At 47.4% G+C, this 46076-nt stretch carries 41 protein-coding genes; 12 read left to right on the top strand and 29 right to left on the bottom strand.

What is annotated here, in order from left to right:
• From V5298_RS08990 to V5298_RS08980, 3 genes are all read right to left on the bottom strand, one after another.
• Positions 1-4423: ExeM/NucH family extracellular endonuclease (locus V5298_RS08990; protein ID WP_332931125.1), on the bottom strand; the 4423-nt coding region annotated here is incomplete at its 3' end.
• 311 nt (positions 4424-4734) lie between these two features.
• On the bottom strand, positions 4735-5268 hold the full coding sequence (locus tag V5298_RS08985; RefSeq protein WP_332931124.1) for a DUF3016 domain-containing protein: 534 nt from the start codon (positions 5266-5268) through the stop codon (positions 4735-4737).
• A gap of 182 nt (positions 5269-5450) precedes the next feature.
• Positions 5451-5816, bottom strand: a complete 366-nt coding sequence (locus tag V5298_RS08980) for a hypothetical protein (RefSeq protein WP_332931123.1) — start codon at positions 5814-5816, stop codon at positions 5451-5453.
• A gap of 247 nt (positions 5817-6063) precedes the next feature.
• On the opposite strand from V5298_RS08980, the gene ccoG reads away from it, so the two are divergent.
• From ccoG to V5298_RS08965, 3 genes are all read left to right on the top strand, one after another.
• The gene (gene ccoG / locus V5298_RS08975; protein ID WP_332931122.1) at positions 6064-7497 is read left to right on the top strand and encodes a cytochrome c oxidase accessory protein CcoG; all 1434 of its coding nucleotides are present in this window, start codon (positions 6064-6066) and stop codon (positions 7495-7497) included.
• Positions 7466-8473 (top strand): serine/threonine protein kinase, encoded by a 1008-nt coding sequence (locus V5298_RS08970; protein WP_332931121.1) that lies wholly within the window; start codon positions 7466-7468, stop codon positions 8471-8473. The genes ccoG and V5298_RS08970 overlap by 32 nt, the downstream gene beginning before the upstream one ends.
• A gap of 131 nt (positions 8474-8604) precedes the next feature.
• Positions 8605-9228, top strand: coding sequence for a thiol:disulfide interchange protein DsbA/DsbL (locus tag V5298_RS08965; RefSeq protein ID WP_332931120.1), 624 nt, complete (start codon positions 8605-8607; stop codon positions 9226-9228).
• Positions 9229-9271: 43 nt separating this feature from the next.
• Here the strand turns inward: V5298_RS08965 and mobA are convergent, their stop codons facing one another.
• The 11 genes from mobA to V5298_RS08910 all read right to left on the bottom strand — a co-directional run bounded on the left by mobA (position 9272) and on the right by V5298_RS08910 (position 24132).
• Entirely contained in the window at positions 9272-9832 is a 561-nt protein-coding gene (gene mobA / locus V5298_RS08960; protein WP_332931119.1) for a molybdenum cofactor guanylyltransferase, read from the bottom strand.
• The gene (locus tag V5298_RS08955; protein ID WP_332931118.1) at positions 9832-11034 is read right to left on the bottom strand and encodes an alginate export family protein; all 1203 of its coding nucleotides are present in this window, start codon (positions 11032-11034) and stop codon (positions 9832-9834) included. Before V5298_RS08955 ends, mobA begins: the two co-directional genes overlap by 1 nt.
• Positions 11035-11120: 86 nt before the next feature.
• Positions 11121-11969 carry an ABC transporter ATP-binding protein gene (locus V5298_RS08950; RefSeq protein ID WP_332931117.1) on the bottom strand — a complete coding sequence of 283 codons (849 nt, stop codon included), beginning with the start codon at positions 11967-11969 and terminating at the stop codon, positions 11121-11123.
• Between the two features lie 18 nt (positions 11970-11987).
• Positions 11988-12917, bottom strand: coding sequence for an ABC transporter permease (locus V5298_RS08945; RefSeq protein WP_332931129.1), 930 nt, complete (start codon positions 12915-12917; stop codon positions 11988-11990).
• Positions 12918-13001: 84 nt separating this feature from the next.
• Positions 13002-14339, bottom strand: coding sequence for a CmpA/NrtA family ABC transporter substrate-binding protein (locus V5298_RS08940; protein WP_332931128.1), 1338 nt, complete (start codon positions 14337-14339; stop codon positions 13002-13004).
• 366 nt (positions 14340-14705) lie between these two features.
• Positions 14706-15707 carry a glycosyl transferase family protein gene (locus tag V5298_RS08935; protein ID WP_332931116.1) on the bottom strand — a complete coding sequence of 334 codons (1002 nt, stop codon included), beginning with the start codon at positions 15705-15707 and terminating at the stop codon, positions 14706-14708.
• The gene (gene cobA / locus V5298_RS08930; protein WP_332931115.1) at positions 15691-16578 is read right to left on the bottom strand and encodes a uroporphyrinogen-III C-methyltransferase; all 888 of its coding nucleotides are present in this window, start codon (positions 16576-16578) and stop codon (positions 15691-15693) included. The genes V5298_RS08935 and cobA overlap by 17 nt, the downstream gene beginning before the upstream one ends.
• On the bottom strand, positions 16571-19348 hold the full coding sequence (locus V5298_RS08925; protein WP_332931114.1) for a nitrate reductase: 2778 nt from the start codon (positions 19346-19348) through the stop codon (positions 16571-16573). The genes cobA and V5298_RS08925 overlap by 8 nt, the downstream gene beginning before the upstream one ends.
• A 28-nt stretch (positions 19349-19376) precedes the next feature.
• Positions 19377-19730 (bottom strand): nitrite reductase small subunit NirD, encoded by a 354-nt coding sequence (gene nirD / locus V5298_RS08920; protein ID WP_332931113.1) that lies wholly within the window; start codon positions 19728-19730, stop codon positions 19377-19379.
• 10 nt (positions 19731-19740) lie between these two features.
• Positions 19741-22284, bottom strand: a complete 2544-nt coding sequence (gene nirB / locus V5298_RS08915; protein ID WP_332931112.1) for a nitrite reductase large subunit NirB — start codon at positions 22282-22284, stop codon at positions 19741-19743.
• Positions 22285-22566: 282 nt separating this feature from the next.
• Complete coding sequence (locus tag V5298_RS08910) at positions 22567-24132, bottom strand: SulP family inorganic anion transporter (RefSeq protein WP_332931111.1); 1566 nt, start codon at positions 24130-24132, stop codon at positions 22567-22569.
• A 189-nt stretch (positions 24133-24321) separates the two neighbouring features.
• Between V5298_RS08910 and V5298_RS08905 the strand changes: the two genes are divergently transcribed.
• Positions 24322-24597: a hypothetical protein gene (locus V5298_RS08905; RefSeq protein WP_332931110.1), complete on the top strand. Its 276-nt coding sequence runs from the start codon at positions 24322-24324 to the stop codon at positions 24595-24597.
• A gap of 72 nt (positions 24598-24669) precedes the next feature.
• Here the strand turns inward: V5298_RS08905 and cynS are convergent, their stop codons facing one another.
• From cynS to V5298_RS08890, 3 genes are all read right to left on the bottom strand, one after another.
• Positions 24670-25119 carry a cyanase gene (gene cynS, locus V5298_RS08900; RefSeq protein WP_332931109.1) on the bottom strand — a complete coding sequence of 150 codons (450 nt, stop codon included), beginning with the start codon at positions 25117-25119 and terminating at the stop codon, positions 24670-24672.
• A gap of 21 nt (positions 25120-25140) precedes the next feature.
• Positions 25141-26847: a bifunctional protein-serine/threonine kinase/phosphatase gene (locus tag V5298_RS08895; protein WP_332931108.1), complete on the bottom strand. Its 1707-nt coding sequence runs from the start codon at positions 26845-26847 to the stop codon at positions 25141-25143.
• 76 nt (positions 26848-26923) lie between these two features.
• Positions 26924-27787: a formate/nitrite transporter family protein gene (locus tag V5298_RS08890; RefSeq protein ID WP_332931107.1), complete on the bottom strand. Its 864-nt coding sequence runs from the start codon at positions 27785-27787 to the stop codon at positions 26924-26926.
• Positions 27788-28355: 568 nt separating this feature from the next.
• On the opposite strand from V5298_RS08890, the gene V5298_RS08885 reads away from it, so the two are divergent.
• A complete protein-coding gene (locus tag V5298_RS08885; RefSeq protein WP_332931106.1) occupies positions 28356-29657 on the top strand; it encodes a nitrate- and nitrite sensing domain-containing protein in 1302 nt (433 codons plus the stop codon).
• Here the strand turns inward: V5298_RS08885 and V5298_RS08880 are convergent.
• Complete coding sequence (locus tag V5298_RS08880) at positions 29654-30298, bottom strand: phosphatase PAP2 family protein (protein WP_332931105.1); 645 nt, start codon at positions 30296-30298, stop codon at positions 29654-29656. The genes V5298_RS08885 and V5298_RS08880 overlap by 4 nt on opposite strands.
• Before the next feature lie 158 nt (positions 30299-30456).
• Between V5298_RS08880 and V5298_RS08875 the strand changes: the two genes are divergently transcribed.
• Positions 30457-31389, top strand: coding sequence for an AEC family transporter (locus V5298_RS08875; protein ID WP_332931104.1), 933 nt, complete (start codon positions 30457-30459; stop codon positions 31387-31389).
• Here V5298_RS08875 and V5298_RS08870 read toward each other — a convergent pair whose 3' ends face one another.
• On the bottom strand, positions 31390-32796 hold the full coding sequence (locus tag V5298_RS08870; RefSeq protein WP_332931103.1) for an ATP-binding protein: 1407 nt from the start codon (positions 32794-32796) through the stop codon (positions 31390-31392). It abuts the gene before it with no gap.
• Positions 32777-33469 carry a response regulator transcription factor gene (locus V5298_RS08865; RefSeq protein ID WP_332931127.1) on the bottom strand — a complete coding sequence of 231 codons (693 nt, stop codon included), beginning with the start codon at positions 33467-33469 and terminating at the stop codon, positions 32777-32779. The genes V5298_RS08870 and V5298_RS08865 overlap by 20 nt, the downstream gene beginning before the upstream one ends.
• A gap of 155 nt (positions 33470-33624) precedes the next feature.
• Between V5298_RS08865 and V5298_RS08860 the strand changes: the two genes are divergently transcribed.
• Complete coding sequence (locus V5298_RS08860) at positions 33625-34008, top strand: hypothetical protein (protein WP_332931102.1); 384 nt, start codon at positions 33625-33627, stop codon at positions 34006-34008.
• A 110-nt stretch (positions 34009-34118) separates the two neighbouring features.
• On the opposite strand, the gene V5298_RS08855 is transcribed toward V5298_RS08860, so the two are convergent.
• Positions 34119-34436 (bottom strand): BolA family protein, encoded by a 318-nt coding sequence (locus tag V5298_RS08855; protein WP_332931101.1) that lies wholly within the window; start codon positions 34434-34436, stop codon positions 34119-34121.
• Between the two features lie 2 nt (positions 34437-34438).
• The gene (locus tag V5298_RS08850; RefSeq protein ID WP_332931100.1) at positions 34439-35074 is read right to left on the bottom strand and encodes an alpha-ketoglutarate-dependent dioxygenase AlkB family protein; all 636 of its coding nucleotides are present in this window, start codon (positions 35072-35074) and stop codon (positions 34439-34441) included.
• Positions 35075-35099: 25 nt separating this feature from the next.
• Between V5298_RS08850 and V5298_RS08845 the strand changes: the two genes are divergently transcribed.
• Entirely contained in the window at positions 35100-36293 is a 1194-nt protein-coding gene (locus V5298_RS08845) for a methyltransferase (protein WP_332931099.1), read from the top strand.
• 11 nt (positions 36294-36304) lie between these two features.
• A complete protein-coding gene (locus V5298_RS08840) occupies positions 36305-36901 on the top strand; it encodes a peptidylprolyl isomerase (protein ID WP_332931098.1) in 597 nt (198 codons plus the stop codon).
• Between the two features lie 25 nt (positions 36902-36926).
• On the opposite strand, the gene V5298_RS08835 is transcribed toward V5298_RS08840, so the two are convergent.
• The 4 genes from V5298_RS08835 to efp all read right to left on the bottom strand — a co-directional run bounded on the left by V5298_RS08835 (position 36927) and on the right by efp (position 41836).
• The gene (locus tag V5298_RS08835) at positions 36927-37511 is read right to left on the bottom strand and encodes a GNAT family N-acetyltransferase (protein ID WP_332931097.1); all 585 of its coding nucleotides are present in this window, start codon (positions 37509-37511) and stop codon (positions 36927-36929) included.
• A gap of 102 nt (positions 37512-37613) precedes the next feature.
• Positions 37614-40004 carry a TonB-dependent receptor gene (locus V5298_RS08830; protein WP_332931096.1) on the bottom strand — a complete coding sequence of 797 codons (2391 nt, stop codon included), beginning with the start codon at positions 40002-40004 and terminating at the stop codon, positions 37614-37616.
• A gap of 240 nt (positions 40005-40244) precedes the next feature.
• Positions 40245-41213 (bottom strand): elongation factor P--(R)-beta-lysine ligase, encoded by a 969-nt coding sequence (gene epmA / locus V5298_RS08825; RefSeq protein ID WP_416351163.1) that lies wholly within the window; start codon positions 41211-41213, stop codon positions 40245-40247.
• Between the two features lie 53 nt (positions 41214-41266).
• Positions 41267-41836, bottom strand: coding sequence for an elongation factor P (gene efp, locus V5298_RS08820; RefSeq protein WP_332931094.1), 570 nt, complete (start codon positions 41834-41836; stop codon positions 41267-41269).
• Between the two features lie 36 nt (positions 41837-41872).
• Here efp and epmB point away from each other — a divergent pair, with 36 nt between their 5' ends.
• Positions 41873-42898 (top strand): EF-P beta-lysylation protein EpmB, encoded by a 1026-nt coding sequence (gene epmB, locus V5298_RS08815; protein WP_332931093.1) that lies wholly within the window; start codon positions 41873-41875, stop codon positions 42896-42898.
• 1 nt (position 42899) lies between these two features.
• On the opposite strand, the gene V5298_RS08810 is transcribed toward epmB, so the two are convergent.
• A complete protein-coding gene (locus V5298_RS08810; protein WP_332931126.1) occupies positions 42900-43091 on the bottom strand; it encodes a hypothetical protein in 192 nt (63 codons plus the stop codon).
• 109 nt (positions 43092-43200) lie between these two features.
• Here V5298_RS08810 and V5298_RS08805 point away from each other — a divergent pair, with 109 nt between their 5' ends.
• Positions 43201-43512, top strand: a complete 312-nt coding sequence (locus V5298_RS08805; protein ID WP_332931092.1) for a hypothetical protein — start codon at positions 43201-43203, stop codon at positions 43510-43512.
• 5 nt (positions 43513-43517) lie between these two features.
• On the opposite strand, the gene V5298_RS08800 is transcribed toward V5298_RS08805, so the two are convergent.
• Positions 43518-44795, bottom strand: coding sequence for a hypothetical protein (locus tag V5298_RS08800; RefSeq protein ID WP_332931091.1), 1278 nt, complete (start codon positions 44793-44795; stop codon positions 43518-43520).
• Between the two features lie 85 nt (positions 44796-44880).
• Complete coding sequence (locus V5298_RS08795; RefSeq protein WP_332931090.1) at positions 44881-45552, bottom strand: HAD family phosphatase; 672 nt, start codon at positions 45550-45552, stop codon at positions 44881-44883.
• Between the two features lie 158 nt (positions 45553-45710).
• On the opposite strand from V5298_RS08795, the gene V5298_RS08790 reads away from it, so the two are divergent.
• A partial coding sequence (locus tag V5298_RS08790; RefSeq protein WP_332931089.1) for a hypothetical protein occupies positions 45711-46076 on the top strand: 366 nt, incomplete at its 3' end.

Below are 46076 nucleotides of genomic sequence, written 5' to 3'. Positions count from 1 at the left end.
GGCTTGTGGTGCTGCTTTCACTGTCTGCTGTCGCGCAACTGGTTCGGGTACATAAGGTGCGCATAGTGGCGATATCACGACTATTTACAACACCGTCACTGTTCAAATCGAAAGACATATCAATGGATTCCCCGGCAAACAATGCCAGTAAGAAAGCACGAATATCGTCGTTATCGATATCACCGTCATCATCCCAGTCACCGGCTAGGGCGGTATCTTCCACATCCAACATGAAGGTAGCAATCACAGGATCATGATCCGATGCCCGGTATGGCAGTTCGTTGAGGAAAGATTCATCCTTATACTCTTCGTTGTAATCGAAGATTTCAGGTTCATCACTGTTAATATGCCATTCGGTCACATCCACTAACCAATCGAAGGCGGTATCGTTAACGAACTGATAATCCAAGGTGCCCGCCAGTCCATCGTAGCTGTAGCTGTAAGCCTCAGAACCCAGAACATAGGCCGCAGCGTTGATAAAGCCTTCGCCAGTGATGACCTGTACGGGATCTTCCTGTGCATAGGCATTGTAATCACCCAACAGAATGATGGCAGTATCTTCAAAGGTTTCTTGTAACCAAGCTACAAGCCCCGTTGCGGCGCGAGTACGCGTCAGGTTACAGTTACCTTGTTCAGCACTATCATCACCGTCACCACAGCTGCTTCCTTTAGATTTTAAGTGATTCACATCCACTGCGAAGGATTTACCCGATTCGATATGGGTAAAGCGCTGCGCCAAAGACGGACGATTACCATAATCATCAAACAAAACGCCATCGTCATCGACGATGCTGTTGTCCGAGGTTAGGATTTCTGGCGCGCCTTCAGGCGTGACACTGGCTAACCGATAGATAATACCAGAGGCAATAGCGTCAGTACCCAGTTGCTCCACACCTACATCAATATAGGCATAGGTCTCTGCGCCCAGTTCCGAGTTCAGTGCATCAACCAGTTGCGCGATGGCACTGTTACTGTCATAACCATCGTTTTCCAGTTCCAGTAAGCCCACCACATCGGCATCGATTGCCACCAAGGCAGCTACGATTTTAGCCAGTTGACGCTGGTACTCGTCATAGGTAGTCGCACCACGTTCTGTGGGGAAATCACCGCCTGTTCCATCACCATTAAACAGGTTTAATACATTAAAGCTGGCAATTTTCAGGTTACCATCAGCTAACTCAGGTGCCTCAGTACGAGGGTTATCAGCAACTAAGGTCGGCGTTGAAACCGGACGTATACGATACGCCGAGTAACCATAGTCCATCACCCCGGTCACTGAGGTAATAAGATCACCAGAACGGAGCGTATTGTACGGTGAGAACCCTTCTGATGGCAGCATCCATGATGAGGCATAACCGTCGGCATTGTCATCAATAATAAGCAGGTCTAACCCATTACTTTCGGCCAGTGCCTCGCCTTCGGTAGAACCAGGCGCATAAATTTGGGTTGGTGTATACAAACGCTCTGTGGACACCCAAATTTCACCGAAATCACTGTAGGCATAATTATTACTGATAATCCAGTTTTGATCGCTGGTGACCAGCATACCTTCGTATTTTTCAAAGTCATCGGTATCACTCATCGGCAACGTAATGGCGACCGGCGATACGCTACCCGAGCCACACACAAGGGCTTCAGAGGTGGCCGAAACCGTAGTGCGACCATATTCTTCACTAATCGTACCGGCCAGGCGAACCAGATCTCCTTCTGAGACGGTATCAAGTAGATCAGTGCTTGCTACAAATACACCTTCGGACGTAAGAGGATCGCCATCTTCATCGGCACTTTCTTCCTGTACCCAGAACCCGTTAAGATCCGGCGTGACATGAGTCACAATCCCTTCGATGGCCACGTCCAACCCACTAATGGGTGAGGATGTGCCCGAACCTTGTACAGCACTGATTAAGGTGGCGTTATCGCCACACATACCCAGTTCGACGGTTTCGGTTTCGTCACGTAGGTAGCTACCTAAATAGTCAAAGGTATCGATGGCATAACTATCCCATTCAAGACTGGGATCGAAGCTATCATAAGCGTCTTCATCACCGGCGATCACCGTTGCTTTACGTACTAGGGTCGCATTTTGCGTGCTCACATCGTCCGTGGCCCAAGCAGAACCTGGGTCAAGACCGATTTGACCAATGCTATCGACCACAGTGCCAGCATTTCTCAGCACCACGGCGTCATCGCCGTTAAATGCCAGGCTACCTGAAACCAGATCCGCTTCCACTTGCACCGCACTTTCTGCACTGCTATTGGCAAGTACGAATACTTCACCGGCTGCTAGGGTGCCAGATAGGGCAATGGTTTGTCCGGCGGTCAGACTGCCGTTAAAAAATATTTGCACATCGTAGTCAGTCAGATCGACTTCGGAGATCCCCAAATTGGCAATTTCCAGTGCTTTGTTGTTACCCGAACCCTCAATATATTCAGAGATGAACAATTCTGTGGCCGGTGGCACATAGGTCGCCAACGGGAACGGTGTCGTTGCCGTGGTATTGTCCGATTGACCATCAAAAGCATTGGCACCGGCAACATTCCACTGACTACTATCAAAAGAGGCTGATGGACCTCCTGCAATGCGGTAAGACCAACTATCCAGGTATTCCCAAGATTCGCCCGTACCGTCAGTGTTGATATCACCGTATAAATCAACCACTTCGTCATCACAATAGACTTCAATGGCATCATCACCATTAATAGACATGCTGGTGCTTACGTAATCCGGCGCAAAGCCAAAGAAAGACGTAAAACCGTCGGTGTCGCTGGCAACGTACAGAAAATCACCGGCTGATGCCGACACCGCGGGAAAGGAAAATTCTTCGCCATCGGAACCGCCGCCGTTATTGGCACTACCAACACCACAAACGCTCAAATCGTCGATATCGCGGATGACATATAATTCAATGCCTTTTGGCACGCCACCTGATAACGGGCCATCAAATACACCCGTAAGCATGACCGCTGGAGAAGTGGATGTTTCCGGTACAGGATCAACCTCTTCCTCCTCGTCTTCCCCGGTATCTGCACAGGTATCTTGAGAATAGAACAAGCTTACCCATTCAGGATGGTCAACAAAGGGGTTACGGTTGCCTTGGTATTCGTAAATGGTGCTTTGGCGTCGAATTTCCGTATCATCTACCGGATCGGCTTCGTTCCATGACAGCAAGGTACACAACATACCTAATTCAGGCTCACCGGATGAGGTAATTTCATTCACCAGCATAAGGTCCGGTGTACTATCACTGCCGGTACCTTCATAGCGCATATCCATATACATCATCATACGGGCGATGTCGCCTTTCACCGCATCACGGGGTTCAAAGGAGTCGCTATCTACACGATTTTCCGGCGCTTCCGCCAGTTCACTATCACTGTCATCGAAGTCGAGATTGCCGCGACTGCTGTTGACGGTAATATCCGCGGGTCGCAGATGTTGGATATCCGTATAGGCTTCATAGCCGCTACTGCTAAATCCATGACTTTTAGGCCAGGTATGCTCCCGGTTCCAATAATCAGGTTCACTGGAAAAGCTTCCAGAACCATTATTGGCTTTAGGAATAGACTTGCCGGAATAAATCAGCACGATATTGCTGTCGTCGGCAGGATCTTCATCGGTTTCGGTTAACGCTGTCCATACTTCGGTATAGGTCAGCACCCGTTGACCGGAAATGGTATCACTCAACACCTGGCGAATTGCCGCTGCACTGGCTCCCGCATCAATTTCTGCCTGTACCGCTGCATAGTAACTGGTGGGATCAAAGGTACTGGCATCGGCGATCTTGTCTAACTCAGGGCAGTTTGTACACACCCCATCTAAGACTTCGTCATCACCGCCGTCATCACCACCACCGTCGTCACCGCTGTCGTCGAGGCTATGACTTCCAAGCCCGGTAAAATCATCTTGAGGTAATCCGGACCACTCACTGGTGGTATAGGCGTCGTAAATGTTGGTATCGCCAACGGTAACGCTGGACAATCGTACCAAGGTATCGTTAGCGGTGGTCACGCTGCCACTGCCCCAGGACGAACCGGGATCAACACCAACCTGACCAATACTGTCAAGTACAACACCCGTATCGTCTGTAAGTACGATGGCATCATCGCCGTTAAAGAAACTCTGAGACGAGGTGATATCCGCCAATGCCAGCAATGCTGTACTGGCGCCATCATCAGCAATCACTAACGTCTCTTTCGCTGCAAGGCTACCAGACAAGCTGATATTGGCTGCGGCGGCAGTATTGCCATTAAAGTAAAAAGATAAGGTATAACTGTCCAGTGTAACCGGCAGTTCCGAGGGATTATAAATCTCGATTGCTTTGTTGTTGCTGCTTCCTTCAACGTACTGACTGATAAGTAATTCGCTGCTCATCACAGACGCAGACATACCAAGTGCGAGTGGAAACAGGATAAGTGCTTTCATTATTATGCTCCTGCTTATTATTAGTAACTGTCCCAAAGTGCAGTTAAAGAGTATAGAGAATTTACGACAAAGAAATGACAACTTTTTGACCAATCTTGACATTTTTTTGACCAAATGGTCTGTGCAGCAGATATAGCAAGGGATGCAAAAACCAGCAGAAACGTAAAAACACGTAATAAAACGTGAAAATGCGCCTAAAAGCGCAATTCAAGCGAAACAATAGCCAATCAGGACGGGGGAGGAAGATGAAGGAAATGTAAAAATAGCGTTTACACTAGGTATAAACGCCATTCACAAAGAAAAGGGGGAATCTATAGATTTTTTACGGTAACGCTGGCCATTTCATCCCGAAACCAGTCTTTTAACATGGCTTTTTCATAGGCCAGATTGTCGCTTTGGGCAATGGTTCGTGCATTTTCTAAAAAGCCCATATCTTTAAGATCTACGTCGGCACTTTTTATCTCGTTTCCCCCACTGTCTTTCAACGAATAGGAAAACGAAATTCTTGGAATATCTACCCGTTTGATAATGCGCACATCCGTTCCCATACCATTTCCAAAAACAAAACTGCTCGGCCATACCTCACCGGCCAAATCAAGATCCGTCACAGTAATGGACAATGTTTGATCCTCAGGCAGTTGTTCGGCCAGTTTCGAAAAGTAGGCCGACAACGTCTTAAAAGTGCGTTCTTTAAAGCGCACACGGCTTTCATTGGCAGCTCGCACATCAGTATAAGTATCGGGGGCTTCCCACGTCACTTCCACCTCTGCGCTATAGGCATTGGCTGATACAGCGAGGGTAGTGAACAGTAAACTCAACACGCTGCTTTTGACTATTTTAACCATGCTAAACGTCTCCTCACGAATTCATCATCATCGCCGGTGCTGTGCCTTTGTCGCCATTGCACATCAATACCGGATCACCTATTAGCATTAGAGCTGGCCTAAAACGGGCAGTTCCCGCTATTTAACCGAATTAAACTCTAACTTGACGTGGATGAACCGAAGCTGAATCAACAAAAGAGTAACTAGCGTCTCGCCGCCAGCAGATGGGTACTGTCGATGGTCTGGCAGAATTGGGCGAGCTCTGCACCATGAATAAACGGGTTAATATTGTCATTTAAGCAAAACGTCTGGTGAAAAGAGACAATCTGCGCACGGCTTTTGATAATATCGTTAATATAGTCTTGCTGATACGGTCTGAGCTTTTCCCGTTGGGCAGCGGTAAGCTGCTCTATTTCCGAGAGTTCCTTTCTTTCCTGCCAGCTTGCAATACTTTCATACCATTGGGACACTTCTTCGTGCACATCTTCTAAAAGATATTGCACAAACGGAAGTCGTAATACCGTAATAAGAGCTGCAATTTCGAAAAATACCACTATACTGCGCCACATAATTTCTGCTTCCTCTACGTCATTTATGCGCCATATTATTGTATTATGGGCTAGGCGGAATCTTAATAGCAGACTAATGTAGACAGATAAAACCCAAAAAAATAGTTTATTTTTCATACTTATTTATTAAGTTTTATAAGCCAGAGTAGTATTTAGCTTCTTTGTTGATTGATCTATATTAATACGACTATCGCATCGATTGTTATACTGCCCGCTAAAATTGTCCCTGTGTCAGTAAAGGTTTTTCATGAGCGAACACATTCAGGTTAAAGACGTTACGCCGGTAAAAGTACACCCCAGTGCCGGTGGCGGAAGAAAACGTCAGTCTTCCCGTAGCCAAATTTATGTGCGAGCCGTAAAAGGGCCTATTGAGAATTTCCGACGCTTTTTTGGTTTTATCTTTCTGGCCATTTTTGCGGTCTTTCCATGGATCCAATACGACGGGCATCAAGCTATCTTACTGGATATCATGGAACAAAGGTTCACCATTTTCGGCTTGACCCTCTGGCCTCAGGATCTCACCCTTTTAGCTTATATTTTCATTGTGGGCGCCTTTGCCTTATTTTTCATTACCACCTTTGCTGGTCGTGTGTGGTGCGGTTTTATGTGCCCACAAACCACTTGGGTGTACATGTATATCTGGTGTGAGGAAAAAATTGAAGGCCCAAGAAATAAGCGTATTAAGCTTGATGAGCGTCCCATGGATGCCGACAAGTTCATTCGTAAAACCCTTAAACATCTGGCCTGGCTAGCCATCGCGCTGCTAACTTCATTAACCTTTGTTGGCTATTTCACGCCCATCGGCCCGCTATTTGTTGATTTTTTCACCTTTAATGCCGGTTTCTGGGCCGTATTCTCTATTCTGTTTTTTACCTTCTGCACCTACGGTAATGCTGGCTGGATGCGGGAGATCATGTGTACCCACATGTGTCCTTATGCCCGTTTCCAATCTGCCATGTTCGACAAAGACACTTTTACTGTCTCTTACGATTTCAATCGTGGGGAAAAACGCGGTCCACGCTCTAGAAAACTTAGTCATGAGGCGTTAGCGGAAAAAGGCCTTGGCGACTGTATCGATTGTCAACTGTGTGTGCAGGTCTGCCCCACCGGCATCGATATTCGGAACGGCTTGCAATACGAGTGCATTAATTGCGGCGCATGTGTGGATGCCTGCAATGGGGTGATGGAAAAAATGAATTATCCGAAAAACCTCATTCTTTTCACCTCAGAAGAACGTTTGTCTGGGGGCACCACCCACATCGTTCGGCCGAAGTTGGTGGGTTATTTTATTGTCTTGCTGTTAATGACGGGCTTTTTGGTGGCCGATATCGTCACCCGCGTTCCTCTGGCTGTGGATTTGATCCGTGACCGAAATTCGCTGTACCGGGAAAATGGGCGCGGTAATGTGGAAAATGTGTACACCATTAAGATCCTGAACAAGTCTCAGGAGCCCCATACCTACGCCATCGATATAGAAGGCTTGGATAGTTACAACATTATGGGTGAAACAGAAGTGACTGTGGGTGGCGGAGAAGTCTTCAGTATGCCACTATCTGTAGAAACCTCACCCAAAAACCTGAGCCAAGCGGTCACCGAAATTTCATTCCGGGTAAGTACCACTGATGCTGAGGGTAATGTTGTGGAAGTCAATGAACCAACTAAATACCTCTACCGAGATTAACCAAGCAACGGATTTTGCGTTTTCCGGACTCAGTCCGGATACCGTATTGGATGCCTTGGAAAGCTGCCGGATTTATCCTGAATCCGGTTTGCTGGCACTCAACAGTTACGAAAATCGCGTCTATCAGTTTAAAGCAGAAGACGGACAACGGCTGGTGGTTAAGTTCTATCGTCCTCACCGATGGACCACTGAGCAAATTTTAGAAGAACACGAATTTGCCCGTGAATTGGCAGACGCCGATATTCCCATGGTTGCGCCATTAACCCTGGAAGGCAACACGCTGCATCATGCCTGCGGCTTCCGCTTTGCTGTGTTTCCATCAGTGGGCGGCCGTCAATTTGAAGTGGATAACCTCGACCAACTAGAGTGGATGGGACGCTTTATTGGTCGTATTCACCGCGTCGCCCAAAGCAAACCCTTTTCCAGCCGCCCTCAGCTCGATCCAACAAGCTTTTTGGAAAAGCCCCGGGAAATTTTAACAAACAGCACTCTGTTGCCCTCTCACCTGCAAACGGCTTTTTTTGCAATATTGGATCCCCTCATTGCCGAAACCCAAACCCGTTACCAGGCTACCGAATTAATCCGACTTCATGGTGATTGTCACCCCGGCAATATTTTGTGGCGAGACGGCCCCATGTTTGTGGATCTCGACGATTGTAGAATGGGCCCGGCAATGCAGGATCTCTGGATGATGTTGTGCGGCGATCGTCAGCAACAGTTAATACAATTAGATGTGCTGATTGAGGCCTATGAAGAATTTCACCATTTTGATAGCCGTCAATTTAGTCTAATAGAGCCGTTGCGTGCCATGCGGATGGTGCACTATATGGCCTGGCTTTCTCAGCGCTGGCAAGATCCCGCCTTTCCCCGGGCCTTTCCCTGGTTTGCCGAAGACAAATACTGGGAAGGACAGATCCTTGCTCTCAAAGAACAAATGGCGGCACTTCATGAAGCGCCGCTAAAATTAGGTCTTTAACCTAAAAAATGAGTAAAAACAGTAGCGCGATTATCCTGTGTTGGTGGCGACTTATCGCGTTCACTAGTGCTTATTGTCCCTCTGTGTTACTCTTTTTTTCGCTCTTAAATCGTATGACGGAAGTTCGAACAATGAAAAAAATTGGATTATTTCTATTAGCGGCGTTGCTCATCCCTTTGCAGGCCTGTGCCGATGACGCTAAATGGAAAGAAGGTACGCATTATACAGTCCTTGATATGCCTGAGACAGAAACCCCTGAAGTCTATGAGTTTGCCTCATTTTGGTGTGGTCATTGCTATCGGTTCGAACCGTTGGTGGAAGAAATAGAAAAATCATTGCCTGAAGGAACCAAGTTTACCAAGATCCACGTTAACTTTATGGGTGGACCATCCACAGAAACCCAAGATGCTGCCACACGGGCGATGATGATTGGTCGGGCATTGAAGCAGGAAGACAAGCTAAATATGGCGATATTTAAATATATTCACGAACAACGTGCGCCAGTTACCAGTTTAGCGGATCTGAAAAACCTGTATGTGGTTAACGATGTTGATCCGGCTGAATTTGATAAACTGGCCGCCAGTTTCGGCGTCAATAGCATGGTTAAGAAAAATAACAAATTACTGGATGATTATCGCAGCATAGTTCACGGCACCCCAACATTTATCGTAAACGGTCGCTATCAAGCAACCTTTACCCGGGACATGTCCATGGATGATGTCAAAGATCTGATTATCTGGTTAACGAAAAAGTAAGTGATGTATTAAATTAGAAAAACGCGCCTAAGAGCGCGTTTTTTTATTGGTTCTGACAAGCCTTTTGCAAATTTTGCCAGTCCTCTTTGTTGTTCACATTCATAAAGGTGTTGTTTGAAAACCCCGTCATGGCCACGGGCTGGCTACCAAATAAAGACAGTAAATAACGGACCGACAAGGATTGCTCTTTTGCACAAACTCGGCTGATCTTAGCTAAACCCGTTGCATCAGTTTGCAATACCAAGGGCATCAAATAGCCTTCAGCAAAAACACTGGTTTTACTCACCTCACTGGCATCCAGTAAGGTTTTAATGGCCTTGGTCTGACACAGTGGCATATCCACCGGCAACACCACCACACGCATCGGTGTCGCCTCTTCAACCTTTTGCATGGCCGATAAGATAGCCCATGCCGGTCCAGCAAGGGGTTTATCATCAATAAGATCCGTCCCGTTTCTACCTACGGTATAGACATCATCGCACACAGGCACAAGGGTATGGCGGGCTCGCGTCAGCAGCGTTTTCCCCTCAAAAACGAGAGCGGATTTATCCTCTCCCATTCTAGAAGAAGCCCCGCCGCATAAAATAAAACCCACCGTTTTCATTAGAACTTAGTGCCTACCCACACCCATAATTTATCGGTATCAACGTTAATATCACCGGCTGAATAACTGGCGTATTTGACCCCAACGGAAAAGTGTTCTGCCACCTTGGTAACATACTGCACATTGATTTCATCACCTAGGTCACTGACTTCATCGCTGGCGTCATCGGCCTCAAAATCATGGTAGGCCAGTGTCCATGCTCCGCCACCAAGCTTCCCGCTCAGGGTAAAGGTGAGGTCTTCTAACCCTTGGGCAGGGGTTGTTAAAAACTGATCCGTCCAACCATTAAATTTGTGCAATGTGGCTAACGGTGTAGAAAAGCCGTACAACCCGTCATCAGAGCCTAACACTTCGTAGGTCACCTTCCCGGTGATGCCGGACACCACCGCGCCCCCTTCCAGTTTCAGATAATCCGCATCATAACTGATATCGCCACTGTCACTGCTTTGGGTGGCATATTCGCCACTATAGAGCCATTTTACGCTGTCAGTATCCACCGAACCGCTGTAGCTAATACCATACGTATCTAACCCATTGTCGGTATCATTGTCCACTTCCAGCAAGTAAGCATAAGCCGTAAATTTACCAACAGAGCTAGTATAGGAAGCATTGAATAAATGATCCTTGCTGTCGAAATCTGCATCATCAGCAAAAATACGATTTCGCTGACCAATATAGCCGTAAAAAAGCGACCAGTTTTCTTCACTGTATTTCGCCGTAATAGCATCAAAGGTTTGCCAGTTTTGACGCCAGCCAACACTTCCCACAAAGCGATGGCCATCCAAGGTAATAATTTGTCGCCCGGCTTTGACGGTCAACCCATCTTGTTTGTACTGCACAAAACCCTGATGAAGTTCGGTGGTTTCAGGATCAGCGATAACCGAATATTCTCCGGATTTATAGTTCGACAAGGGAACAGAATAATCACCCTGTCCAAAAGCAATACGGACATCTTCGATTTCCGTGGTCAATGAGAACCCGTTATAGGTTCCCGTGGTCAGCCCAACGACGGTGCGTAATGTCAGTGCATTAGCATCCTTAAGGGCATTATCTTGATCCACAGATTCATAGCGTAAGCGAAAATCCGCATGGGCTGTGGTCTCTTTCATCGCATCGTACCAATCGGCAGCACTAGCAGGAAATAACGCACCGCTCAGTGCAATCGCGATAACAGTACGTGGGTACATTGCAGTTAGTTTCATTATATGTTCCTCTGTTTTTAAGACAGATCTAGCCCGCCCTATGCAGCTGACAAGGCTATCCCTTTGTTTTTAATGCTTTTTAAATTTTACGCCGCGTCGGACTTACTAGACGATGCGGATTTGTTTTGGGTCGTTCTTCGCCCTACCGGCTCAATCTTTTTTTGCTTCTCGTACAAGAACGTCAGCACCTCGTGGCGATAATGGTTGTACTGTGGGTTATCTGCCAGGGCGAGACGCTCTCTGGGACGGGGAAGATCAACATCCAGTATTTCCCCGACTGTGGCCGCAGGGCCATTGGTCATCATCACAATTCGATCACTGAGCAAAACCGCCTCGTCCACATCATGGGTGATCATGATAACCGTATTGCCCAAATCGGCATGGATCTCCATCAATGAGTCTTGCAAATGCGCCCGGGTTAATGCATCGAGGGCACCGAAGGGTTCATCCATCAGTAAGACTTTGGGTTCCATTGCCAGAGCGCGGGCAATGCCCACACGCTGCTTCATACCGCCGGATATTTCTGACGGCAACTTGTCTGCGGCATGGGTCATATGAACCAGTTCGAGGTTGTGCATGACCCACTGACGAATTTGTGCCTTACTTTTGCCACGCTGTGTTTGCTTTACGGCCAGTTCCACGTTTTTATAAACGTTTAACCAAGGTAACAAGGAATGGTTTTGGAACACCACCGCCCGCTCCGGTCCCGGCTCTTTTACTTCGGCATTATCTAAAATCACGCCACCGGATGTGGCCTGATGTAACCCTGCCACAATATTTAACACCGTGGATTTACCGCAACCAGAGTGGCCGATAAGAGAGATAAACTCCCCTTTTTGTATCTTAAGGTTAACGTCTTTCAAGGCAGTGAAAGGACCTTTCGGAGTAGGAAAATCAATACCTACTTGTGTCAGTTCAAGATGCTTAGCTGTCATGGTCTTTTCTCCTGTGGCCTAGCGTAATACGCTATTTTTATCCCAACTAACCTTACGCTGGAGTGATAACATTAAACGGTCAAGTACGAAGCCAATGGCTCCAATGGTTAAAACAGCAACCATAATGCGGGCTAAGGATTCAGAACTGCCATTTTGAAACTCATCCCAGACAAATTTCCCTAAACCAGGATTTTGCGCCAGCATTTCTGCTGCAATGAGTACCATCCAACCAATTCCTAAGGACAAGCGTAAGCCAGTAAAAATCATGGGGATTGATGCAGGTAGTACAATTTTCGTTAGGTGAGTTAAAGGTTTAAGGCGCAATACCCGACTCACGTTAACGAGATCCTTTTCGATATTGGATACCCCTACCGCTGTGTTGATCAGTGTCGGCCAAAGACAACATAACGACACGGTAAACGCCGAGGTAACAAAGGATTTTGAAAACATGGGATCATCAGACACATACAGTGCACTCACCACCATGGTAACCAGCGGCAGCCAAGCAAGTGGCGATACCGGCTTAAAAAGCTGAATAAGGGGGTTAATGGCGGTGTAAGCCGACTTACTCAAGCCACACACAATTCCCACGGGTACGGCGATAACAGACGCAATTAAAAAGCCAATCATGACGGTATATAGGCTCGTCCATATTTGATCAAAAAACGTCGGTGCACCGGTGAAGGGACGCACTTTTGGTTCATAGGTGGGATCTTGTGCCACCCGCGCCGCATTCCGTTGCTCTTGGCGCTCATAAAAGGCCTCAGCTTTCTCCCGCTGTGCACTGTGTTCATCAATCAAGGTGAGCGTTTGCGTCCACACTTGCGCCGGGCCGGGAAATTGCCCTAGTGATGTATCGATGGATTTGGCTACCCCATTCCACACAGCTAAGAACAATAACAATCCCACGAGCGGTAACAACAAGGTCTGTAGGGTGGTCAACAGCATTTTACCCGGATTACCTTGTTTAAATTGTCCGATAGATGTCACGAAAGACGCTGACTTACTCATAGTAATATCCTGTGTTAATCATTAAAGAACGGTATCGCCTTTCAGGCCGATGCCAAACTTTTCAAGATAGGCATTGGGATGGGTTCCGTCATAGGTAACCTCGTCGATAAACTCTTTTTGCGGCGGTTTAAAGCCCGTTTCTGTATCAAAATCTGGGAAGTCTTCCGCCTTTGCTTTGCCTTCAGCAATCAGTGCCTTAGCGGCAGCGGCATAGATATCAGGACGATACACCTCTTTGGCCATGTTGATATACCAGCTGTCCGGCTTCGCTTCAGGAATTTGTCCCCAACGGCGCATCTGAGTTAAATACCAAATGGCGTCACTGTAGTAAGGATAAGTCGCGTTATAGCGGAAGAATACGTTGAAATCCGGCACTTCACGTTTATCGCCTTTCTCGTATTCAAAGGTGCCTGTCATGCTATTGGCCAACACGGCTTCATCGGCCCCCACATAGGTACTTTTGGCCAGAATTTTCACTGCTTCAGGACGGTTCGCATTGTTGTTTTCATCCAACCACATGGCCGCTCGGATCATGGCTTTGACCACCCGAATATGGGTATTGGGGTACTTTTCTGCCCATTCGCTGCTTACACCAAACACTTTTTCCGGGTTATTTTTCCAGATTTCATAATCGGTGATCACAGGTACACCAATACCTTTAAATACCGCTTGCTGATTCCAGGGTTCGCCTACGCAATAACCGTGTATGGTGCCAGCTTCCATGGTGGCGGGCATTTGTGGAGGCGGTGTGACAGATAACAAAGCCTCGGCATCAATTTGTCCTGAAGTGTCACCTTTATGGGGCGCATAATAACCCGGATGAATACCACCGGCGGCTAGCCAGTAACGCAATTCATAATTGTGGGTGGAAACTGGGAACACCATGCCCATTTTAAAGGCCTTACCTTCTTCCCGGTATTTTTCCACTACCGGTTTTAGGTAATCGGCTTTCACTGGGTGAACGGGTTTGCCGTCTTCCTTGGGCATGTTCTTTTTCATTTGCTCCCAAATCTCGTTGGAAACCGTGATGCCATTACCATTAAGATCCATACTAAACGCGGTGATAATGTGCGCTTTAGTACCAAAGCCAATGGTGGCTCCTAAAGGTTGGCCCGCCAGCATATGGGCCCCATCTAACTCACCGTCGATAACCCGATCTAGCAACACTTTCCAGTTAGCCTGGGCTTCCAAAGTGACATATAGCCCCTCGTCTTCAAAAAAACCTTTCTCATAGGCAATAGCCAGTGGCGCCATATCCGTCAGTTTAATAAAGCCAAATTTGAGCTCTTCTTTCTCCGGCCAGTCGTTATTATCCGCCGCCAAAGATGACGCACTTACGCCAGTCAGCGTGACTGACATAACCAGCGCTGACGCTAAGGTTTTTGCTGTGTGGGTTAAACCGCGCAAGGGTGTTAACGCATTCATGTGTTTTCCTTTTAGCCAAAAAAAAACCCACCAGGTTAATGTTTGACCATTAACCTGGTGGGCTTCGTTGCCGTACATCCTAAGATGTATGAATCATAATGTTGTTGCGACAGCTTGGTACGCTTAAGTGCGTTTTTATTCTTTTATGCTGCCTCTTGTTGTTTATAAAGCATCAACAGTGCCAACATTAATATTCGTTCTATTTCAATAGCTTAGTGAATTTCCGTATTGAGGTGGGTAATAACTTGTATCAAGGTAGTGCAATTTCATTACCTTGGTTGCTCGTTGATGATGCAGCGGCTAGCTTGCACCATGAGAAAAGGGTAAGGCTTGGCGATCCCGTTCTTGCCAGAACTGATCTGCAAGGCGCACCGCTTCTTGCACATCGAGGGATTTAACCAGCATCAAATAACTGGCTAACGAAGCTTTGACCGCCTGTGCACCATACAGGTGTTCACTTTCGCCGCGCCAAAAAGCCAGCATGTCTTTAACATCCATGGCTTTATCTTTTACCGCCCAGGTTTGGGCCATTTCTGGCAAGGTCACCACCTCGGTTTTACCTTGGCGGGTAAAAAACAGTTCCGTTGGACGCTCACTGTTTACTTCAGGATCCCCCCCATCTCCGCGAAAACACAGGGCATCAAACGCGGTAAACGCTTCATTCACCCGTTGGTGTTTGTGATCAAGATGCATATGGTAAACGCCCTGAACATTAAATGGCGCCTGGGAGGGATTAAGCAACCTAGCTAAGGTATTGGCACAAGAGCGTAAAGCAAATACTTCCCGAAGTTTTATCAAGGTATTTAGCGGCGGTAACACCCCCCCTAAATCTAGGTAACTAACCTGATAGGTCGCTAACTGCTCCTGGGCTTGTTCAAGGGTAGTGGCAGCGGGTAATCCTAACGCGGGAAGCACATGAGAGGCATATAAGCGACCGGAACCCGGTTCGTGCGCTCCGTGCATAAAAACAGAAATGCCCTGCTGAGCAAGACAGGCAACAGATAACAGATACCAAGGGAGTTGTCTTCGTTTACCGGCATAACAACCAATATCCAATACCGGATTAATGCTGGCAAGACCCGCCGGTAATAACTCCCGACATGCCTGAACAAAACCGATAACTTCTTCTGGGGTTTCTTCTCGGGTGCGCAATAGCATGAGAAAAGCCCCCCGTTGATCGCCGGTGACTTCACCGGCTAACAACATTTTCATCGCCGTATAGGCTTCTTCCTGGGTCAGGCTGCGACTGCCTTTCTGGCCCTTTCCAATAATTTTAATATACTGACTAAAAACCTGTGACATGGGTGACCTGTTGAAGTAACTGCGTAGCGACCTGTTGGCGAGATTTTACCACCTCTCCGAAGATCAACAAAGCAGGACCTGTCAACTTGGCATTATTCACTTTTTCAGCAATGTCAGACACACAGCCTGTGATCACCCGTTGATGAGGGCAACAGGCATTTTCGATGACGGCCACGGGAAAATCAGATTTTACGCCGGCAGCTGATAAATGTTCAGCAATGTCTTTTAACCGGGATAACCCCATGTACATCACCACAGTTTGAGATTGAGTCGCCTTAGCAAGACTTTGCCAATCTGGCATTTTTTCCGGATCTTTAAAATGGGCCGTGGAGAGGGTGACCGATTGGGCACAGTGGCGTTCTGTCAACGGGATCCCCGTGTAGGCAGAAGCCCCCGATGCGGCGGTAATCCCAGGTACGATGGCAAAAGGAATATTGGCTTCCTGTAAGGCGGCGGTTTCTTCGGTGGTACGGGCAAACACCGCCGGATCGCCACCTTTAAGACGCACCACAGTCAGTCCCGACGACGCCATGTCCACCAGGCGACGACAGATATCCTGCTGTAACATGGAATGGCGTCCGGAACGTTTACCGACAAATTCGGTTTTTACGTGGCGGGGAATTTCGGCTAACACCGATTTATCCACCAGCCAGTCAAACAGCACCACATCGGCCTGTTGTAAACATTTCCAGGCTTTAATGGTGAGTAATTCGGCATCACCCGGACCGGCACCCACAATAAAAACCTGACCGGTTTTGGCCACCATCGAGGCGCTATGACGTGGGTTACTCGCGGGCGCTTGAGGTATTTTTCTGTTTAACCGCTTGCGGAAAAACTGAAACGGGAATTTATTCATTGCTGAATTAATCATGAAGTATTACCTCTTCTGTAACCCCGTTAACCGGTATCGTTGAACGGGTCTTTTCAATAAGGGTTTTAAGTTCGGGCTTACACGAGCCACAATTGGTGCCACATTTTAAGGTTTCGCCCAAGGCTTGCACCGAATCGCAACCTTGTTGAATTGCCCCTTCAATGGTTTTTTCTCTCACAGAGAAGCAACTGCAAACCACGTTGCCTTGTAAAAAGGTGTCATCTGCGGTGCTGCGAAGCATACCTGCTAGCGCATCTTCCGCTAATTCACTTTGGCCTAAGCAATCCTCTAACCAGTCAAAGGGTAAAGGTTCATAAATGGGATTTAACCAAAGCGCAAACTGTAATCTGTTGTTGCTCTGAGCAATAAGTACCAGATTTTGCGCGCTTTTAACGCCGGTAATAATCCATTGGTCAGGCACTTGGCTCACCAAGGTTGTCTCAATATCGACCAAAGCGCGATCAGTGGCAATTCGCGCGCCTACACCAGTGGTTAATGTGGTTTTTGCCCAATAGTCGAATGCGGCACATAGCTTGGACTGTAATGCAGGATCGGCGCACACCATCTGCCCTTCATAGGCATAGGTGACAGGGCGCAAAGATACGGCACCTTGCTTTAATTCCGGCTGACCTGAAATCGCATCACAAGAACCATCAAACATGGCGCCCAAAGTCATATGAGAGCCCCACACCGCCGACCAATGAATCGGGGCAAAACAGGTTTGCTTGCGTAACTTATCATCCATTACAACAGGCAGGATCATCGGCTTTTTGCCGCTGACGGCACTGTCAATGGCCACTAAACGGCCATCCTCTAGTCCCAGTGCACGGCCATCCTGTGGATGCAACGACAAGGTGGCAAAGGCGGCATGCTTAAGCAACGTCGGCGCTTTCCCCGTTCGTGTCATGGTATGCCACTGATCTCGGCTACGGCCAGAATTAAGCACAAAAGGATAAGCACTGGAAGTTTGCTGCGCTGGCACTTCAGGGGTAATGGCAACAAATCGGGCTTTGCCATCGGGCGTATAAAAACGGCCATCGGCAAACATTCGGGGTTGGGTCGATGTGGGATTGGCGGTTAACACTGGCCATTGAACGCACCGTAAATTATCGTATTCTCGTTGGGAAAGCGCCGATAAACCAGCCAGATTCAGCGCTCGCTCGCCCTCATTTTCAAAGGCGGTAAGTGCGGCATGTTCACGAAAAATTTGAGCCGGATGGGTGTAGTTAAACCCTTCCCCAAAGCCCAGTTTCTTCGCCACATCACATAACGCCTGCCAGTCGTGTCGCGCTTCACCCGGGGCGGGCAAAATGCCGCGCTGACGGGAAATGCGACGTTCCGAATTGGTAACCGTGCCGTTTTTCTCTGACCAACCGGTGGCAGGCAGCGCAATATGAGCAAAATTAAGGGTATCGTTGTTGGTGACGACATCTGACACCACAACCATCTCGCACTGACGTAGCGCCCCTTCAATTTCTTGTCGGTTAGGCATGCTGACCACAGGGTTCGTTGCCATGATCCAAACAAATTTAATTTTGCCTTGGTTCATCTGTTTAAACAGATCCACCGCTTTAAGGCCCGGTTTACTTGCGATGGAGGGGGATTGCCAAAAACGTTGTACACGCTCTGTATGGACCGGATTATCAATATCCATATGCGCTGCCAGCATATTGGCAAGGCCACCCACTTCACGACCGCCCATGGCATTAGGCTGCCCGGTGATAGAAAATGGCCCGCAACCCGGCTTGCCAATTTTTCCCGACGCCAAATGACAATTAATAATAGCGTTGCCTTTGTCAGTACCGGTAGAGGACTGATTAATGCCCATAGAATAAAACGTAACGGCGGTGGGACTGTTTCCATAGGCGTCGTAAAACGCCAATACATCCGCTACAGGCACATCACATTCATCAGCCACCTGCAGTGGGGTGTATGCCGATGCACTCGCCAGTGCCTCATCAAGCCCCTGAGTCGATTCATCAATAAACCCCTCATCTAAATAGTGATGCAGGGCTAGATAGCGTAATAAACCGTTAAATAAGATGGCATCGGTACCGGGTTTTATCGCCAGATGGCAATCGACCAGTGTCGCGGTATCCGTTGAACGTGGATCCACAAGCATCACTTTCATCGCAGGGTTACGTCGTTTGGCCCGTTCAATGCGCTGAAACAGCACCGGATGGGTCCAGGCCGCGTTGCTGCCGACAAAAATAAGTAAATCGGTAGATTCTAAGTCGGTGTAATCACAAGGAACGATATCCTCACCAAACCCCCGCTTGTACGAAGCGACTGCCGATGACATACAAAGACGGGAATTGGTATCAATATTGGCGCTGCCCAAATAGCCTTTCATCAACTTGTTAGCCACATAGTAATCTTCAGTGAGCAGTTGCCCGGACACGTAAAATGCCACAGCCTCTGGCCCATGCTCGCGAATTACCGCGGCTAATTTATCGGCAATATTCGTGGTGGCCTCGTCCCATGACGCGCTTTTATTATTCACTAACGGGGTTAATAAACGTCCGTTAAGATCATTGGTTTCCAGCAGGTTGGTTCCCTTCACACATAAACGACCGTAATTGGCCGGATGTTCCGGCGACCCTGTGACGGCCGTTGCTTGGGGAGCGCCTTTGTCGGAAGCTTGTAGGGTCACATCAACCCCACACCCGACCCCACAGTACGGACAAGTCGTTTGTGCCAGCGTCGGTGTCCTGACATAAGGCTGGGAAGATGACTTAACCGAAATCACTGTGGGGCGCGCGTGGTGCATACCTGGTACCTTTTTTCGTTAACGTTGTTTAAATAGCGATAAGGACACGGCCATCGATAATCTGTACGTCATAGACCATCAGACTCACCGTTTCATTTTCTATGCAGCGGCCAGTGATCAAAGAGTAATGCTCTTTGTACAAGGGTGATGCCACCACAGGCTCACTGCCCACAGAGCCGATAATGCCGCGATAAATCACATTCGCTTTTCCCACCGGATCCCAGTTGGATAAGGCATACAAGGTACGCCCATCGGCAGTATCCAAGGTGAAAATGGCGATTTGCTGGTCTTCAATCAGCGCACAAATACCGCTATTGCTGATAAGTTCAGATTCGGCACAAATGTCGTGCCATAGGGGGGTGATTTCTGCATTTGCCTGCATGGTATTCTCCTTAAATCACTTCAACGGGAATGCGCGCTTCGCCCGCCATTTTTTCAGCTTCCGTGGCCGGACGAATCTGCCCACGTTCATCCACAAATTGGATATTACTGTCGGTTTGTTTGCTGTTCACAAACTGTCTAAAACGCTTACGGGATTCTTCAGAGGCCAATGTGGTTTTCCATTCACACTGATAGGCATCGACGATAAGCTGCATTTGCGCTTCTAATTCGTCGCCGATCCCTAATGAATCTTCAATTACCACGGCTTTAAGGTAATCCAAACCGCCTTCTAAGTTTTCCATCCATACCGAGGTGCGTTGTAAACGATCCGCCGTTTTCACGTAGAACATCAATACCCTGTCGATGTACTTAATGAGGGTTTCAGTACTAAGGTCGGTGGCAAACAGATCCCCATGGCGGGGCTTCATACCGCCATTGCCGCAAACATACAGATTCCACCCATTTTCAGTGGCAATAATACCGATATCTTTGCTCTGGGCTTCAGCGCACTCACGGGTACAGCCAGAAACCGCAAACTTGATCTTATGAGGTCCCCGTAACCCTTTATAACGATTTTCAATGTTAATGGCCTCACCCACAGAATCTTGCACGCCGTAGCGACACCAAGTACTGCCCACACAAGATTTTACGGTACGTAATCCTTTGGCGTAGGCATGGCCGGTTTCAAACCCACCATCAATCAAGGTCTGCCAAATGTCTGGTAACTGATCGACTCTGGCACCAAATAAATCGATACGTTGGCCACCGGTGATCTTGGTATACAAACCGTATTTTTTGGCCACTTCACCAATAAGAATAAGTCCCTCTGGTGTTATCTCGCCGCCGGGAATACGTGGCACGATGGAATAGGTACCGTCTTTTTGCATATTGCCCAAATAGGTATCGTTGGTGTCTTGTAGTGGCAGATTATTTTCAGAAAGAATGTAATCATTCCAAACGGAGGCCAGTATTGAGCCCACCGCAGGTTTACAGATATCACAACCTAGTCCACTACCATGTTTGGCAAGCAAATCGTCAAAGCTGCGGATCCCTTCAACTTTTACAATGTGAAAGAGCTCTTGGCGGGTATAGTCGAAGTGTTCACAGATGGCCTTGGAGACTTCCACGCCCCGTTTTTCCAATTCACTGTCCACCACATTTTTTAACAGGGCGGTACAGCCACCACATCCGGTGCTGGCCTTGGTGGCCGATTTCACGTCACCTAAACTACAGCAGCCGCTGTCGATGGCTTGGGTTATATCGCATTTCGCCACATTGTGACATGAACAGATAGTGGCAGAATCTGGTAGCGCATCCGCACCTAATGCTGGTTGCTCACCGGCTGACGGCAAGATCAAGGATTCAGGCTTCTGGGGTAACTCAATGCCATTGAGGCTGTACTGCAAGAGGGTGTCATAGTCGCTGGTATCACCTACCAGCACAGCGCCAAGCACATGCTTTTGCGTGGCATCCACCACCAGCTTTTTATACACGCCATCGGGCTGATTATGATAGGTATAGCTAAGGGCGCCTGGCGTTTTGCCGTGGGCATCGCCAATAGAACCAACTTCCACACCCATTAATTTAAGCTTGGTGCTCATATCAGCACCAGTAAAAGCGCCCTCGCCACCGGCTATTTGTGCCGCTACGGTGCGGGCCATGGTGTAGCCTGGCGCCACAAGACCAAAAATACGGTTTTCCCACAGGGCACATTCACCAATGGCATAAATGTTTGGATCGCTGGTTTGGCATTGATCGTTTATGACAATACCTCCCCGTTCACCCACGGCCAATTCGGCTTTCTTACCGAGAAAGTCCGAAGGACGAATACCGGCAGAAAACAGTACCATGTCGGTTTCCAGATAACTGTCGTCGGCAAACACCATTCGATAACGGCAATCTTCACCGGCTTCAATAACTTGCGTTGCCTTCTGGGTATGTACAGTTACCCCTAAATCTTCTATTTTCTGGCGCAGTAAATCACCGCCTTGGGGATCAAGTTGGACTGCCATTAATTGGGGGGCAAATTCCACAACATGGGTTTCCAAACCGGCTTGTTTAAGGGCATTAGCCGCTTCCAAACCAAGTAGTCCACCACCGACTACCACACCCACTTTACTTTGGGTTGCTGACGTCTCGATAGCTTCCAAATCTTCAATGGTGCGATACACCAAACAATGGGGTTGATCATTGCCCGGAATGGGCGGCACAAAAGGATACGATCCCGTCGCCAGCACCAAGACATCATAAGAAAAGGTTTTTGTTGCCGTGGAGACGGTTTGATTGATTCGGTCTATATCAATAACTTGAGCATCAAGTTCAAAATTAACGCCCCATTTCTGATAAGTTTCTTCGTCTGTCATGGCCAGATCACTGGCATCAGAGCCGCTAAACCACGAGGAAAGGTGAACACGGTCATATGCCAATCTTTTTTCACCGCTTAATACAGTGATGCTGCAAGCGAACTGGCTGGTGACCAGTTGCTCGACAAAATGATGACCAACCATCCCGTTTCCGACGACCAGGATTTTTGGATGTGTTGTTGATGCTGTCATTGTTGAACCCTTTTTTGAGCCAAAAAAAAACCCACATCCAGTATTCACTGGTTGTGGGCTTCGTTGCCTGTTGCACGCAGTCGTACAAATTAATAATGTAGTTACCGTTAAGTGAGGTTTCTCAACACCACTTACTCATAACGATACATTTAGACAATCAACTTTAATGCCAACATTATTTCCAATTTAATTACAATAACTTACTGCTTAACATCCCTATCAGCGCGCCCATTAAATGCACTCAAATAATGCATTATGCTTTAAACGAGTGCATTGCGACCCTTAGGCCAGTTTATCTGTTGCTACCCGATATCTGGGATCTTCATTGACGTTTATTTCAACAAACTTATCCGCTTTTTTCAGCAGTACACGGCATTCGGGGCTGATATGACGAATATGTAATTTATTACCTTGTTGTTCGTATTTATCAGCCAATGTATCTAAGGCATCGATACCCGAGGAATCCCAGATTCGGCTGTTGTTGAAATCAATGACCACATCGTGGGGATCCTTGGCCACATCAAACATATCTTTAAAATGCTGAATAGAACCAAAGAATACCGGTCCACGCAGCTCATACACTTTCCAGCCGTCGTCATCAATATGGGTTTTCGCTTCGATATACTTTGCCGCTTTCCAAGCAAAGACCAAGGCCGATACGATAACCCCAACCACCACGGCAATGGCCAAATCGGAAATCACGGTCACCGCGGTCACCAAAAACAGGACAAAGGCATCTTCTTTGTTTACACCACGGATAATACGGAATGATGCCCACTCAAATGTACCGATGACCACCACAAACATAACACCCACCAGTGCCGCTAAGGGGATCATCTCAATCAGTGGCGCGGCGAAAAGAATGAAGCCAAGGAGTACCAATGCCGCCGTGATCCCAGAAAGACGACCACGACCGCCGGAGTTAATATTGATCATGGACTGGCCAATCATGGCGCAACCACCCATGCCGCCGAAAAAGCCATTGACCGTGTTGGCAACACCTTGGCCGATACATTCTTTATTGCCGCGACCACGGGTATCAGTCATTTCATCAATTAACGAAAGTGTAAGCAGTGATTCAATTAACCCCACCAAACACAAAATAACCGAGGTGGGCAAAACAATCATGACCGTTTCCCAAGTCAAGGGGACAGCGGGAATGGCAAAACTAGGTAACTCACCGGCTAAGGTGGCGGTGTCTTTTTGATCCGCCGGTAGCAAGTCCCGCACAAAATCGATAACCGTGCGGGCTTCTAAGTCTAACCCATGCACCAGCAGGGTAATAGTAACAATGGCCACGAGGGAGGCGGGTACGGCTTTGGTAAGCTTGGGTAATAAATAGATGATAGCCATGGTTAACGCCACCAAACCTAACATGGTGTAGAGCATTGTCCCCTGCATCCATGTCATTTCACCTGCCGCATTAAACACTTTAAATTGACCAAGTTGGGCCAGAAAAATCACGATGGCAAGGCCATTCACAAACCCTAACATGACCGGATACGGCACTAACCTAATGAACTTTCCAAGTCGAAAAACGCCACAGAGTATTTGCAGCAAACCGGCGAGCAAAACCGCAGCGAACAGATATTGCACGCCATGTTCTGCAACAAGGGCCACCATGACCACCGCCATGGCACCGGTGGCACCCGAAATCATTCCAGGGCGTCCGCCAATGGCAGAGGTGATAAGTCCCATCATAAAGGCCGCGTATAGCCCTATCATGGGTTCTACACCGGCAACAAAGGCAAAGGCCACCGCTTCAGGCACTAAAGCTAGGGCAACAGTAATCCCCGACAGTACATCATTTTTTACATTGCTGTCTTTGTTAGTAATCAGATCAAACATGGAAATCCAATACAGTTAATAAGTTGGTTAAAAAACGGTCGGCGATTCTACCACCATATATAAACAATGTCCTTTAATAGTATGTAAACAGATTCCGCGCGCTTTCTTAGCCAACGCTAAAGTTCGTTTGCATTTACTCTCGTAGCTATGCAAACTGTTGGCTTTTAAACAGTATAAACGGGAGCTCTTTTGACCGCATATCTTTTGGCGGCTGTCGCCCTCATCATCGCCTTCGCTGTAAACTGGCTGATACCACGACCATTTTGGCGTGCCACCCTGTTATCATCGGTACTGATTGTAGGCGCCACCACATTGGGTCTATTATATTTACCCCTAGGTGCAGATGTGGAAGTTGAGCAAGTACGCAGCTGGGTATGGTCCATTCTCCCCTTGCTGGGGTTCTTCGGCATACTCATCTCTGTCTTTGTTAGTTGGTTTTTACATGTTGTTCGCCGTCGCGGATAACCCCGCGAAGGCGTGATGATTCAGCAGAAAATCCCCTATGCAAAAAAGTACGGAATGTCCTGCACACAGCATCTAATAGGTTTTGTAGGGCAGAAACTTCCCTGACATCACCACCTTCACTCTGTCGCCTTTAGGATCGGGTTCCCGAGTTAAATCCATGGAAAAATCGATAGCACTCATGATGCCATCACCAAATTCTTCATGGATCAGCTCTTTTAACGTGGTGCCATAAACATTCACTAATTCATACCAACGGTAAATGAGTGGATCGGTGGGCACCGCCGTGGGCAAAGATCCTTTGTAGGGCGCGATTTGTAGCCACGCAACGGCTTCATCGGATAAGTCAAATAGTCTTCCGACGACCTCGGCCTGTTCCTTTGTCATGGCCATTTGCCCTAAACAGGCCGCCGTACTCCATTCTTTAGATTGCCCCATCGCATCTGCAACCTCTGCCCATTTAATCTGTTTCGTTACTTTTGCACTCACTATCATCGCTGTCACATGTTGTCGGTCAGTGATCATAAGATCCTCCATTAATAAAAATTATAAAAAGCGCTCGGCAAGTAGCCAAAGGGTGACAACCAAAAGCACCCCAGTTGTTGTTTGCCAAAAGGCAACCGGATTACGTTCCAGCAACGGTGGACGATGACGGGAAACGTAGGCGGGATTAGGGTGTCTGAGGTCATAAATAAACTCAGATAAGGTGGAATAACGTTTCGCTGGATTTGGGTGAAGGGCTTTTTTTAAGGTAGCATCAAGCCAGAAAGGAATGCTTCTATTTGGATCAAGTACACTGTGATAGGACAATTTATGCTGTGCAGCCACACTGGTACATTTTGCAACGTCGGTACCATAGGGGTAGCGGCCACTAAATAAATAGTAAGTCAGCACGGCTAAAGAAAACAGATCGGAGGATTCACTCCCCGCCTGCCCTAAAAAATACTCAGGCGCAGCGTACAAGGCCGTACCCGGTACCCCTTCCTCCCCCATGTCCATTTCGTTGATTCCGCCCACAGATGCGGCGCCCATATCAATCAAAATAGGATTACCGTCGGTATTTATCATAATATTTTCAGGCCGGATATCCTGGTGCAAAACGTCTTTTCGATGTAATGCCATTAGCCCTCTTGCGATCTGCTCAATCAGCCGACGACAGGCTTCAAGATCACGGTTTGGATTATCCGCTATCCATTGGGTCAGTGTGATTCCTGGCACATAGTTGCAAAGGGTATAGAAGGCGCTGCGCTGTCCCATAGGTTCGGGCGCTTTCACCACATACTCACTATGAATACGACGCATGATCCATTCTTCCAGACAGCACTTTTCCAAATGCTGACTTTGATGGGCCATTTCTATAGACGGTGCTTTTAAAACAACCTGTTGTTCTGTGGGAATATGTTGCGCTAAATATACATGGCTTCGGGCACTGTTATAAAGGCACCGTAAGATCCTAAAATCATCAATTTTATCACCGGCTTCCATAACCCTGGGAATAGGTAAATCTTCCGCCGTAATCACATCACTCGCGCTAGGCACGCTATCTACCCATACCACTTGCGCGGTAAGGTTATCATCACTGCCTTTACGAAATGCCGTTTCCACCAAGGATTTTGCCGACGTTTCGCCACTGTCATCTTGGCGTTTTACCAGCGTACAAAGGGTCTCGTCATCAAGGTATTCGTACACCCCATCGGTGAGCAAGACAAAACAATCACCGGGCAAAATGCTTATGCACCCCGAATCAATACGCAATGTATCTGACATCCCCAATGCATTTGCAAGATAGTGTTGCTGGCCACCTGCATAATGACGATGATCCCGGGTAAGTAATTCAACCTCACCATTGCGCACACGGTAGATACGGGCATCACCCACATGAAACCAATAGGCTTTTTGATGCTTAACGATCATGGCACTAAAAGTACACACATAACCTTTATCTTGATCTAAGGCATAGGGACTTTGTTTTGTCTGTGCACATAACCAGCGGTTAATGGCTTGAATAACCTGCTCTGCCCCACGGGCAACGGAAAACGTATCCGACGTACAGTAATAGTCATCAAGAAATTGTTTTACGGCAACTTGGCTGGCAATGTGGCTGACTTGGCTACTACTGATCCCATCGGCAATCACCACCGCCGCGCCCTTATATTCCAGTAACTCCTTGTCGGGCAACCTGGCGCCGTAGCTATCCTGATTTTGCGATTTTTCTCCAGCACTGGAATATTGACTCAATGCGAGTTTTAACATAAATAGCCCGCCTCAGGATCCTACTTTGTGCAACGATAAAAGCCGTATCTCTACGGCTTTTATTGTCAAACTTCGATTACACGGCGGCGGGTTTGGTGTCCGCATCGGCGGTTACCGGTGCAGATTGGGCCGCTAATTTGCGCTTAGGGGCAGTACGGTAATGGGTACTGTATAGGGTGAATCCGGTAAAGGCTAAGCCACCTACCAAGTTACCTAGAGCCGTGGGAATTTCGTTCCACAACAGGTAATCCATCACAGAAAAGTCACCGCCCATAATCAAACCAAAGGGGAACAAAAACATATTGACCACTGAATGTTCAAATCCCATGAAGAAGAACAACATAATTGGCATCCACATGGCGAGAATTTTTCCGCTTACATGGGTGGAAATCATGGCACCAACAACGCCCATGGAAACCATCCAGTTACACAACATGCCGCGGACAAAAATGGTCAACCAACCATCGGTGCCGTATTGGGCATACCCTAAGGTTCGCGCTTCACCAATACCGGCCACTTTGGTTGCAATGGCTCCACCATCGGTGTTGTAACCGTAGGTAAAAATAAAGGACATCATAAATGCCACCGTGAGTGCCCCGGCAAAATTACCACAGAACACCAGTCCCCAGTTTCGTAAGATCTGCGGCCAGGTAACCCCCGGTCGTTTAGCAAGCCAGGCTAGCGGGCATAGAACAAACACCCCAGTCAATAAATCGAACCCCATGAGGTAAAGCATACAAAAGCCCACGGGGAACAAGACGGCACCGAGCAGGAAAACACCTGTCTGCACGGCGATTGTGATAGAAAATACAGCGGCAAGTGCCAATATTGCACCCGCCATATAGGCGCGAACCAGCGTATCACGAGTGGACATATAAATTTTGGATTCACCCGCATCCACCATTTTGGTCACAAATTCATTAGGTAGTAAGTAAGCCATTGTGTATACCTTTGTGTTGAATGTTTGTTGGAACAACGTGTTTAAATCATCACGACAACAAAATGCGGGCACAAAAAAACGCCCAAACCAGCATCTGTCGATGTGGTATTGGACGTCTTTATCCAAATTTACATTAAGTTGTAATTGATAACGCGATTTACTTTTCTGACAGCAAGGAAAAGGCCAAAATGTAAAATTATTTTAAATTCATACAGATAGAATTAAACGCCGAGATAAAATGCGAAAAAAAACAACAAAACGCACTTTTATCGTGCAGATTTGCACCAAATGCAGACAAAGCCATCGTTTTTTCCCGCGACTTGCGTCAAATCCCGCCGAACTGCCCTTAAATCGCCGCAAATATCACCATTTGCATTGAGTTCGTTGTGGAACAACACTTGCTTTCTTCTCCTTATCCTTTTTGTATGACCACTAAGGTCGACGTGATTCACTTAGATAGTGGCGTTCAGGGCGGTTTAACAGGGCTTCTCTTTTCTACAAACATGACCGATAGCATTCAACCGTTAATCAGGCATCAATTCACCACAACCCAGGAGATGCGATAATTATGGCTACCTACAGCGAAGCGACTAAACGCTTTCTCCTTGCAGCAAAACACGCGGAAATACAGGCGTTAAATCAGCTCGCATCGAATTGCCGCTTGGTGACTAGCGTGGCCGAAATGATTCATCAGCTACAAAAGGAACGGGGCGCGAGTAATATTTTTCTGGCCTCAGAAGGCATACGCTTTAGCCAGCACCGGGCACGACAAGTGGAACAAAGCCAGTTGGCAGAAAGCCAATTACGCAGTCAGTTAAAATCCTTGTATTTAGGTGGCGATGAAAATGCAGCCAATATGCGCTTGTTATCCAGCATTACGATGGCATTACAAGGGCTCGATAACCTGCCGATGCTTAGAGATCAGATCAGTCATCGAACATTAACGGCGCTAGATTCTACCCAGGCGTTTTGTCGGTTAGTTAACGGCTTACTCACTGTTATTTTCGAAGCCGCCGACGTGGCCAGTGATCCAGCCATTACCCGCCTTTTGGTCGCTCTGTTTAATTTTCTACAAGGTAAAGAATTTGCTGGGCAAGAGCGGGCTTGGGGAGCCATTGGCTTTGCGGAGACCCATTTTGATATCTCCATGTGCAAACAGTTAAAAAGTTTACAACAGGATCAAGACCATAGCTTCGATATTTTCAAGGTCTTTGCCTGTAAGCGTATTAATGAACAATGGCAGGTTCTCCTTGCCAGCGAGATGCATCAGGATGTATTGCGTCTACGAAGCATGATCCAGCAACTGGCCGATGGCAGCCCCATTGATGGGCAGATCAGTGAAGTCTGGTACGATGTAACCACCAAACGCATTGATGCCATGAAAGGTATAGAGGAAATGCTTACCGATGCTCTGGTAGAAATGGCCACAAAACGGGTAGCCGATGCCGATGCTGAGTTGAAAAACCACCGCAAGCGCCTGCAAAGCTTAGAGCAACAATCCGTGCAAAATGGTACTCCCCTTACCATGCTATTTGACCCACAAATCCCCGGTTTGCGCGGCTCGGAATCATTGACAAAAAAGACAATATCCGAAGCTGAAAACCTGTCAGCCCATCGGTCTTTTTACGATTTATTATGTGAACAATCTGAACATATCAAAAACATGTCAGCGGAACTGGATGAAGCCAGACAGGCCATTATCGATCAGAAAAACATTGACCGCGCCAAGCTATTGTTAATGCAACAATGGCAACTGACAGAAGATAAAGCTTATCGCCGGCTACAAAAATCGGCTATGGATCAAAACTGTCGGCTTGCCGAGGTCGCAGCTAAAGTGGTAAAAGCCGCCACTAAGGTAGCGGTAAACTAACCTTGCTGACGGGTTTTAAATAACGCACAACAAATAAAGAACCAGGTTGCTCCTGCAACCCATCCGGCAATGATATCCGTGGGCCAGTGCACAGCCAAAAATACCCGGCTAATACCCACGAAAAGGACAATCAAGGTCGCCGCCAGGGCCAAGATCCCTGTCACGCCTTTATTGTGAGAGACACAAGAAACCACATAAACGAGGGCGAGATACGCTAAGGCCGACACCATGGCATGTCCTGAAGGAAAACTGCTGGTGTACACCTTGGTTTCATGGGCCAGCAAGTCTGGACGAGGTCGTTGAAAGCCGTATTTGAGGGCAAAACTCATGAGTATACCGCCCCCAATACTCAGCACTATAAACGTCGCTAAAGATGAATACCCCAGGTTACGCAAAATAAGGCCGCTCACGACCCCAATAAAGATGATCCACCAGTTGCTCCCCAAGGTGGTGATATCCCGAAAATGTACCGCCAGCCATTGAGGATAAGTCGATTCACTGCCTTGTCGAAACAGCCCCAAGCCCCAGGTATCAAACCCTGTGGTCATCGCATTATTGACCATTAGGGTGATCACAATAAATACCGCTATCCCCATAGCGGCGAACAAACAGATTTGCTTAACAGAAAAACGGGGGTGCACGGTATTCCCAACGAAAAGAACTTTATTTTTATTCGTTTAACAGCCCAATTTGGATCCCAACTACTTACATTTACGCGCTGACACATTCACGATGGGGTTCGCTAATACCTTGTTATTTTTGATATACTGAACTCACTTCGTCTTTGCCAAGCAAGTTCATGCTGTCATTTATTTCCAGTACCCTCGTTCCTGTGCTCATTTTACTGCTTATGGGGTGGTTCTTTTTTCGTATCCGGTGGATAGACGATGCCTTTGTGGCCACAGGCTCAAAGCTTGTTTTTAATGTTGCACTGCCGGCACTGCTATTTCTCTCTATTAGTCAGGCCGATTTTGCTCACGCGGCCAATATCAAGTTGATCATGATTGGTCTGGTGGGTTCTGCCATCAGTTGTGTATTATTGCTCGTGGTAGCCCGCTTTACCGTCACTCCCTACACCGCCAGAGGTGTGGTGGTTCAGGGAGGATTTCGCGCCAATATGGGGATTATCGGGCTTGCTTATTGCGCCAATACCTATGGCCAGGAAGGATTAGCCGCCGCTTCGGTGTATATGGGCGCCGTCACTATCTTGTTTAACGTGATGTCAGTTTACGTTTTAAATATTTATCAGCACGGTAAACGCTCCATCATGCAGCAACTAAGTGGTATCGCTAAAAATCCACTGATCATCGCCATTGTTATCGCCTTACCATTTTCGTATTTTCAGTGGACGCTCCCCGAGGTTGCCCTTAAAACCGGTGAGTACTTTGCCCAGCTAACCCTTCCTTTGGCACTGATTTGCACCGGAGCATCCTTGCAATTTCGTTCTTTCTCATCGGATTGGTATAATATCGCACTTAGTACAGTAAGTAAGTGCATACTATACCCATTATTTCTTGTGTCTGTTGCCTATCTTCTGGGCTTTCGGGGAATGCATCTGGGGATCATCTTGCTACTTGCTATTTCACCAACGGCGGCAGCCAGTTATGTCATGGTTAGAAACATCGGCGGCGACCACCGACTGGCCGCCAGTATTATTGCCGTGACCACCTTGGCATCCTTACCTATTACCGCCATCGCCTTTACCAGTCTTATGGCCTTAGGCCTGGTTTAACTAATTTTGGTGATAAAGCGGAAAGCGAAAAGACACCTGCAATCCACCGGTCTGGGCGCGGGAAAATAACAACTCGCCGTCATTAAGACGCACAGATTCAGCGGCAATGGCAAGTCCTAAGCCTAATCCACCGGTTTCACTATGGCGGGCATCATCGGTGCGATAAAAGGCACCGGTCAGCTTATCGAGTTCATCAGCACCAACGCCGGGCCCATCATCGGAAACCACAATACTCACCGTATTATCGTCACAGAAGGTGTCTAAAGAGACGGTGCCGCGGGCATATTTAAAGGCATTTCTTACCACGTTTTCAATGGCCATAACAAAAGGCTCTTCATACACCTGCAATCGGGCTTCACATAATTGATGCTGCCATTGCATACCCAATTCTTGCGCTTCAAAGGCCGCATCTTCACACAGCTCTGACAGCAAAGCAGAAAGAGTGAGCACTTGCTTACCATCTTGAATCGCTCTTGCTTCTAAAGTAGTCAATTCTGACAAACGCTGAATGTGTAAATTCAGCAATTCACTCTCTTTTTCGGCCCTTTCTAGTAAACTGTTGAGATCAGTATCGTGGTTCTTCTTCCGTAGCAAAGCCAAGGTCATTTGTAGGCGTGTTAACGGGGTGCGCAGTTCATGAGAAATGTCGGCACTTTGGCGTTTTTGGTTTTTTATTAACGCCTCAATGCGTGAAGCCATATCATTAAACTGGCAGAAGAGTTTTACAAACTGTCCGTCGGTTTTATTGATTTCTTCTTCTTTCACTCTGTGAGCCAGTCGACCGTGTCCCACTTCATTAAACGCCTTGCCCAAACGATTTAATGGACGGGCGATGTAGCGCACTAACAGCCAGCTCATCAGCGTGGTGACAAACAAAAAAATCACCAACATGCTCCATAAAGGAAAATCTCTGAAAATATCGTTAAATTTAGGCCGTTCAGGACGCCATAAAATTAAGCGCCAGTCAGGATTACTGCTTAATGCCACAGGCCCAATTAAACGGGTCCAGGCCACATTGATCTGCTGCGGTTTGGTTTGGTGAATAAATTGCCAAATCACATTACCATTTAACTGCTCACGCAAATTATTTCGAATAGGTACGCTGGAAGCCACCAGGTTTAAATCTGTATCAACAATCATTAATTGATAAGGCATTTTGTAATTAAAGCCATTTAAGCGACGTGGTACCCGCTCTAAACGACCTTCAAGGTAAAGATCCACCCGCTGTGCAGCTTTATCCATCAACGCCACTTCCCGACTGTCCAGCGCATTGTCGCCAATTTTGCTGATAATACTGGCTGGGATAAAAATAGATAACAGGCAAACCAATAGAGTAAGCCAAAACCACCCCAACACTTTGAGGTTAAAGCTGCCCATGGAGCCTAACCTACCCTTCAACCAGGCCATAACCTCTTCCCCGCTGGCTTTTTACTTCACAGGCAGACTGCGCCGCCTGCAACTTTTTGCGTAAATTACTAATGTGAGTATCGATACTGCGATCAAACGCTTGCAACCTGCGTCCAAAACAGTGTTCTGATAATTCCGCTTTACTTATTAGCTCGCCCGGCGAGCTGCATAAATGTTTGAGTAGCGCATATTCGCTGCCGGTAAGTTCCAGATTTTGATCCTTGCACATCACCGACATTTTGGCTGTATCAATGGTGAGATCGCCAAACCGGAGGGGCGCTTTTGATGGACGCTCAGGCTCTGTTGTCTCCCGGGTGCGACGGGTAATGGCGCGGATCCGTGCTAACAGCTCTCTGTCATTAAAAGGTTTTGCCAGATAATCATCGGCCCCTAGCTCCAAACCAAGAACTTTATCCACATCATCGCCCCGAGCAGTGAGCATTAGTACCGGCAGTTCACTGTGTTGACGCAATTGCTTTAATACATCCAAGCCATTTAATTTAGGCAACATAATATCCAGCAGCACCAATTCTATGCCCGAGGTATTCAATGCCGTATTTAGCCCCGCTTCACCATCGGCACAATGTACAACCTCATATCCCGATAAAGATAAGAATTCAGTGAGCAGCTCTGCTAACGACTGATCGTCTTCAATCAATAAGATAGACATAATAAAACACGCCTCCAATAGCGTTACTCAAGGAAAATAATGCCTGACTTTTCATAGGTTCACACCTTATTTGCACTTCTTAACGTTACTTTGCATTCAATGGGGTAATCTTTAAATCGTCCTCAACGAGAGGCTTCACCCAGTAACAGGAGTACGACATGAAACGTTCAATGAAACAACTTAGCCTGGCAACATTTGCGTTACTTTTTATCGGTGCAGGTGCAAGCGGTGTTGCCCTGGCAGATAGCGGTAAAGATGCCAAACAGGCGCCCCTAATGCCACCTCAGTTGCACAGAGTCATGAAAGACATTTCGCTTTCTGATGCGCAAAAAGCCAAGCTGGCGGATATACGGGAAAAACAAAAAGCCCTGAAAAACGAATTCTGGTCAGTCTTCACTGAAGAGCAGAAGATAGCCATGCTCGAAGCCATGTCTAAACCTCAACGTGGCAAATTTAAAGGCGGTAAACCTGGCGACCGTGACGATCACCCAAGACGTGGCGATCGCGATAACGATGACGACGACATGCCTGCACCCCGTTAAGATCCTTACTACCCCAACCTCTTTAACCGCACATTCATTGTGCGGTTTTTTTGCTTTGTGACTCACCCTATCGATAGACATTGACGCACCCGCGGGCGCAACCGCGCCTATTATCCGTTGTTTTTACCAAGACAATTAGGAGAAGCATTCACACTGCCTCCTCGCGCTTCCCATTCATCAGGGGTAAAGGTATGCAGCGCTAGGGCATGCACAGATCCCTGTAATGCCTCGGCTAACAGGCCATTTACCCGTTGGTGCCGCGCTACCCGGCGCACATCGTTAAAGGCGTCGGTCACCACCGTCACATTAAAATGGCTTTGTGCTCCTGGGGGAACATTGTGCATATGGCTTTCATCCAGCACAGATAAATAAACGGGTGCAAGTTCATCGGTTAACTGTTGTTCAATAAATGCTTTCACATCTTGCATAATTACTCCGGTATCGCAGGATAAACATAGCGAAAAGTAAGGTTAATTCTCCCACCGAGGGCTTGGGTCGTCTTGTTGATGCCATGCAGATAATACCGCTGGGTATCACCTTGCATCAACAGCAGGGCACCGTGTTCCAGATTAATTCGATGGGTACGTTTGGTTTCTTTATGCTTAAAGATAAAGGGTCTACTTTCGCCAAGGGTTAACGAGGCGATAACGGGCTGTGCCCCCAATTGTGGCTCATCATCGGCGTGCATCCCCATACTGTCTTGGCCGTGACGATACCAGTTTGCCAAAACACTGTTAAACGGTTTTTTGGCTATTTGTTCACACCCCTTGCGTAGTCTATCCAAGGCAGGTGTCCACGGATGAGGCGCCATGGTTAAGCCAGAATAAGTATAGAGCGTGGTAGCATCGCCATACCAGGCTTGCAAACGTGGAATTTTAACCGGCTTACCGAATAGTTTAATGGTATCCTGTTGCCAATTTAACGATGATGCAAAGTGATGGAAATAATCACTGGCAGTGCGCTTGTCCAGCCAGTTGTCAATATACACCACGTCCGCCCCCGGCAAATTCAGCCTACGCGGAATGGGCCCACGCGTATTATCATCATCAAACAAAGAAAATTGCATATACCTAGAGCCAGAATTAATCATCATGAGCGACAATACACGTTTCGCCTGTAACGGCAAACACTTCACGCTAATTCGCCATCCGGCAAAACATCAGCATGTCAGTTTACAAGCCTGGGATAGCGCAGACGAATTAATCATTGATCATATTCATACTGCGTTGAACGGATCTGTGGGTGAATGCATTATATTCAATGACGATTTTGGAACCCTGGGCTGTTACTTTGCCGCCCAAACTCCCTGCTGGGTATCCGATTCGTGGATCGCCCATCGTTCCCTTGCCGACAATTTAGCCGGTAATGATATTCCCATGCAGTTAGCGGCCGATGAACGGGTGGCATCGCCGGTCAAAGCCATTGACTGCTTAGCCCCCTTGCCAGCTTCTCCTGATACGGTGATCATTAAAATCCCTCGTACTCTGGCCCTGTTAGAGCATCAACTCATTGCCCTGCAAAAGGTGATCACGCCACACACAACCGTGATCGCAGGGGCGAAGGTCAAAACCATTACCCGTTCCGTGTTAGCGTTATTTGAACGCTACATAGGTAGCACTAACACTTCATTAGCGAAGAAAAAATCACGCTTGATATTTACCACCGTGAGTGAAGAGAACATCGCCCAGACTGCCACATCCCCCTATCCGACAACGTGGCAAACCGAAGCACAAAACGGACAGCCGTTAACCATCACCAACCATGCCAATGTGTTTTCCAGACAATCACTGGATATTGGTGCTCGATTCTTACTGGCCCATATGTCGGTGACAAACAACGAACGCATCATCGATTTAGGTTGTGGCAATGGTGTATTAGGATTAAACGCATTAGCCCTTGCCCCGCAAGCGAAGGTCACCTTTGTGGATGAATCCTTTATGGCATTGGCTTCGGCGAAGGCGAACGTGGCAGCCAACTTCCCCGACGCCTTGGGCCAATGTGAATTTATTCCGTCAAACTGTCTGGATGGGTTAAAGCAAAAACAGGTTAGCAATTTCAGTAAAGTTTTTTGTAATCCGCCCTTTCATCAGCAAAATGCCATTACCGATCATATTGCTTGGCAAATGTTTACCGATGCCCGCACCGTTCTCGCTCGGGGCGGACAATTGGTTGTGGTAGGGAATCGCCATCTCGATTACCATGTGAAGTTAAAACGTATCTTTGGTGGTGTCACCCAATTGGCGAGCCATCAGAAATTTGTCATTCTATGTTCAGCGAAACGCTAAGGGAGATTGTTATGCTTCGTTCGTTATTTCTGGCTTTGCTGCTGGTAACCACCGCCACTGTAGCTAAAACCAAAAATGATGGCTCTCAAATCCAGCCTGATAACTACTATCCTCGGGTAAAAATGGAAACCACCATGGGTGATTTTGTGGTGGAACTTTATCGTCGCAAAGCCCCCATTACCGTGAATAATTTTCTCCGTTATGTCGCAGATAAAAGCTACGATGGTACGATTTTTCACCGCGTTGTTCCCGGATTTGTGGTTCAAGGCGGCGGCTATACCGTGGATTACGATGAAAGACCCACCTATGAGCCTATTTATAATGAATCCGGAAACGGCTTAAAAAACAGTCTGTATACCATTGCCATGGCCCGGGAGAATGATCCTCACTCTGCCACTCGCCAGTTTTTCTTCAACATGAATGACAATACCAATTTAGATCCCGGCAGAAATTGGGGTTACACCGTATTCGGTATGATTGTAGAAGGTGAAGATGTGGTGGAAAGCATGACCACCGTGCAGCGGGAATACCAGATTGCCTTAGGCGAACCTAACGCCCCGTTAGACCCCATCGTACTGAAAAAAGTCACCGTACTTCCACCCCTGTAGTTAACTTATCAACACCCCGGAAGTTTTAGGTTAAATTGAGCCAATAAAAACGCTGGGGTGTGACTAAGGGCAAAAAAAGCGTTCCCCTTTTTGTAAAGCCAAGACGCGTAAGCAACGTTTGTGATGGGGTGTTCTCACTGTGGGTCATTGCGGTAAGATAGGGCAATGAAAGGGTATCTCGTGCAAAGGTGATGACACCCCGTCCGGCCTCCAAACCAATTCCTTGGCCCCGCGCCTCAGGCAGTAAAGCAAAGCCTAAATCCGGTGATGAAAAAATCCCTCGGTTAATCAACCCACACAAACCTAACGGCCGTTTGTCCAGCTTATTTTCAATAACAAATAAGCCGTAACCGTTGGTAGCAAAATGGGTATGAGCATTGTCGATATAGGTGTTGGCGTCTTTTAGGGTATGCACCCCGCGATTACCAATATATCGCAGCCAGAGGGGATCGTGATTAAGTGCAAAAATCCAATTACGATCATCCACATGAGGCATTCGCAATACCAGTCTGGGGGTATTCAGCGACGGCATTGTTTTGCTCGATTGTTTCGACACAGAGTCATCAACATAACAGGTAACATGCCACCCAGTGTATAAAAAAACTCCCATTATGGCGAACCAAAATGGGAGTTAGTATAGCCAATCGCTACTTACGCTTCACCCGTTATCGGGATATTAGCTCACACACCAACGTAAGCAGCAGCCAGGGACTTAAAACACGGCGCGAACACCTATTGAGAAGTTACGGCCCGGTAAGGGCGCATAATCTTTCAAAAAGGACGTATGGACTCGCGCTTCTTCATCGGTAATATTGTCAGCTTGCGCAAACAATACCCAGTCAACACCTTGGGCAGCAATATCATATTCAACGCTTGCATTGAGCATGGTATAGCCGTCGGTGGCGGTTTCATAGGAAGCAACCTTGTCTTGGTCGTCGTACCATTCTACGCCCACCTCACCCGATAATGACTGGCCTTGATAGCGTAAGGTAGAACCAAGGCGCAAAGGTGGAATACGGGGCAAGTCTTCGGTAGCCAGTTTGGCGCGGATATAGTCACCGTATACCGTTAGCTTCCACGAATCATCGAGGCTAATAAAGGCTTCCGCTTCCATACCGTAAAGGTCGGCATCAGCCTGTTGGAAGTGGTACACCGGTGTGCCTTCTTCCTCTTCTTCCTCTTCGCCTTCTTCGTGATCATGCTCTTCTGTAATTGCCAGTAAGCCGGTAGCACTTTCATAAATATAGTCATCGGTCTGGGTATAGAAGAATGACACCGTATAACCCCAATCGCCGCCAAATTTACGTAATGTAAGATCAAGGTTGGTACTGACTTCTTTTTCTACATCCTGTAGCGTATCGAGCAACTCACCGTCGTCGTCAAGCTCAAACACCAGACCTAATTCGTACGTCCGCGTGGCAATGTGCTGACCACCAGAAAATAACTCTTGTTGGCTCGGCGCCCGTTCGTTATGAGACAAGGTTAATGCCGCAGAATAGCCGGGGGTATATTCCCAGTTTGCGCCGGCAGAAAGCGATACACTGGTGAAATCGTAAGTAGGAAAATCAAACGTTAGAATTTCTTCTTCATGCTCTTCTTCTTCATGATCTTCGTCTTCATCCGCATGCTCTGCATGAAACTCAATTTCAGTGTCATCGGCATCGTAACGGGTTTGCTCTACCCGCGCCCCTAACTCAAATAACACCTCGCCCACGGTTTTCTGTTCAATTAGAAATCCGGCAAAGGTATCTGTGGTGGTGGGGGGTGAAAAGGCTTCTTCACCGATGGCTTCATAATCGCCGTTGGTATACTGAAGGCCAAATACGCCATGCCATCCATTTATACCGTTATGGGTGGCGGACAATTTTAAATTTGTGCTGTCGTTGTTAAATTCAGTGCCTACGACACCGTCTTCAATTTCAACATGGGTGTAGTCTGTGTAAGCGGCCATAAAGCGCACATTATCAATGCCATCAACCGGTGAAGACCATTCCCCAGCCATTTGATAGCGGGTCATATCCACATCGATTTTTGTGCCTTCCTCGTGCTCTTCTTCCTCTTCCTCTTCTTCCTCATGTTCGTGCTCATGAGAATGACCCGGAACGCCGTACAGGTTATCCAGTCTTTCTACGGAAAAACCAATATAACCTTCGTCCTGAATATAGCTCACACCGGCAGTAAAATCGGTAGTATCCATATCACTGCTGGCAATTTCCCCTTTCACTTCATCGTCATCCGGTTCGACCGAGGCATATCCAGGCACTTCTACGTTGTCGGTTTTGCGTTTAAAACCATCGAAATGAAAGGCAAAATCCTCCACGCCGGTGGTCACGTCCACCTTACCGAATTTGCCGTTATCCACGGTGGAGTAACGCACTTCCGCTTCGCCTTCTGTGCCATAAGGCATTTCCTTAGGGATACGCTTATCAACAACGTTCACCACGCCGCCGATGGCACCAGAGCCGTACTGCAAGGTTGCAGGGCCACGTAATATTTCCACCTGGGTAGCGCTGGAGGTGCTCGCTGCCACGTTATGATCGGGCCCAATACGTGATGCATCCCCCACATCCAAACCATTTTGCACAATTTTCACTCTGGGGCCGCTGGCACCACGAATAATCGGGCTACTTGAGACCGGTCCGTAATAACTAGAATGAACACCGGGGCTGGTTTTAAGGGTTTCACCCAAAGTCGGCTGTTGCTTGCGACGCAATTGCTCAGCGCTGATAACCGATACAGGGGTAACGCTTTCTAATACCGAGTTCTGCAATGCCGACGCTGTTACTGTGATATTTTCAATTGAGGCTGGCAATAGAACAAAGTCAAGTTGCTGATCGGTACTTATGTTACCGAGATCTTTGTCACCATGAAGATACTTAGTGGTGGCAACATGCACATGTACATTTTCTTCAGGGATATTCTCTAAAGCGTAGTTCCCCTGTTCATCGGTAACAACGATAAGGCGCGAACCTTCCACGGAAACCTTAGCGCCAACAATGGGCGAGCCAGATTCATCGGTAACCTTACCACTAATGGTCGTGGCAATAGCGGGCAGACTGCACGTGGCCATCATAGCCAAGGCAAGAGAAGTCGGTTTAAACATGTTTTTTATTCTCGTTACAACAAAATGCGTGTGAGTGATGTTATAACATTTTTAAACGAATCGACTTTTTCGTCAATGCTTTTAATCATTCTTAATGAATGATTTATCAATAGTATAAAATTTTACGGCTAGCATGAGGCAATAAAAAGCATAATAAACAAGAGAGTAGAATTAAAGTGACGGGTTTATCGGCAGCACAATATTATGCCACCTAGTGGAAAAGGTTGGGAGGGAAGTACGTTACGCCCGTGATACAGGAAAGGCCAGCACTTCCTCAATATGAGATGCATTAATTTGCAGCATGAGCAAGCGATCTACGCCCATGGCAACCCCTGCACAAGCAGGTAGCCCCGCCTCCAGTGCACTGAGAAAATGCTCATCCATAGGCATAGGCGGTAATCCTTGGGCTTGGCGCAGTTGGTTATCTCGCATAAAACGGATGCGTTGTTCGTGAGCATCCCGCAGTTCATTGAACCCGTTCGCCAACTCGATACCTTTGTAATACACCTCAAAACGATCCGCCGTTCTTGGATCTTCCCGATTAACTTGGGCTAGGGCGGCTTGGGATACCGGAAAACCGTACACGAAACAGGGTTTGTCCTGCCCTATCTTAGGTTCGATATATAGGCTAAACAGCAATTGCAACAAGGTATCGATATCATCGGGCATGGCCGAAGCCATGTCTAAACCCAACGCCTCTGCCCGCTGCTGGAGCTGGCTAAGGGTAACGGTTAGGGGATCCATGTCCAGCTCACGGATAAATACGGCCTGATAACTGATTTTTTCAGCGCTTTTTGTCTGTAATACCCGCTGGAGTAAGTGATCAACGTCCACCATTAACTGATGATGATCAAAACCCGGTCGATACCATTCTAACAGGGTAAATTCCGGGTTGTGGTAACGTCCTGCGCCTTCGTGACGAAAAGCTTTACAGAGCTGATAGATCGCACCGCTTCCCGCGCACAACAACCTTTTCATGGCATATTCAGGGGATGTTTGTAGGTACAAGGTTTCCTGATTACCCTGCTCACTGAAGTGAAAGGCGGTGGAAAAGGCATCAATATGCACATCCGTTACCGTACCGTGAGACAACAAGGGGGTTTCAACTTCCAGCACCCCTTCTTCGGCAAAAAAACAGCGAATAAGGTGCAACAATTCAGCCCGTTGTTTTAGGGCTTTCACGGATGCAGAAGGCATCCCAAAATCCATGGGGGTAGTCATACTAATGTAGCGCGGAGCAAAGATGCTCCGCTGCCAATAAACTACTTTTGAACCCGAGAGACGTATTCACCGTTACGGGTATCCACACGAATAACCTCACCGGTCTGAACAAACAAAGGAACGCGCACAACTGCGCCAGTAGAAAGGGTGGCGGGTTTGCCGCCTGTGCCTGCGGTATCCCCTTTTAATCCAGGATCGGTTTCGACGATTTCTAATTCAACAAAATTAGGCGGCGTAACAGTAATAGGAGAACCATTCCACAAAGTAATGGTGCAAACGTCATTTTCTACCAGCCATTTGACATTCTCGCCAACGGCTTTTTCATCGGCAGCGATTTGTTCGAATGTATCGTTATTCATAAAGTGGTAGAATTCGCCGTCGGTGTACAGGTAGGCCAGTTCCGTATCTAATACGTCAGCGCCTTCTACTGATTCACCAGAACGGAAGGTTTTCTCAAGAACCTTCCCTGAAATAAGCTTACGAATTTTAACTCGGTTAAACGCCTGGCCTTTACCCGGTTTAACATATTCGTTTTCCAGAATGTTACAAGGCTCGCCATCAAGCATGATTTTGAGGCCGCCTTTAAATTCATTAGTGCTGTAAGAAGCCATATATCCTCTGCCAATACATAAAGGTGTAAATACGAAGTGGCGCAAATAATACCTAAAAATCCGCTGTCTGTAGAGACTAACTGGCAAAAAGAATTAGCAAGTGCGTTTACCACGCCTGAAGAATTACTCCAATTTCTTAATCTCAATAGCGAAAATGTGCAGCATCACAGTGCTGCCAGGCAGCTATTTCCCATGCGTGTACCGCGGTTTTTTGCGTCATTAATGGAAAAGGGAAACTGGCATGATCCCCTTTTGCGTCAGGTCCTTCCATTAGCCGATGAATTCAATGTGTCTCCCGGCTACAGCACGGATCCCTTACAGGAACACAACACCGCCGGACGGGGGCTGTTACACAAATACCAAAGCCGTGTGTTATTTATTGTGCGCGGTGGCTGTGCGGTTAACTGTCGCTATTGTTTTCGTCGCCACTTTCCCTATCAAGCGCATTCGGTGAGGAAGCATGAATGGGAAGACGCACTGGACTATGTCAGCGCTGATAGCGCCATTAACGAAGTGATCTTTTCCGGCGGCGATCCGCTTATGGCAAAAGACAGCCATCTGGCCTGGCTCGCTGAAAAGGTAGCAGCAATTCCTCATATCAAACGGTTGCGTATTCACACTCGTTTGCCGGTGGTCATGCCTTCTCGGCTGGACAAGGAATTTGAACAATGGCTTACGGCATTACCTATTCAAACGATTCTGGTATTACATGCCAATCATGCCAATGAATTTAGTGACGAATTAAAAACCCGCCTTCTTTTACTTCGTCAACAGGGTGTTACCTTGTTGAATCAAGCGGTGTTATTGAAAGGTGTGAATGACTCAGTGACGGCCTTATGTGAGTTGCAAGAAGCATCCTTTGACGCTGGCGTATTACCCTACTATTTATATTTACTGGATAAAGTACAAGGCGCAGCCCATTTTGATGTCAGTGACGAACAGGCGCGAACACTGATGGCAGGCATGATACAGCGTCTTCCCGGTTTTCTTGTTCCCAAACTCACCAGAGAGATTGGAGGACAACCCGGGAAGACCCCTGTAGACTTACGGCTTCATCCTTAACTTATGCGAACGTGTCCACATTTGCGCCAACCGCAGGGTTGGCCGATGAAGATTTTGGTACGTCAGCGGCTGTTTCCAGCAGCTGAAGCGTCGCTTGTCCCTCTTGTTGCTGCTGACTTTTAGCCATTTTGAGAGAAGCCAGTTCAAGCGATGCACCGGACGTTCCAGAGGCATTTGCACCTTGTAGATCCATACCAGTTTCCTTTGTTGCTTGTAGCAAAGTAAAAAAGTAGGCAAAATTGCCCGCTTTCGTAGGGCTATCGGCCATATGTTTATTAACTTTAGCAGAGATTTGGAGCACCATGCAGGCAATCAACGCACAACTTCAAGACACCATACAAACCTTGTACCGAAAAGCCATTGATGCAGATGCAACACTCGATGCGTTGCAACAGGCCCAAAAAGGGAAATTTAAGGCGGTATTTGCAGATGACAGCGGTTTTGAAACCAAAGCCAAACGCTTTTCGCCTTATGTGGAAGAAATTGCCCGTGATTGGCAGGAACTTAAAACCCAGTCCGAGGAAGATTTTAAAGCCGGCTTACCCCAATTGGTTAAAAAGATCGAACTCGCCTTAAAAACCATCACCCAGTTTAAGGCGGTTAGCAAAGATTAAGGGCTTCACTGATACAGGGGGATCTGTCTGAGTCGCTGACGAATACGCTCCACTTCCTGTAAATAAGCAGGGCTGTCTACCTTTTCATACTTATCGATAAACGCTTGTTTTGATAGGCCCTCTACTAACCCATCAATAGCAGGCATGATGGTATTTTCGTCTTGAATTACGCTCAAGGTTTGCTGAAAAGCCCGGGCAGTTTCTGGTGTGGTGGCTACCCGAGCAAACTCTACCCCTGCCATATCGGCAGTAAGGTCTACAAAGGAATAGCCACTTCCGCCCATGGCCCGGTCCATCAATTCTTTAAATTCGCCAATGGCGAGGGTGACGCCCTGCTCACTGAGCACTTTTAACGCCGCCGAGATCAAAAAGTGGCGAGCTAAATCGTTACGTCCCCGTAATTGAGGCAATGAAGCTGGGCGCAAGGCCTTGTCAGCATCCGGTTGCACATCACCGACAAAGTTCGCCACACGGTGATGGCCGATAAAAATGGCCAACGCCAAAATAGCGGCTCGATTATGGGTCACAGCGGTTTCTTGGGTACTTTTTTGCTGAGCCCGCTTCATGGTTAAACGTACAAATTCAATCATTGGCTGAGGGGTGTCAGCCAACGTAATATCTTGCCAAGAAATATAGCGCAAATAGTAAGCGGTAAGATCCCGTAATTCATCGTCTTGGTCGACGGTTAAACCATTTTTAACTTCATTTAGCTGACGTAAAAAACCGTCCAAAGGACGCAAGGTGACCGACACACTCTGGTTGTCCATGCTGACGTTCTCTACTTGAGTACGTGCCTGAGTAGCAATATCACTGTTAGTCCACCGATTCACTAGCCATTCCACCAGCGATACTGCAAGTTCACCGGGTACATATAAGTCGCCAATTTTCAGTTTATCCAGCACAAACCGGTCGGCGGGAACAATGGTTGAATCGATATTGATATAACCTTTAAAGCTGGCAAAAGGGATGGCCAGGCTGGCTTTCACCTGAGTGCCGCTAGGCGCCACCTTCACATAACCGCGAAATTCCGATTTCGCCCGTTGTAAGAACCCCACAATAGAATCGATTTGCTGGGTAGAGACAGTGATAACATGACCTTGATGACGATCCTCGATACTGGTTGTTACCTGTTCGAGTAAATCATGAACGGTATCTGCGTCAGCCACTTGTTCGGCAGCCTTGACCTGTACCAACGGCTCGGCCTCAATCACGAGTGCGATGATCCCCACTACGACGATTGTTAGCAGAACAAAAACTAATAAAAACCCACGAATTATGCGCAACCCACACCGCCTTTTATTTTCAACGCTGCTATTTTTCGTTAATTAATGTGCAATTTCAATCTTAAATTCTCTGTTTAACGAATGATTAGAAGGCTTTGACCCACCAATGTTGTAAGGAATGATATCGTTCAGTGGCATCTGAAAAGTCATGCTCCTGTGAATACACGGTAGGGATCACCACGGTGGGAAGCCCAGCTCGCAACGCCGCACGCATGCCATGTTCAGTATCTTCAACGGCGACGCATTCGCTGGCAGTACGATTTAACCGTTTCATCGCCAATTGATAGCAGTCTGGGGCAGGCTTGCTATTTGCCACATCTTCCACCGTCACCGTTGTACTAAACATATGCTTTACACCGTATGTGGATAGCGTACGCTCTACAGACAAACGACTTCCAGCCGTGACAATGGCTAATTGATATCCGGCATCGTAGGTTTTTTTAATCATCGACAGGGCATAGGGCATCAGTGGAAATGCCTGCTTTGCCAAATACTCCCGAGTTTTTTGGTGTTTTTGCTCTGCCAATGCCGCCGGATCAATGGTCATGGAAAACGCATTTACCGCATCCACCGCGTTTTGCGCTACCGGTATGCCCGCCATCACTTGTGTATAAAAACTGTCGGTTAACACGACGCCATAACTGGCGAGCAAATCCTGCCAAATAGTAAAATGGGCTTGTTCTGAATCAATGAGCGTACCATCATGATCAAATAGAATAGCTCGGGTTGTCTTTGAAATGGCATGTTTTTCTTGCATGTTAGTTACTCTGTTTTTGTGAAGTTTTACGTTTTGCTCGTATCATCAGTAGCTTACCTATTATCCACTCATCGCAAAGCTATTGAAATAAAATAATTTTTACCGCAAATTTGTTACTATCGTCATGGATAGTCTGATTCTTTTCATCAGAGGTACATATGGACGTGATAACGCTAAAACTTTGTACGTTTGCACTTTGTTCTGTGCTCACTATTTCATGGATAGGCGTGCAGCGTACCAATGTGAATGATGAACCCCTGCGCAACTGGACGTTAGTCAGTATCTGCTTTGTTTGCTATGCCGGTGTCGCTGTTGCCGGCGATGTGTATTTTTCCAATACCACCACGTTACTCCCCAGCCTTTTTCTCGTGGCAGCCCATGGATTTATCCTCAATGGTTTATCTGCCCATATTTATGCCAAAAAACGCTACCTTACTGGCATTGTTTGCGTAGGTTTGGTGGCTTTCGTCCACGTCCTGTTTCCCCGCAACGCCCCCCTTTCCCTGGCCTTCACATTAGGATCT

Source organism: Alteromonas sp. 14N.309.X.WAT.G.H12, from assembly GCF_036697315.1.
In the GTDB taxonomy this organism is placed as follows: domain Bacteria; phylum Pseudomonadota; class Gammaproteobacteria; order Enterobacterales; family Alteromonadaceae; genus Alteromonas.
The sequence above is the reverse complement of the archived record's forward strand: the minus strand, read 5'-3'. Positions and strand labels throughout refer to the sequence as shown.

Bases quoted from the DNA above. Each gene is read 5' to 3' on its own strand.
- V5298_RS08850 (WP_332931100.1), bottom strand. From the start codon at position 35,074: ATGCAATTTTCTTTGTTTGATGATGATAATACGCGTGGGCCCATTCCG.
- V5298_RS08965 (WP_332931120.1), top strand. From the start codon at position 8,605: ATGAAAAAAATTGGATTATTTCTATTAGCGGCGTTGCTCATCCCTTTG.
- V5298_RS08925 (WP_332931114.1), bottom strand. From the start codon at position 19,348: ATGCACCACGCGCGCCCCACAGTGATTTCGGTTAAGTCATCTTCCCAG.
- epmA (WP_416351163.1), bottom strand. From the start codon at position 41,213: ATGGATTTTGGGATGCCTTCTGCATCCGTGAAAGCCCTAAAACAACGG.
- efp (WP_332931094.1), bottom strand. From the start codon at position 41,836: ATGGCTTCTTACAGCACTAATGAATTTAAAGGCGGCCTCAAAATCATG.
- V5298_RS08895 (WP_332931108.1), bottom strand. From the start codon at position 26,847: ATGTTAAAACTCGCATTGAGTCAATATTCCAGTGCTGGAGAAAAATCG.
- mobA (WP_332931119.1), bottom strand. From the start codon at position 9,832: ATGAAAACGGTGGGTTTTATTTTATGCGGCGGGGCTTCTTCTAGAATG.
- V5298_RS08910 (WP_332931111.1), bottom strand. From the start codon at position 24,132: ATGTTTGATCTGATTACTAACAAAGACAGCAATGTAAAAAATGATGTA.
- V5298_RS08795 (WP_332931090.1), bottom strand. From the start codon at position 45,552: ATGCAAGAAAAACATGCCATTTCAAAGACAACCCGAGCTATTCTATTT.
- ccoG (WP_332931122.1), top strand. From the start codon at position 6,064: ATGAGCGAACACATTCAGGTTAAAGACGTTACGCCGGTAAAAGTACAC.
- V5298_RS08840 (WP_332931098.1), top strand. From the start codon at position 36,305: ATGCTTCGTTCGTTATTTCTGGCTTTGCTGCTGGTAACCACCGCCACT.
- V5298_RS08875 (WP_332931104.1), top strand. From the start codon at position 30,457: ATGCTGTCATTTATTTCCAGTACCCTCGTTCCTGTGCTCATTTTACTG.
- V5298_RS08935 (WP_332931116.1), bottom strand. From the start codon at position 15,707: ATGTCACAGGTTTTTAGTCAGTATATTAAAATTATTGGAAAGGGCCAG.
- V5298_RS08980 (WP_332931123.1), bottom strand. From the start codon at position 5,816: ATGTGGCGCAGTATAGTGGTATTTTTCGAAATTGCAGCTCTTATTACG.
- V5298_RS08860 (WP_332931102.1), top strand. From the start codon at position 33,625: ATGAAACGTTCAATGAAACAACTTAGCCTGGCAACATTTGCGTTACTT.
- nirB (WP_332931112.1), bottom strand. From the start codon at position 22,284: ATGACAGCATCAACAACACATCCAAAAATCCTGGTCGTCGGAAACGGG.
- V5298_RS08955 (WP_332931118.1), bottom strand. From the start codon at position 11,034: ATGAAACTAACTGCAATGTACCCACGTACTGTTATCGCGATTGCACTG.
- V5298_RS08890 (WP_332931107.1), bottom strand. From the start codon at position 27,787: ATGGCTTACTTACTACCTAATGAATTTGTGACCAAAATGGTGGATGCG.
- V5298_RS08945 (WP_332931129.1), bottom strand. From the start codon at position 12,917: ATGCTGTTGACCACCCTACAGACCTTGTTGTTACCGCTCGTGGGATTG.
- V5298_RS08830 (WP_332931096.1), bottom strand. From the start codon at position 40,004: ATGTTTAAACCGACTTCTCTTGCCTTGGCTATGATGGCCACGTGCAGT.
- V5298_RS08940 (WP_332931128.1), bottom strand. From the start codon at position 14,339: ATGTCAGTCACGCTGACTGGCGTAAGTGCGTCATCTTTGGCGGCGGAT.
- V5298_RS08870 (WP_332931103.1), bottom strand. From the start codon at position 32,796: ATGGCCTGGTTGAAGGGTAGGTTAGGCTCCATGGGCAGCTTTAACCTC.
- cobA (WP_332931115.1), bottom strand. From the start codon at position 16,578: ATGATTAATTCAGCAATGAATAAATTCCCGTTTCAGTTTTTCCGCAAG.
- V5298_RS08985 (WP_332931124.1), bottom strand. From the start codon at position 5,268: ATGGTTAAAATAGTCAAAAGCAGCGTGTTGAGTTTACTGTTCACTACC.
- V5298_RS08805 (WP_332931092.1), top strand. From the start codon at position 43,201: ATGCAGGCAATCAACGCACAACTTCAAGACACCATACAAACCTTGTAC.
- V5298_RS08810 (WP_332931126.1), bottom strand. From the start codon at position 43,091: ATGGATCTACAAGGTGCAAATGCCTCTGGAACGTCCGGTGCATCGCTT.
- cynS (WP_332931109.1), bottom strand. From the start codon at position 25,119: ATGATCACTGACCGACAACATGTGACAGCGATGATAGTGAGTGCAAAA.
- V5298_RS08835 (WP_332931097.1), bottom strand. From the start codon at position 37,511: ATGGGAGTTTTTTTATACACTGGGTGGCATGTTACCTGTTATGTTGAT.
- V5298_RS08950 (WP_332931117.1), bottom strand. From the start codon at position 11,969: ATGACAGCTAAGCATCTTGAACTGACACAAGTAGGTATTGATTTTCCT.
- nirD (WP_332931113.1), bottom strand. From the start codon at position 19,730: ATGCAGGCAAATGCAGAAATCACCCCCCTATGGCACGACATTTGTGCC.
- V5298_RS08855 (WP_332931101.1), bottom strand. From the start codon at position 34,436: ATGCAAGATGTGAAAGCATTTATTGAACAACAGTTAACCGATGAACTT.
- V5298_RS08845 (WP_332931099.1), top strand. From the start codon at position 35,100: ATGAGCGACAATACACGTTTCGCCTGTAACGGCAAACACTTCACGCTA.
- V5298_RS08970 (WP_332931121.1), top strand. From the start codon at position 7,466: ATGAACCAACTAAATACCTCTACCGAGATTAACCAAGCAACGGATTTT.
- V5298_RS08885 (WP_332931106.1), top strand. From the start codon at position 28,356: ATGGCTACCTACAGCGAAGCGACTAAACGCTTTCTCCTTGCAGCAAAA.